The sequence below is a fragment of the Bradyrhizobium sp. AUGA SZCCT0160 genome, assembly GCF_018130105.1.
Lineage (GTDB): Bacteria > Pseudomonadota > Alphaproteobacteria > Rhizobiales > Xanthobacteraceae > Bradyrhizobium.
In genome coordinates this window covers 109,677-164,878 of the sequence record NZ_JAFCMD010000007.1, presented here as the reverse complement: position 1 = coordinate 164,878, position 55,202 = coordinate 109,677, and the positions used below count along the sequence as shown (strand labels likewise).

Here is a 55,202-nt window from a genome sequence, read left to right as displayed (position 1 = left end):
GCTCGCGATCGGTAATCCCTTCGGCGTCGGCCAGACCGTGACGCAAGGTATCATCTCGGCGCTGGCGCGCACGCAAGTTGGCATCACCGACTACCAGTTCTTCATCCAGACCGATGCCGCGATCAACCCCGGCAATTCCGGCGGCGCGCTGGTCGACATGACGGGCAAGCTTGCGGGCATCAACACCGCGATCTTCTCGCGCTCCGGCGGTTCGCAGGGCATCGGCTTTGCGATTCCGGCCAACATGGTGCGCGTGGTCGTGGCCTCCGCCAAGAGCGGCGGCAAGGCGGTGAAGCGCCCGTATCTCGGCGCGAAGTTGCAGGCGGTGACGCCCGAGATTGCGGAGACGCTGGGGCTGAAGTCGCCGACCGGTGCGCTGGTCGCCAACGTCGCGGTGAACAGCCCGGCGGCGCGCGCCGGATTGAAACTGTCCGACCTGATTACCTCGATCGATGGCCAGGTGATCGACGATCCCAACGCGTTCGACTATCGCTTCGCCACCCGTCCATTGGGTGGTTCGGCGCAGATCGACGTGCAGCGCGCCGGCAAGACCGTGAAGCTGACGATGCCATTGGAAACCGCGCCCGATACCAACCGCGACGAGATCGTGTTGACCGCGCGCTCGCCGTTCCAGGGCGCCAAGGTCGCCAACATCTCGCCGGCGGTGGCCGATGAGCTGCGGCTGGACGCCTCGACCGAAGGCGTCGTCGTGATCGATCTTGCCGATGGCGGAACGGCCGCCAGCGTCGGCTTCCAGAAGGGCGACATCATCCTCGCGGTCAATAGCCAGAAGATCGCCAAGACCAGCGATCTCGACAAGGCCTCGAAAAGTCAGTCGCGGATCTGGCGCATCACCGTGGTACGCGGCGGCCAGCAGATCAACGTGACGCTCGGCGGATGAGCCCGAAGCAGCCACGCGAAGCTGCCAACCTCTTTGCCGCGGCAGGGATGGAGCAGGACGCGCCGCGTCCGCTGCCGGATCGGCTGCGCCCGCAGTCGTTGTCAGATGTCGTCGGCCAGGATCACATCCTCGGCCCCGACGGTGCGCTGACGCGGATGCTGGAAACGCGCACGCTCGGTTCGCTGGTGTTCTGGGGACCGCCCGGCACCGGCAAGACCACGGTGGCGCGGCTGCTGGCCGATGCCACCGAACTGCATTTCGAGCAAATCTCCGCGGTGTTTTCCGGCGTCGCCGACCTGAAGAAAGTGTTCGACGCCGCGCGCGCCCGCCGCGAGACCGGCAAGGGCACGTTGCTGTTCGTCGACGAGGTGCATCGCTTCAACCGCGCGCAGCAGGATTCGTTTCTGCCCGTGATGGAAGACGGCACCGTGGTGCTGGTCGGCGCCACCACCGAAAATCCCTCGTTCGAGCTCAACGCGGCGCTGCTGTCGCGAGCCCGCGTGCTGGTGTTTCATTCGCTCGATGCGGTGGCGGTGGAGCAGCTGTACGCCCATGCGGAAAAGATCGAGGGCAAGAAGCTGCCGCTCGACGTCGAGGCCCGCGCCGTGCTGGTGCGGATGGCCGATGGCGACGGTCGCGCCGCGCTGACGCTCGCCGAAGAAGTCTGGCGCGCCGCGCGCAAGGGCGAAGTCTTCAACGCCACGCAATTGCAGGACATCCTGCAGCGCCGCGCGCCGATCTACGACAAATCCGCCGACGGCCACTACAACCTGATCTCGGCGCTGCATAAGGCGGTGCGCGGCTCCGATCCGGATGCGGCGCTGTATTATCTCGCGCGCATGATGGACGCCGGCGAGGACCCGCTGTTTTTGGCGCGGCGGGTGGTGCGCATGGCGGTGGAGGACATTGGCCTGGCCGATCCGCAGGCGCTGGTGATCTGCAACGCCGCCAAGGATGCCTATGATTTCCTCGGCCATCCCGAGGGCGAACTGGCGATCGCGCAGGCCGTGATCTATCTCGCCACCGCGCCGAAATCCAACGCCGCCTACAAGGCCTTTGGCGCGGCGATGCGCACGGCGAAGGAGGGCGGTTCGCTGCTGCCGCCAAAACACATCCTCAACTCGCCGACCAAGCTGATGAAGTCGGAAGGCTACGGTTCCGGCTACGAATACGACCACGATGCGCCTGATGCGTTTTCCGGCCAGGACTATTTCCCGGAAGCGCTGGGACGCCAGACATTTTATGATCCGCCCGACCGCGGCTTCGAGCGCGAGATCCGCAAGCGGCTGGACTATTGGGCGAAGCTGCGGCGCGAACGCGGCGGAGGAAGTGCTGAATGACTGGTCTGAAGTGCCGTGGCGTGTTCGCTCTTGCGTGCGCGCTGTTTGTCGCGGGGTTCGCGCAATCCGCGTCGGCTGACACCGTGCAGGTTGCGCCGGGAATACAGGTGACGAAGCGGACCTATGCTGCGCCCGCCAAGGAACAGCCGTTCTTTGGCTTCGAAGCCAAGACCGACGCGCAGCGGGAGGAGGACGACAAGTTCGTCAAGGCCCTGGTGCAGGCGGCCGGGACCAAGGAGAAGGCGCTGGACGAAGTGGTCAAGCGTGGTTGGCGGGCGCTTGGATCGGGCAAGTACCCCGAAGCCGCACTGCGATTCAACCAGGCCTACCTCGTCGCTCCCGAACAGAGCGTCGTCTATCACGGCCTGGCGGCGATCGCGCAAATTCGTTTCAAGGACCTCGACTACGCCGAAGAGCTGTTCCGGATTGCGCAGAAGCAGCCCAATCCGCTGAAGATGCTGAATGCGGACTACGGCCGCGTGCTGCTGGTCGCCAAGCGTCCGAAGGAGGCGCAGCCAGTGCTGGAGCAGGCGGTCAAGGACACGCCGGACTTCGGCGACGCCTGGATCAATCTCGCCCACGCCCGCCTGCAGAACGGCGACCGCGACGCCGCCTGCGCGGCGGCTGATGTCGCGATGAAGCAGCGTCCGTCGTCCAATGCGAAGGTCGATCTCGCCAAGTTGAGAAATGACGCGCAGTGCAAGTGAGTGTCGTTCGCTGATGTCGCTTCGCCGACCAAGCTGACGAAGTCGGAAGTCGATGGCTCCGGCTACGAATTCTACGCCGCTGCCGGAAAAAGGGGTCTTGCAAAAATGTGCCAAAAATGGCACATTGAGCAATCCACATGATTGACCGAACAAAAAAAGCTGCCTGCTCGGTTCTATATCAGCCAGCAGGGCCGCAATCCTGTTCGGGAATGGATTTTGGAATTGTCTTCCGGGGACCGTCAAACGGTAGGCAAGGACATTCAGAAAGTGGAGTTTGGCTGGCCCATCGGGCATTGTGCTCCGCTTGGGCACGGCTTGTGGGAGGTGTGAAGCGATTTTGACAGCAACCGAGTTGGGCGAGTGATTTTCTGCATGGGTGACGGGCACATGATCCTCTTGCACGGCTTCATCAAGAAGACGCAGAAGACGCCGCAGCAAGACATTGAGCTCGCGCTGAAGCGCAAACGAGAGGTGACGTGATGGTGAAGAAGAAAGCGCGCGTGAGCGAAGAAACGTTCGACGAATTCCTTGCCGAACAGGGCGTACTTGGAGCGTGCGAAGAACGCGCAATCAAGGAGATCATCGCCGAGCAATTGGCGGAGGCGATGAAAGCGCAGGGCATTACCAAGAGTGCGATGGCAGAGCGGATGAAAACCAGCCGGCGTCAGCTTGACCGGCTGTTGGATCCCGGCACACCGTCCGTGACGCTCGAGACGTTGCGCCGCGCTGCGAACGCCGTTGGGCGCACCTTGCGTGTTGAGCTGACGTAATGAACGGACCGTTGCGTCGCTACTTCCCCGTCTTCACAAACTCCATAATCTCATCAGTCAACCGCGTATCCGCGGTGTTGATCGCGTAGACCTCCGACATGTGGCTGTGCTGCGGCAGCATGAAGGTGCGCGCGCACCCCTCGGCGCTTTTGCAGGTGGCCTGTTTCAGCAATTCGTATTGCTCGATGAAGCGCGGTGGATCGAGTTCGGCGGCAGTGGCCATCAATGGAATCTTTGTCTCCAGCAAGCCTCGCAGTGAAGATCGTTCGGCATAGCGCGAGGGATCGGAGCCGAAATAGGTGATCTCGGCGTCGCCGACCGGCGATGCCGTCAGGTCGTAGATGCCGGAGACCATGATCGCGCCGGCGATGCCGCCGCCCTTCACTTTGTGAAGCTCGGGATGCGATACGTAGTTGGCGACATGCACCGCGCCGGCGGATTGCCCCATCAGGAAGACGCGCGCCGGATCGCCGCCACGCTCGCGGATTTTTTCGCTCACCCATAGCACCACGGACGCAAGGTCTTCGGCGCTGGCTGGATACACGAATTGCGGCGCCAGCCGGTAGGTGGCGTTGACGCCGACGAAGCCGTTCTTCACCGCCCACAGCATGATGTTGTCGTAAAAAGGACTGCCGGGGTTGCGCTTGTTGCCGGCAACAAAGCCGCCGCCGTGGATGAAGATCAGCACCGGCCGCGCCGATGAATTGGTGTCCGGCGTAAACACGTCGAGCAGATGCCGCTCCGCCGCGCCGTATTTGACGTCGCGCTCGGTCTTGATGCCCTCGTAGGGCTCCTTTTGCTGCATCGGCGCGTAGAGCGCGGCGGTTTTGGGCGGGTCAATGGTGCGCCCGAGTTCCAGCAGCTTCCACGCCAGATCCTCCGACATCGCCGGCTGCTGCGCGAGAGCCGAACCCGCCCAGATGGCTGCGATCACGGCCAGAAACAGCTTCACGGCCCATGTCGTCGATTTCATCCCCCAACTCCCGTTTGCTTCCAAACCATCATCCGGCCGCTGCCTGCCTGGCCGCCGGCCAGTCGGACAAGCTTCCGCACGCGACCCACCACACCCACTATCAGGTGGATTTGGCGCGAGGCAAATGCAGCGGAAATTGAAGCCGGATCGGCCGGGTTTTGCGCCAACTTTCCCCGAAACGGCCGATTCACCGTGACGATTCGCTGCTTTTGCGCTAGGCAACGGCCTTATCCGGAGCCAAGCCAATCATGAGCCGTCGCGTCAAAAAACCTCTCCGTCCGGCGGGCGACCGTCCCAAGGGCGCGCGTCCCTATCGGGGCTCGAAAGCCGAGCGGCCGGCCCATCGTCCGGGCGGCAAGCCGCCGGCGCGTTTTTCCGCGTCGGCGCCCCGCGCGCCGAAACCGGCGCCTTACGTTCCCGAGCCTGAGAAGATCGTCGCCGAGCCGCCGCCGTTGCCGACCAAGGTCCAGACCGTGGTCGTGACCGCGGACGAGAACAACATGCGCGTCGACCGCTTCCTCGAGGCGCGCTTTCCCGGCCTGTCGTTCTCCCACATCCAGCGCATCGTCCGCAAAGGCGAGCTGCGCGTCAACGGCAAGCGCGCCGACAGCAAGGACCGGATCGAGGAGGGGCAGAGCATCCGGATTCCGCCGCTCAAGCTCGATACGCCGAAGGTCGGCGGCACGCTCTCGGAAGCCGCGACCAAGACGCTGCAGGCGCTCAAGGACATGATCCTGTTCGAGGACGCCGACGTCATGGTGCTGAACAAGCCAGCAGGGCTTGCGGTGCAGGGCGGCTCCGGCATCACGCGCAATGTCGACGACATGCTCGAAGTGATGCGCGACGCCAAGGGGCAAAAACCAAGGCTGGTGCACCGGCTGGACCGCGAAACGTCGGGCTGTCTCCTGATTGCGAAAACGCGCTTTGCCGCCACCGCGCTGACCGGATCGTTCCGCCATCGCTCGGCGCGAAAAATCTACTGGGCGATGGTGGCGGGCGTCCCGAAGCCGAAGCAGGGCCGCATCTCGACCTATCTCGCCAAGGAAGAGAGCGAGGACGACACCATCATGCGGATCGCCAAGCATGGCGATGAAGGCGCCAGCCACGCGGTGACCTATTACGCCGTGGTCGAGACCTCGGCGCAGAAACTCGCCTGGGTGTCACTGAAGCCGGTGACGGGGCGCACCCATCAATTGCGCGCGCATATGGCGCATATCGACCATGCCATCGTCGGCGATCCCAAATACTTCAACAAGGAAAACTGGGACCTGCCGGGCGGCATCCAGAACCGCCTGCATCTTTTGGCGCGCCGGATCGTGATCCCGCATCCGCGCGGTGGCGTGATCGACGCGACCGCGCCGCTGCCGCCGCACATGCTGCAGTCCTGGAATCTGCTCGGCCTCGAGGCCGACCGCTTCGATCCGATCGAGAACGCGCCGGAGGAGTAGCGTCTCCGTCAGCGCTTGAACTGCGCGAGAAACAGCCGCAAGGAATCTTGCGGGCTTTCGATGTCCGAAATCACCCAGCCGTCAGGCCCCTTGACGGCGATGAAGTTCAGCGTGATCGCGCGGCCGTTATTGTTGAAGCTGGCGGTGACATAGGTCTTGCCCGATTCCGTGCGCAGGATTTTGGTCGAGACCGGGCCGATTTTCCAGGTCGGGCTTTGTACCATGAAATCGTACGGCGCCTCGCGCGGGGCGATCCACGCGCTTCGCAGACTGCGATCGAAAAACTGTTCCGCGATCTCGGCGCTGCGCGGCAATCCCTTCGACAGGTCTGACGAGCCCTTGCCGTAATAGGCGTAGACGTTGCGGACCAGGGATTCCGGGGTGCGGAACCCGGCTTGTGCGGGCAGGGCGGCGAGAACAGCCATCGAAATCAGGATCGCAGCAAGGAGTTTCACGGCTCGCGGACCTTTCTTGGTTTCACCGGGCCCATTTTGGCGGCAAATGACATCAGACGAAAGCCTTGCACACGGCTCGAATTGAAGCGTTTTTTGGCGTGAAGCGGTGTCCATTTCGCCCAAAAGCGCTATAAGGCGCGGATGCGTGAATTATTCGATGAAGTTGCCGGCCAGTCTCCGTTCGACCCGGAGGAGGCGGTGCGGCGCGCGACCCGCGTGCCACAACGCAAGCGCTTTTACGCCAGTGCCGGCGTCGGCGAGGCGGATGGCGGCTTTACGGTCACGCTCGACGGCAAGCCGATCCGCACGCCCTCCGGCCGCCATGTCGTCACGCCCAACGCTGTTATTGCGGAGGCGATCGCGGCAGAATGGAATGCGCAGGTCGAAACCATCAACCCCCTGACCATGCCGCTGACGCGCTTTGCCAACAGCGTCGGGGAAGGCGTCATCGATCGCGTCGATGCGGTGGCCGACGACGTCGAAAAATATCTCGGCACCGATTTGCTGTTCTATCGCGCTGGCCATCCCGAAGCGCTGGTCGCAAAAGAAGCCGCGCATTGGGATCCCGTGGTGTTCTGGGCCGCGAGCGAACTCGGCGCCCATTTCATGCTGGCCGAGGGGATCGTGCACGTCACCCAGCCGGAGCCGGCGATCAAGGCGGCGCGCGCGGTATTCCCAACCGATCCCTGGTCGGTCGCGGCGCTGCATGTGGTGACGACGCTGACCGGCTCGGCGCTGCTGGCGCTGGCGCTCTTCCACGGCGTGCGCAACGCCGAAGAGGTCTGGGCCGCCGCCCATGTCGATGAGGACTGGAACATCGAAAAATGGGGCCTCGACGAGGAGGTCGCCGCCCGCAGGGCAGCCCGGCTGGTCGATTTCACCGCCGCGGTGACCATTCTGAAGGCCTTGAAGCCTTGAATCGGATGGTCGGTTAACGAGAGGTTTACGACGCCGGGGTAGCCTGATGCCCTGGCCGAGACCTCTGATATGGCGATCTCTATCAACAATTCCGTGCTTCCGGTGCTGGCCGCCCAAGAGGTCGGCGGCGTGGCGCCCGAGCTCGTGCTGGCGCAAGGCAGCGTGGTCAATGCGCAGGTCCTGAAGGTTCTCGACGCCAAGCTGGTGCGGATCGCGATCGCTGCGCTCTCCATCGATGTCGCCACCGAAATTCCGCTGCAGGCGGGGCAGTCGCTGCAACTCGCCGTGTCGCAGACCAAGGACGGGATCCGGCTTGCACTGGTCGGGCAGGGCGGCGTCGCCAATGATGCCGTCACGCTGTCGCCGCAGGCGATGGTCGACGCGGCGGCCAACCGACCGACAATCGTAGCCCCCTCCAAAAACGTCCTGACGCCGCTGGAACGCGCGGCGGTGTCGGTCGCGACGCAGAGTGCGGCGACCGAGCAGGACAGTCTCGCGCCATTATTCGCCAATCTCGGCGCCGCGGTATCATCCGCCAACCTGCCGCCTAAATTGCAAGCGGCGATTGCGCAGGTGCTGGCGCAACAGACCAGCCTCGACCAGAATCTCGACGGCGCCGACATCAAGACCGCGTTTCAGAAATCCGGGATTTTCCTCGAGGCGTCGCTGGCCTCGGGCGCGGTGCCGTCATCAGGCGCGCCCGATCTCAAGGCCGCGCTGATCGTGCTGCGCCAGACGCTGCAATCGGCGCTCGGCGGGGATGCAGCGGTGGCCACGAAGGCGGCGCCGGCCCAGGCCGGTTTGCCGAATGCCGCCCCCGGCCTCGTACCGTCTGTGGCTCCCGATCTCGACGTCCACGAAATCCTGCTGCCGCAGGCGCGGCTGCCTGTGGCTCAGGAGATTGCCCAAACGCGCGGTGGCCTGCAGGGCGCTCTCGCCCAGGCGCTTAACTCCGGACCGAGCGCGGGCGCGACCATGAACCTGCTGCAGGAAGCGCTGCAGCAACTCGGCATTCCCGCGCGATCGGCAACACTGTCGAAGGCGTTAGCCGGCGACGACGTCACCGTTCACACCAACACGCCGCCACCGCCGTTTCGCGGCGCTTCGCCGACGGCCCAGCCGGTCGCGTTACCCTCGCTCGCGCCGGACGCGCCGCTTGCCACCACCGCGCATCATCTGCTCGACGACACCGATGCGGCGATTGCGCGGCAGACCCTGCTGCAGGTCGCCTCGCTGCCGGACCGCATCGATGTTACAGGCCCGAAGGTCGACGCAACGACGCCGCGCTGGAATTTCGAAATCCCGTTCGTGACGCCGCAGGGCACGGCGATGGCGCAGTTCGAGATTGCCCGCGACGGTGCTGCCGCCGAGGTCGAGGCCGCCAAGCAGGTGTGGCGGGCGCGGTTTTCGCTCGATGTCGAGCCGACCGGTCCGATCCATGCGCTGGTGTCGCTGGTTGGCGAAAAGACCTCCGTGCGGATGTGGGCGGAGCGGCCGGCCACCGCCGCGCAGCTGCGCGCCGGTGCTGCGGAATTGAGCCAGGCGCTCACCAGGGCCGAACTGCAGCCCGGCGAGATCGTGATCCGCGACGGCGCGCCGCCGCAGGCCGCCCCTGCCAAGGCCGGGCATTTCCTGGACCGCGCGCTATGAGCGTCGAGGTCCGCAACCAGCTCGCGGTCGCGCTGCACTACGACAAAAAGGGCGCGCCGCGCGTCGTCGCCAAGGGCAAGGGCACCATCGGCGCCAGGATCATCGAACTCGCCAAGGCCCACGACATCCCGATCGAGGAGAACGAGGTGCTGGCGGGCGCGCTGTCGCATGTCGAGATCGGCGACGAAATCCCGGAAGAGCTCTACAAGGCGGTCGCCGAAGTGCTGATTTTCGTGCTGCGTCTGACGGGGCGAATTCGGTAAATCTTGGCGGCTCGCGCCATCGTTTTACCACGATGCCATCCGCATCCTCCGCCGCTCCCCTCAACCAGCTCGGATAGCTCCCGTGATCAATCGCCGCCATGCGCTCGGACTTGTTGCCGCCGCGAGCCTCGTTCCTTCGCGCAGTTTCGCCAATGTCTCCTATCAGCGCAGCGAATTTCGCGACGATCTTGCAAAACGGTTCTTCAGCCTGGGAACGGTCGGCACCTTCGTCGGCTACAAGGTCGACGATTATCTGATGATCGCCAGCGACAAGGTCCGCTCCGGAGAGGACAAGCTGCCGGCTTCCACCTTCAAGATTCCGAATTCGCTGATTGCGCTGGAGACCGGCGTGGTCGAGGACCCGGACAAGGATATCTTCAAGTGGGACGGGGTGACCCGCAGCATCGCGGCCTGGAACACCGACCACACCCTGCGCTCGGCGATCGCGGTCTCCGCGGTGCCCGTCTATCAGGAGATCGCCCGGCGCATCGGCTCGGAGCGGATGCAGAAATATCTCGACCTGTTCGAGTACGGCAACCGCGACATCGGCGGCGGCATCGATCAGTTCTGGCTGACCGGCAAGCTGCGCATCGACCCCGTCCAGCAGATCGATTTCATCGACCGGCTGCGGCGCGGCGTGCTGCCGGTCGGCAAGCGCAGCCAGGAGCTGGTGCGCGATATCCTCCCCGTAACGAAAGTCGGCGACGCCACGATCCGCGCCAAGAGTGGTTTGCTGGGCGCCGAGCAGGGCAGGCCGTCACTGGGCTGGATGGTTGGGTGGGCCGAGAAGGGCAACATGCAGACCGTGTTCGCGATGAACATGGACTGCAAGGAGCCCGCCCACATCGCCGCGCGCATGACGGTGACGCAGCAATGCCTCACAGACATTGTCGCGATTTGATCAGCTGAGGACAGGCTTTTCTTCCCTTCTCCCCTTGTGGGAGAAGGTGGCATAGGCGGCCTCCGGCCGCCGTTCTTAGAACGCCGATGCTTTGCATCGGCTATGGCGCCGGATGAGGGGTCTCTATCCGCCGTGAGATTCATCGTGAGGAGAGAACCCCTCACCCCAACCCTCTAAGAGCGAGCTTCGCTCGTCTCGACCCACAAGGGGAGAGGGGGCTCACCGCTGTCGATGAGACACCTGACCTACTTCCAATTCACCCCAGCTTGAACAGCGCCAGCAAAAAGTCGCTCACGGCCTTGCGCGCTTCCGCGGCGGTCGTCGGGTTGCCGCCGACATGCGGGTTGAGCTCGATGCAGGCATCCTTGTAGCTGAACGGCGCCTTGGTATCGCCATTCATCAACACGCCGCCTTCGCCCTCGCTGAGCTTGCAGCTGCGGGCGGTCTGCGCATTGGTGGACACCGTCGTCGTGCTGAGGCCGAGCAGGCCGGAATCGAAGCCGTGCGGGGAGTCCGGATATTCGGTCAGCACCACGTCGCGCTTGGCTTCCTGCAACCGCGCCAGATAGGCCTTGCAGCTCGAGACCGGATTATAATCGTCGGGTGTGCCGTGATGGATCCGGATCGGACGCGCCGCGACTTCGGTGTCGGTGGCATAGCTCGTCGAGCAATCCGGATAGAACGGGATGTAGGCGGCGAACTGCGCGCCGGATTTGTTCCAGAGCTTGTTGAATCGATCGAGGCTGGCGTAGAGCGTGGCCTGTCCGCCGCGCGAAAATCCCATCAGCACGATCCGTTCAGGGTCGACGCGCGGATGTTCGGCCAGGATCTCTAGCGAGCGGTAAATATCGACGATGAAATTGAGCCGGCCGAGCAGGCCCTGGTTCGGGCCAACAGCGGTGAGGCCGCGGCCCGAGAAGCCGTCGATCACGAAGGTCGAAATCCCCAGGCTGTTGAGCTGACGCACCCACGGATCCATGCCGGCGCCGACGCCGCTCGAGCCGTGCATCAACACAACGACGGGCAGCTTTCCAGTGCCTTGCGCGATGCGGAATTGACCGGCGACGGTGACCTGCTTGCCGTTGCTGTCGCCATTCAAAAATTGCTGGTCCGAAATCGTCAGCGACGGGATCGCGTAGATCTCGGTGCGCGCGGCGACGTCCCTGGGGATCGATTGCGCGTTGGCCTCAGGGCCGCTCAGGAGAATCCCGCCGCAAAAGATCGCGGCCGTGACGGCAAAGCGCCAGTCTCTCAGCATCGGTATGCCCCCAGTATTTTTCGTCGTGGGAGCAACTAGACCAAGCAGAGCAATGCCTGTCAAACCGGTCAGCCCTACGCCGATTTCTTCCCGATCCGCCCGAGATGGGTGAAGCCAAAGCCGGTGGAATATTTCAGCCCAAACCCCAGCGCGCGGTCGAAGCCGATATGGGCGAGCCAGATCATGGCGATCGACAGCACCAAAGGCTCGGCTGTGACAAAGCCGACCGTCATCAGCGCCATCGGCACCATGTAAGTGTGGGCGGCGTTGTAGAGCATCGCCCCGAAGCGCGGCCCGAAAAAATAGGCGGCGAAGCTGAGGTCGGGCGCCAGGAACAGGGCGGCGAAGACCCACCACGATCCGTCCCAGACCCAGTAGAGCAGCGTCATCCCCAAAAACAGCGCCAGGCCTTCCAGCCGGAGCATGGTTCGCAGGCCCCCGGTAACGGCCCCGGCAGGCTCGGCGGTCGCAGTATCCGTCAATTGCATCCCCTGTGCAGAGGTGCGGATATAGGTGCACTTCCGCACCGGTACCAGAGGGCATGAAGGGGTGTTTCCGGTTCGCAAAAGGCCGTGTTAGAACCCCGGCCAATTTGGACCTGAGACGGGCGGCAGCACATGAAAGACATCCTGGACACCCTCGAAGAACGGCGCGCCGGCGCCAAGCTCGGCGGCGGCGAGAAGCGCATCGAGGCGCAGCACGCCCGCGGCAAGCTGACGGCGCGGGAACGCATCGAACTCCTGCTCGACAAGGGCTCGTTCGAGGAATTCGACATGTTCGTCGAGCACCGCTCGGTCGAATTCGGCATGGAAAAGAACAGGATCCCCGGCGACGGCGTCGTCACCGGCTGGGGCACCGTCAACGGCCGCAAGACTTTTGTATTCGCGAAAGACTTTACCGTGTTCGGCGGCTCGCTGTCGGAGACCCACGCGCTGAAAATTACAAAACTGCAGGACATGGCGATGAAGGCGCGGGCGCCGATCATCGGGCTCTATGACGCCGGCGGCGCGCGCATCCAGGAAGGCGTAGCTGCCCTCGCGGGCTATTCCTACGTGTTCCGCCGCAACGTCATTGCGTCAGGCGTGATCCCGCAGATCTCGGTCATCATGGGCCCCTGCGCCGGCGGCGACGTCTATTCGCCCGCAATGACCGACTTCATCTTCATGGTGAAGAACACGAGCTACATGTTCGTCACCGGGCCCGATGTGGTGAAAACCGTCACCAACGAAGTGGTCACGGCCGAAGAACTCGGCGGCGCCTCCGTGCACGCCACGCGCTCCTCGATCGCCGACGGCGCGTTCGAAAATGATGTCGAGACGCTGCTGCAGATGCGCCGGCTGATCGACTTCCTGCCCTCTAACAACACCGACGGCGTGCCGGAATGGCCGAGCTTCGACAATATCGAACGCCTCGATATGTCGCTGGATACGCTGATCCCCGACAATCCGAACAAGCCCTATGACATGAAGGAACTGATCCTCAAAGTCGTGGACGAGGGCGACTTCTTCGAGATCTCGGAGACATTTGCAAAAAACATCGTCACCGGTTTTGGCCGCATCGCCGGCCGCACCGTCGGCTTTGTCGCCAACCAGCCGATGGTGCTGGCGGGCGTGCTCGACTCGGACGCCTCACGCAAGGCCGCGCGCTTCGTTCGGTTCTGCGACGCCTTCAACATCCCGATCGTGACGTTTGTGGACGTGCCGGGCTTCCTGCCGGGCACCGCGCAGGAATATGGCGGCCTGATCAAGCACGGCGCCAAGCTGCTGTTCGCCTATTCGCAGTGCACGGTGCCGCTGGTGACCATCATCACCCGCAAGGCCTATGGCGGGGCGTTCGACGTGATGGCGTCCAAGGAAATCGGCGCCGACATGAACTACGCCTGGCCGACCGCCCAGATCGCCGTGATGGGCGCCAAAGGCGCGGTGGAAATCATCTTCCGCAGCGACATCGGTGACTCCGATGCGATCGCCGCGCGAACGAAGGAATACGAAGACCGCTTCCTGTCCCCCTTCATCGCCGCCGAACGCGGCTATATCGACGATGTGATCATGCCGCATTCGACGAGAAAGCGGATCGCGCGGGCGCTGGCGATGCTCAGGGATAAGAAGGTCGAGATGCCGGCGAAGAAGCACGACAATTTGCCGTTGTAAGCTTCGTTGGGTGGGTTAGCGAAGCGTAACCCACCATCTTTGGTCTTCGCGCCCGCAATTGATGGGTATCGCTTCCGCCTTCGCTCTTTGAGCTACGGCGGACAGGTCGCTCCACCCATCCTACGCACCGTTATCGGCCCCCGAGAAACCCCAGCAGCAGCTCGTTATATTTCGCCGGTGCCTCCAGAAACACCAGATGCCCGGTGTCCGGTATCACTTCGGCGCGGGCGTTCGGCATTTTGGCGGCGAGCGCCTTGGCGAGGTCGGCGTTGTGGCCCATCTTCGGCCGCAACGCTTCGGGCGCATTGGCTTTGCCCGGTGCGTTGTGATCGTCGGCGCCCATGATGAACAGGGTCGGCCGCGTGATCAGCGGGATTTCATGCGCCACCGGCTCGCGATAGATCATTTGCGCGGAGCTGACGAAGGCGCGCAGCCAGCGCGGATATTCGGCGCTGCCCTTGATGTTGAAACGCGCATCGATGAAGGGCGTGACCTGGTCTGCCGGCAGCTTTAGCGCATAATTGGTCTCGAGCTGCTTGCGATATCCGTCGGCGGTCAGTCTGTCCTCGTTCTCCAGAATCTTTTCGGTCGGCGTCGGCGGCACATAGAGACGGTAATCCTCGAGCCCGATCGGCGCGGTCAGCACGAGATGGTCGACCCTGTCAGGGTAGGCGCGGGCGATCCGCACGCCGAGCATTCCGCCGAGCGAATGGGCGACGATATCGGCTTTGCCGATCTGCAGATGATCCAGCAGCGTCATCGTGTTGCGTGCCAGCGTGTCAAAATGCAGCTCGCCTTGCGGCTTGGAGGATTTGCCGAACCCGATCTGGTCCGGCACCACCACGCGATAGCCGGCGTCCGAAAGCGTCTTGATGACCGGCGCCCAATAGCTCGACGGGAAATTGCGGCCGTGCAGCAGCACCACGGTGCGCCCGTTCGGCTGCACCGGGGCGACATCCATATAGGCCATCCGCACTTGCTCGCCGTCGTTGGTGAGCGGCAGCAGGTTGACCGGATAGGGATAGGCGAATCCTTCCAGCCCGATGCCATAGGGCTCGCGCGCGGCGGCGCTGGCTGGTGCATGAAGTGAAACGAGCAGGGCGCTGGCCAGCGCCGCGGCACAAAGACGATCCATTGGGAACTCCGACGGCGTTGGCCTCGCGTGGCGGCATCGGAATCAAGAAGCGATGTCCACTTTGGGCAACGACATACCGGCGTTATGGTTTCGAGTGGAAGGGGGGCGCCCTTCACGAAACGTCACCATCGCTTGATCGGGATCGCGCACTGTGAACTGGTGCCGCGCCGATCAGGCTCGAAGCCCGACGCCTTGATCCCCGGCGCCCACAGCGCGTAGGGTGAAATTTCCACCAATCTGGTATCGGCCCTTTAATGACCGAAGACGACCCGACCGACGAGATTTCCAAGATCGAAGCGCGCCTTGAGGAGCTTGCCGAGGCCGCCGAGCGATGCCGGAAGTATATTCTGGCTTCCAAGGCGGCGATCGCTGGCGGCGCCGCGTTATTGCTTGTGACGATGCTTGGCTTGTTCGGGGCCGGCATCGTTTCCGCGCTCGGATCGATCGCGATGATCCTTGGCGGTATTGTCTCGCTCGGATCGAATGTCAGCACCTTGCGACAGACGGAGGAAGCCATCGGCGCCGCCGAGCTGGCCCGTTCCGATCTGATCGGCAGGATCGATCTGCGGATGGTCAGCGATGCGCCGATGAAACTGGCTTGACGGGTATCAGCCCCGCCACCGGCGTCGTAGGGTGGGTTAGCCACCGGGTCACGCGAATGCGCGCCCGATGATAAACTCCGCGTAACCCACCATCTTTTTCCGTCCACCGCATCGGTGGGTTACGGCTTGCGCCTAACCCACCCTACGATTCCGGCGAGTGCCGTTACTTCATCCCCATGCAGCTCGCATAGAACGTCGTGGTCGCCGGCCAGTCCGAGAACATGCCGCGGATGCCGACCTGTTTTGCGAGGACATCGAGCACCGTCAGCGTATCGCCGTCGCGGTCGATCGCCGGCTTGATGGAGCGGTGGTAGAAGCCGCCGCCCTTGTTGAGCGGGCCGTCGCGCTCCAGCGACCAGCCGATCAGGTCGAGGCCGGCGGCCTTCGCGGCCTTGGCGTATTCCGACGGGATGATTTCCTTCTTGTCGTTCAGCGTCAGCATGGTCCAGATCGGCGGCGCCAGGATTCGGACGCCTGACGACTTGAGTTCGGCCATCGAAGGCTTCCAGGTCTCGGGCTTGGCGGGATCGAGACCCTGCTTCTCGTAGCGGTCCTCGAGATAGACCGCCTGCGCGCCGAAGTCAGGCTCGCTCTTCACCCAGAACAGCACATCGGCCAGATTGAAACTCTGCGCGAACACGTCGCTCGCCGGAATGCCCGCGGCCTTGTAGGCGGCGATCATCTGCGCGGCGTACTTTTCCTGAGTGTAGTCGCCGTCGAACGGCATCGGCACTTCGGGCGACTTCAGTTCGGGCGTGAACTTGGCGCCGAGGCTCTTGATCAGCGCGATGCTTTCATCATGCGTCATCAGCGTGCCGGAAGCGGCGTAGAGATCCGTGCGCCAGCGCGGGGTGCCGTTCTGGTAATCGGCCACGTTGGTGGCATCAGGATTGAAGCTATCCATCTTCGCGGTCAGCGACTTGAACTCGGCGAGCGTGATGTCGCTGGTGCAGCACTTTGCGGAGGCCTTCTTGCCGGTGGCCGGATCGGCCGGGCTGAAACCTTGCGTGCATTTGGCGGCGAGCGCCGGCACCGACAGGATGTTGGTGGTGGTGTGCAAATCGCATTGCGCGTGCCGGCAGACCAGCTGGCGGTCCTTGGTGAAGGTCACGTCGCATTCGATGATGCCGGCGCCCATCCGGGCCGCGGCGGTATAGGATTCTTTTGTGTGCTCGGGAAATTGCATCGCCGCGCCGCGATGGCCGATCGAAAAATCGGTCTTGTGGAACGGCCCGTTGCATTGGCTGAGCTTTTCCTTGAGCGGGCCGTCCTTCATCTTGTCGACGAGGTAGAACGGGCGCGGGCCGATCTGCGCCTCGCGCGGCAGGGGCACACTTTGCGCCGCGGCGGGAGCGGCGGTCGCAAACAGCGCGAGCGCGGAGAATAGAACCAGAAGGCGGCGAGAGTGCATGAACGAACCTCGGAAGTGGCGGTGTAAAAAACGGATATCACCACGACATTATGACGCCTGCGTGTGGGGTTGCGCCCGCTTGCGGTTTATCTACAGTTCGCGCGGTCGCACGGCGGTGATCTTACGCAAAATAACAATCGGGAGGAACCGAAATGCCGAAGGCCCTGTTCGTCGTCCGCGCCACCGTGACGGATGCCGCAAAGCGTCAGGCGTTCGATGCCTGGTATTCGCGCGAGCATCTGCCGGACGCTGTCAAATCGTTCGGCGCCGAGAAAGCGTGGCGCTACTGGAGCCTCAGCGATCCCGCGCTGCATCACGCGATGTATCAGTTTTCCGACGAGGCCGCGCTCGACCGCGCGACCAAAGCGCCCGACATGACCCGGCTGATCGCCGATTTCAACCGCGACTGGCCCGACGTGACGCGCACGCGCGAGGCGCTGGTGCTGGCCGAGGAATTTGCGAAGTAACTCACTGTCGTCCCGGCCTTGAGCTCAGATGCGCAATTGCGCATCGGGGGACCCATAGCCACCGTCGGTAATTGTTTAACACGCTGGTCGTTATCTTCTTTTTCCATCAACACCGGCCGCGGCGTATGGGTCCCGGCCCCCGTGCGCAATTGCGCACTAGGCCGGGACGACGTTAGTGGCGGACAGCCAAAACCTGAATGCGCAGTTCAGCTGGCATTCATCTCGGCGCACCGAAACTCTCCTGCTCAATCCAACCGATCGCAGAGGAGGAGATGTCATGGAGCGCCGGCACTTTCTGAAACTCGCCTTTGGATTTGCGGCAGGTGGTGTCGCACTTGCGGCCGGCGCACAGGCGGCGCCGCTGACGCCGCAGCCGCTGGTTCCGGACGGCCAACTCCCTGCCAATCCGGATGCGCAACCCGCCGTCACGTCCGGCGATGAGGTCGATCAGCTCCAGCCAGAGGAAGTGCGCGGGGGCCGAGGCCGTGGCCGCGGATGGGGTCGTGGCCGTGGCTGGGGCCGTGGCCGCGGATGGGGCCGTCGGCGCTGGGGCTGGCGCCGTCGGCATTACGGCTGGCGCCGCAGGCATTACGGCTGGCGTCGCCGCCGCTGGCGCCGTCGCTACTGGCGACGCCGTTACTGGTAACGTTCGTGGGGACGGGGCGGGGATGGCATTTGCCGTCCCTGCCTTATGGGGTCGGCGTGGGCTTCATTCCATCCGGCTATTTGATTTTCGGCGAAGTCTCGAAATTCGCCTGCGTGTCCTGCGTGTGAAGGTGCTTCAGCCTTCCGCGTCCTTCGATCAGATAGAAATGGTTTCCGACAATACCGGCCTCGTTGCGGGCGCCGCGGAACACGATCATGCGGCTGTTGGCGCGGCTGACGACGGGATCGAAATCATCTGACACCTCGTGCCAGCCGGAGACCGTGAACAGCTCGATGATCTTGCCGGTGCGCGCATCGAGCAAGGTGGGCGCGACGCAGGTCGAGCCGCAGGGCAGCTTGACCACGATGTAACGGCCCGCCGCATCGATCTTCCCGTCGTCGGCTGCGGCGAGAAAAGTCTCCCGGCGGGCGCGCAAATCCGGCGTCACCAGCCGCGGGATTGCGATTTTGCCGGCGTAGACCCTGACCGGATAATCCGCGAATTTGGGCGGTGCTTCGGCACGCGCCGATAGGGTGAGGCAGGCCAGCGCGATCGCGGTGGCGACAAAGCGGAGGGAGTTCATGGCTGCTTGCCCGGAAAGGTGCATCCCGCTTCGTCTGCGCAACACGCCGTGGCGTTCAATGCCGTCCTGCCCATAAAAAAAGCCCCGCCGGAGCGGGGCCTTCGGCCGTATGAATTGATATTACCGAACGCGGCAGCGCCCGTAGGCCCAGACCATGCCGTAGGGGCAAACCCGGCCGCCGGGCCGCACCACAACAACCGGGGGCCGCACGACGCGCGGGGGGACGTAGACGGCGCGCGGCGCCACCACAACACGGCCGCGATTGAGCACGCATCCGCCATAGGGACCGCGATGATAGCCGGGGCCGCATCCGCCCGCGGCATTCGCCGCGCTGAAGCTCGCAAACGAGGCTGCGACCAAGACTGCAGCGAAAAGGTACTTCATGTTTTCTCCCGATTTTTAGCCGCCAGGCGGCGCGGTTCCGAACCTAGTCACGGGACCTGAATAGAAAATGAATGTTGTTGATTCGTGAAACAGCAGCAAGAAATTGCCGGTTGTGCGGCTGTCACATTTTCGTTGCCACGCCTCATTTGGGGCCAATTCGTAAACAAACGGCTGCACGAATTAAGCTTCGCTCGGGCCGAACAGCGCCGCGAACCGCTTCTCGCCGTTGCGCGTGAAATTGACGACGCGGCTGCCCGGCGCGCTATCGCGTGCGGCCCAGTTGAGTTCGGTGAACCGGCTCATGACCGCCGCACCCAGCGTGCCGGCGAGGTGATGCCGCCGTTCGCTCCAGTCGAGGCAGGCCTTGCAGACCGGCCGGCGTGGATGGGCCAGCGTATCGGCGTCGATCTGCAGCGCCTTTGCCATGAAGCGCTTGCCTTCGCCGGTGAGTTCGATGGTCTCCTTGCTTTGCCGGACCAGCTTCTGCTTCTTCATGCTGTCGAGCATCTGCACGCCGAGATCGCCGGCGAGGTGGTCGTAGCAAATCCGCGCCCGGCGCAGCGCCGGCTCTTTCGGCCCGGTGCGCACACGCGTGTGACCGGCGCGTTCCGCAAGCCCCGCAAGGCCCTCGAGCACGCCGGCGACATCGGGATCGGTGAGGCGGTAGTAACGGTGCCGGCCCTGCTTCTCCTGCTCGATCAGGCCGCCGGCTTCCAGCTTGGCCAGATGCGAACTCGCCGTCTGCGGCGTGATCCCGGCCTCGTGCGCCAGTTCGGTCGCGGTCAACGCGCGGCCGGTCATCAGCCCGGTCAGCATGTTGGCGCGCGCGGGATCGCCGACCAGGGAAGCGACCATTGCGATGTCGGGGCCTGCTTTCATAGTTCGATGATAGCCGAAGCATCGCCGACGATCAAGCGGGTAGTGTCCGGTCCGAGAATAGGCTCCGTCATTGCGAGCGAAGCGAAGCAATCCATCGCGCCACGTGCGGAGGAATGGATTGCTTCGTCGCTTCGCTCCCTTGCGCAAACGCTTCGCGTTTGTCGCAGGCAATGACGACAACAAGGACCGGAGAACAACATGACCATCACCGTCTTCATCCGCTACCAGCTCGATCCGTTCAAGCGGGTGATGTTCGAGGAATATTCGAAAAACTGGCTCAGCATCATTCCGAAATGCGGCGGCGACCTGATCGGCTACTGGATGCCGCATGAGGGCACCAACAACATCGCCTTCGCGCTGATCTCGTTCGACAGCCTCGCGGCCTACGAGAGCTACCGGGCGCGGCTGCGCGCCGACAAGGAGGGTATGGCCAATTTCAGCTTTGCCGAGGAGAACCAGTTCATCCTCGCCGAAGAGCGCACGTTTCTGCGCAAGGTCGTGGCGTGAGCGTCTGGCGGAGCAGGCGGTGCGTACCTATGTTGGCCGCGCCAACAAACAATTCGGGGAGTGACCATGCTGACAACTGCTGACAAACGCGCCGCCTTCAAGAAGTTGCACGAGAGCGGCTGCTTCATCATCCCCAATCCGTTTGACGTCGGCAGCGCGAAGGCGTTGCAGCATCTCGGCTTCAAGGCGCTGGCGTCCACCAGCGCCGGTTTTGCCTGGGCCATTGCCAAAGCCGACAACGGCGTCACCGTCGACGACGTCTGCGATCATCTGGCCGCGATCTCTGCGGCGGTCGACATTCCCGTCAATGCCGATTTCGAGGACGGTTTTGCGCATGAGGCGGACAAGGTCGGCGTCAACGTGGCACGCGCGGTCAAGACCGGCATCGCCGGCCTTTCGATCGAGGATTTCACCGGCGACAATTCCAAGCCGCTGTTCGAACGCGAGCTTGCCATCGATCGCATCCGGGCGGCGCGCCAGGCGATCGACGCCGACAATAGCGGCGTCCTGCTCACCGGCCGCTGCGAGGCGTTCCTGCGCGGGGTAAAGGATATGAAGCTCGTGATCGACCGGCTCACTGCCTATGCCGAGGCCGGCGCCGACGTTCTCTATGCGCCCGGCATCTCGACGCCGGAAGAGATTTCGGCGGTCGTCAAGGCGGTCGCGCCAAAACCGGTCAATCTGCTGGTCGGCGCCGCCGGTCCGTCGCTGAAGATTGCCGGCGATCTCGGCGTGCGCCGTATCAGCGTCGGCGGTGCGCTGGCGCGGATGGCGTGGGCCGGCTTCATGAAGGCGTCGAAGGAGATGGCGGAGCAGGGCACGTTCACGGAGTTCGCCAACGGCTATCCCGGCGGCGAACTCAGCAAGATGTTCAGCTGACACCTTCCAAACAAATACGCACAAAGAAAAACGCAGCGGGCGTAATGCCCGCTGCGCTGTCGTTTCAGATCACTCTTGCTTCAGCCGTTACTGCTTGGCCGGTGCGTCGGCCGGAGCGGGCGGCGCCGCCGGCGAGGGCGCTGCCGGACGCGGCGGCGCGGCACCGGTGGTCGTGCCGGGCTGGTTGTTGGACTTCGGCGTTACGTCACGCATGCCCGGAGGCGCCGCGGGGTTGGCCGGCTGTGTCTGCGCGGTCTGGCTGGACGGCGTAGTGCCGGCCTCGTTGACGCTGGTAGTGTTCAGACCATAGAACAACGCACCCATTACTACGGCGATGGCGATCGCGAACATCGCGATCTTGGCGCCGCTGGCCGGACCCTCTGCGAGCTGCGGGTCGGCCTGTATCTCGTTGTCGAGACTGTTCATACGTGCCTGGCGGCGGATTTCGTCATCACTCAGATTGGCACGATATGGGTCGTTCGGATTGTAGGTCATCAGTCAGTTCCTCCGTTAGAACCCCAAAGTGTTTAGCGGAGATACAATGGCTGGCGCGGCCGGATGTTCCGCGTCAATCTTGCAACCGGTTAATGATGGAACCGTGATTCGCGGGTTCCATCGAACCAGAGGGTGCGAAGAGGCCGCATAAGAGGTTGCCATGTGGGCCCTGCCGCCCAGCGATACCGTGCTGCACCTGTTGTCCTATGTGGCGCTGACCGCGCAGGCGATGACGGCCGCCCTGGCCGCCGGGCGCCGCAGCATGGATTGGGCCGGCGTATGCATGCTGGGTTGCATTACCGCGCTCGGCGGCGGAACCATCCGTGACGTGCTGCTCGGGCACTATCCGCTGGTCTGGGTGAAGAACCCGTCCTACCTGGCGCTGACCGCGATCGCGGCTTTCGTGACCATCCTGATTGCGCGCCATGTGCACCGGCTCAACCTCGCCTTCCTGGTGCTCGATGCGATCGGCCTTGTGGTGTTCACGATGGCCGGCTGCGATGTCGCCCGGCAAGTCGGCGCGCCGCTGCCGATCGTGATCGTCGCCGGCATGATCACGGGCTGCGCCGGCGGCGTGCTGCGCGATATCCTCTGCAACGACGTGCCGCTACTGTTTCGCTCCGAACTCTACGCCAGCGTTTCCGTCGTCACTGGGTTGTTCTACGTCACCGCCTTCGGGTTGCAGTTGAATCACGAACTCTGGACCGGATTGACCTTCGCGCTCGGGCTGACGCTGCGGCTGCTCGCGATCCGCTATAAATGGGAGATGCCGAAATTCGTCTTCGGCGGCGATCAGCACTGACCGACGAACGCAGCGCACCATAACGTACCAGCCAGAATCGCCTGCAGCCAAAGGCCGCCTGGGGCGTTATCCCCAAACGCAGGGCAGCCGGCCACGTCATGCCGTTTCGTGCCGGGGCGGTCCGGCGACACAAAGCGAAACCGGCCGGCGTTCTTCCCGGCACGAAATTGCGATCTTTGATCGCGCGGCTGCCTTGCCCAGATTTGTGGTGCGGGAAGCGGAAAATCCGACATAGACTGGTTCTAAGAAGTTCTGACGCCTACATAAAACACAGCCTTGCTCAGAAATCGTCTTGGCGATCAAAGCGGCTGGCAAAGAGGGCTTAAATGGGAATCAACCAGGGTCCGATCAGTCTCGATCAGAAATACACCCAGGGAAGCGGCCATGTCTTCCTGACCGGCATCCAGGCGCTGGTGCGGCTGCCGATGGCGCAGATCCGCCGCGACCGCGCGCAGGGCCTGAACACCGCGGGCTTCATCTCTGGCTATCGCGGCTCGCCCCTTGGCGGCTATGACCAGCAGCTGTTCGCCGCCCGCAAGCATCTCGAGCAATACAACATCAAATTCCAGCCCGGCGTGAACGAAGACCTTGCGGCCACCGCGGTCTGGGGTTCGCAACAGCTCAATCTGTCGCCCGGCGCCAACTATGATGGCGTGGTCGGTATCTGGTACGGCAAGGGCCCCGGCGTCGACCGCTGCGGCGACGTGTTCCGCCACGGCAACGCGGCAGGCTCGGCCAAGCACGGCGGCGTGCTGGTTCTCGCGGGCGACGACCACGGCGCCAAATCCTCCACCGTCCCGCATCAGTCGGACCATGCCTTCATGTCGGCGCTGATGCCCTATCTCTATCCCTCCAGCATCCACGAAATGATCGAGATGGGTTTGCTGGGGATCGCGATGTCGCGCTACAGCGGATGCTGGGTCGGCATGAAGGTGATCACCGAGACGGTGGAAACCACCGCCGAGATCGACCTCACCGACGAGATGACGCCGTTCGTGATCCCGACCGATTTCGAACTGCCGGAGGGCGGCCTCAACCTGCGCTGGCCCGACGACCGCTTCGCGCAGGACCGCCGCCTGCAGGACTACAAGGGCTTTGCCGCGATCGCCTTTGCCCGCGCCAACAAGGTCAACCGCGTCACCATGGATTCGCCGAACGCGCGCTACGGCATCATGGCGTCCGGCAAGAGCTACGAGGATATCAGGCAAGCGCTGCGCGAACTCGGCATCACGCCCGAAGTCGCCGCCAAGATCGGTCTCAGACTCTACAAGATCGGCATGCCCTGGCCGCTGGAGCCGGAAGGGGTCAGGCAATTCGCTGTCGGCCTTGAAGAAATCTTCATCATCGAAGAGCGCCGCGAGATCGTCGAGAACCAGGTCAAGCAGGAGCTGTTCAACTGGCGCGACGATGTCCGTCCCCGCATCATCGGCAAGATGGACGACCACGACAAGCGCTTCCTGCCGTTTGCGGAAGAGCTCAGCGTCGCCTCGCTGGCGAGCTCGCTGACCGAGCGGCTGCTTCGACTTAATCTCAATCCTGAAATCGCAGCACAGCTGCGCGCCAAGGCCGACTGGTTCAACGGCCGGCAGGCAACGCAGATGCAGGCGGTGGCGCCGATCACCCGCACGCCGTATTTCTGTTCGGGCTGCCCGCACAACACCTCCACCAAAGTGCCGGAAGGCAGCCGCGCCTTTGCCGGCATCGGTTGCCACTTCATGGCGCTGTGGATGGACCGCTCGACCGAGACATTCACCCATATGGGCGGCGAGGGCGTGCCCTGGGTCGGTGTCGCCCCCTTCACCAAGGAAGAGCACGTGTTCGCCAATCTCGGCGACGGCACCTATTTCCATTCCGGCAGCCTCGCGATCCGCCAGGCGGTCGCCTCCGGCGCCAATATCACCTACAAGATCCTCTATAACGACGCGACCGCGATGACCGGCGGCCAGCATGTCGACGGCGAATTGTCGCCGCAGCAGATCACCTTCCAGCTTCACGCCGAAGGTATCCGCGAAATCTATCTGGTCTCGGAAAATCCCGATGCCTATCCGGCGTCCGAAATCGCGCCGGGCGTGAAGACCGCGCATCGCGACGAACTCGACACCGTCCAGAAGACGCTGCGCAAGGTAAAGGGCGCCTCGGCGATCGTGTTCGTGCAGACCTGTGCCGCCGAAAAGCGCCGCCGCCGCAAAAGGGGAATGCTGGAGGATCCGGCGCGCCGCGTCATGATCAATCCGGCGGTCTGCGAAGGCTGCGGCGATTGCTCGGTGCAATCGAACTGCATCTCGGTCGAACCGCTTGAGACGGAGCTGGGGCGCAAGCGCACCATCAACCAGTCGACCTGCAACAAGGACTATTCCTGCCTGAAGGGCTTTTGCCCGTCGTTCGTCACCATCGACGGCGGCAAGATGCGCAAGCGCGCGCCGGGCGGCGTCGGCGATATCGGCGAACTGCCGGAGCCTGCGTCGCGCCCGACGCTGGAGCGGCCCTACAACGTCGCCGTCGGCGGCGTCGGCGGCACCGGCGTGCTGACCATCGGTGCCTTGCTCGGCATGGCCGCGCATATCGAGGGCAAGGCCAGCATGATCCTCGACATGTCCGGCCTCGCCCAGAAGGGCGGCGCGGTGCTGAGCCATGTGCGTCTGTCAGAACACACTGCCGACGTCACCTGTTCGCGCATCGTCACCGGCACCGCCGATCTCGTGCTGGCCGCCGACGAAGTGGTGGCCGTCTCCAAGGAAACCATCACGCTCTGCGAATCCGGCCGCACCACCGGGATCATCAACACCCACCTCATTCCGATCGCCGACTTCATCCTCAACCGCGATTTCAATTTCCAGGCGCGCAAGGTCAACCATGTGCTGGAAACCGCGCTGCGCAAGGATTCGTCGTTCTTCGACTTCACAAAACCCGCCGAAATGCTGCTCGGCGATTCCATCGCCACCAACATGATGATGATGGGCTTTGCCTATCAGAAGGGCCTGCTGCCGCTCTCGGCCAAGGCCATCGAACAGGCGATCGAGGTCAACAGCGTCGCGGTCAAGCTGAACATCCAGGCGTTCCAGCTCGGACGTCTCGCCGCGCACGACCCGGCAAAGCTGATCGCGATGATGAAGGATCAGGACGGAAGCGTCGCACCCAAGACGCTGGATGCGATGACGCTGGACGAGATCATCGCCCACCGCAGCAACCTCCTGACCGAGTATCAGGACGCCAAACTGGCCGCCCGCTATCAGGCGCTGGTCAAGAAAGTCCGCGATGCCGCTGTCGATGGCGGCTACGACGAGGCCTTGCCGCGCGCCGTCGCGATCAACTATGCCAAACTGCTGGCCTACAAGGACGAGTACGAAGTCGCACGGCTCTACACCGACGGCCGCTTCGAAAAACAGCTTCGTGACCAGTTCGAGGGCGATTTCAAGTTCAGCTTCAACCTCGCCCCGCCGATCCTCGGTGGCGGCGTCGATGCGCTGGGCCGGCCGAAGAAGCGCGCGTTCGGCGCCTGGATGATGCCGGTTTTCCGGACGCTGGCGAAGATGAAGGGCCTGCGCGGCACCGCGTTCGACATCTTCGGCTACAGCGCCGACCGCAAGATGGAGCGCGACCTGATCTCCGGCTACGAGAAGGACGTCGCAACCGTGCTCGGCCTGCTGTCGCCGCTCACGCTCGACATCGCGGTCGAAATCCTCTCGCTGCCCGACCGCATCCGCGGCTACGGCCCGGTCAAGGAAAAGGCGGTGCACGACGCCAAGGCACGCTACACGCAACTGGCGGCCGATCTCGTCAACCCGCCGCCCGCGCCACGGCAGATCGCGGCGGAGTAGGGCGAGCTCTCACACCTACGTCGTCCCGGCCTTGAGCTCAGATGCGCAATGGCGCATCGGGGGACCCATAGCCACCGAACGCAGCTTTGCGAAAGCCGGATCACCAGCTTCGTAAAACGCAAAAGACCTCCGAGCCGAAGCTGGAGGCCTTCACTGTCACGAGGGGTACATCCGCCCTCCGCGACACTACTGGCGCGCATCGCTTGCGCTATGATTGATAGTCATAATCCACGACCGTCAACGTTTTATGACGTTGAAATCGCGATGATGGTGCGCGGGGCGGTGCCGAGCGATATCGAACCACCCCGCAACACTGAAAAATTGGCGACCTCTATAAGCGTCCTCTACAGGTCTGGCGATACCTGCGGCAATTTCCCTCGCCTCGTTCGCCCAACTGGTCCTTGTTGAGGCAGGCTTGTCTCAGTTCGCCGCACACGTCTCTCCGAGCTGATCCTTGGCAAGTCTCCCGGTATCTGCGGCAATTTCCTTCCCCACGCTCCCCTAGCGCGTCCTTGTTTTCGCAGGCACGCCGCAATTGCTCGCATTGCCCACCCCCTCGACCCTCGTACACTCGAACGCCCCCCGGCCCAACCTCAACGGATTGGGAAAAGGCCGGGATCGGAGTTACAAAAAGAGCAGTTGCCGCTGCGGCGCCGAGCGCATACTTGCGCATTCCTCTAAACATCCTGGTCCTCCAGCTGCTAGGTGCCCGTGAACTATCACGCGGGAAGCCGGATTTCGTTCCGAGGAAATGCACGAAAGTCGCTTATGGAACCCCGACGGGAAAATCAGCTCGTGTAGGGCGGGTTCTCTTTAACCCGCCATCTTGCATGGAGCGCGGCGGGTTAAAGAGAACCCGCCCTACCCAGCTGCGTCGCCTCGCTTGCAACTGGAATCTGGCTGCGGTGGGTGCGACAAAGCAACCCGACGGGCAAATCAGTTCTGATTTACGGAAATCGCGTCAAGCAGAAAAATTCCGGAAATCAAAAATATTTCTCTTTCCTTCGACCCAAATCACCGGCACATTCTCGCCATCCCGTCCCATTCAGAGGGGCGTCGGCCGTCGTCATGACGAGGGGCGGGGATGCGGTGGACGCTGATGTTGCGATTGACGTTCGCGGCTGAAGCGTACGGCAAAAGCGTGTGGTCCTGGCGCCCGTAACGGCGTCAAGTCTTTCGGGAGCTAACGCTTCCGAGGGGTGACGGTGGCAATAGAGGCCGTCTCACCGGGGAGAGCGCGTCATAAGCCGTAAAGCCACTGCGCAGGGAATGTCGGATGTTCTCCGCTGCCCTGTATGCTCGTGTGCAGCTTTCTTAGCACAATCGCACGCGAGACCGCGGGTGCAGCGCGCATCCGGCATTCCCTGCGCCCTCTGTTTTGAAGGGCGAAGCGATTTGTAAAACTTCGGGCGCAGCGCGCCGCGAGAATGCGAAACTGTATCCCCGTCATTGCGAGCGCAGCGAAGCAATCCATCGCGCCGCGTAACGATAGAATGGATTGCTTCGCTACGCTCGCAATGACGGGGTAGGCCGCGGCGTACTGGGTCCCCCGCTTACGCGGAGGACGACAGCGTCGGTGACCTGATACGATTTCCGGAGATAATCATCCTGACTTGAGTCCCGTCGCACCCGTCTCGCCTGACGGAATATTTCCTCGCTTGCCAAGGCTCTCCCGACAGGCCAGAAAAACCATGGAAATAAGAAACGCCAGCGGAGAATGATTTGACCATCAAGGGCAAAGCCTACATTGCCGGGATCTATGAGCATCCGACCCGGCACGCACCCGATAAATCCACCGCGCAGTTGCACGCCGAGGTCGCCAAGGGCGCGATCGAGGACGCCGGGCTGACCAAGGCCGATATCGACGGCTATTTCTGCGCCGGCGATGCCCCGGGCGGCCTCTGGCCGATGGTCGACTATCTCGGCCTCAAAGTGCGCCACATGGATTCCACCGACACCGGTGGCTGTTCCTATCTGATCCATCTCGGCCACGCCGCCGAAGCGATCGCCGCTGGCAAATGCTCGATCGCGCTGATCACGCTCGCCGGCAAGCCGCGCACCGGCCCGATGCCGCCGCGCGCCGCCGGCGCCGAGGCCGATTTCGAGGCGGCCTATGGCGCGACTACCCACAATGCCTACGGCATGTGTGCCATGCGCCATATGCACGACTACGGCACCACCAGCGAACAGCTCGCCTGGATCAAGGTCGCGGCCTCGCATCACGCCCAGTACAACCCGCATGCGATGCTGAAGGAAGTCGTCACCGTCGAGGACGTCTTGAACTCGCCGATGATATCAGATCCGCTGCACCGGATGGATTGCTGCGTTGTCACCGACGGCGGCGGCGCGCTGATCGTCACCACGCCGGAGATCGCGAAAAGCCTGAAGAAGCCGCTGGTGCGCCTGATCGGCCATGGCGAGGCAATGAAGGGCCCGCGCGGCGGCAAGGATCTCGATCTGACCTATTCCGCCGGCGTCTGGTCCGGCCCGCGCGCCTTCGAAGAGGCGGGCGTGACGCCCAAGGACATCAAGTACGCCTCGATCTATGACAGCTTCACCATCACGGTGCTGATGCAGCTGGAAGATCTCGGCTTCTGCAAGAAGGGCGAGGGCGGCAAGTTCGTCGCCGACGGCAATCTGATTTCCGGCGTCGGCAAATTGCCGTTCAACACCGATGGCGGCGGCCTCTGCAGCAACCATCCCGTGAACCGCGGCGGCATGACGAAAATCATCGAAGCGGTGCGCCAGCTGCGCGGCGAAGCGCACCCCAAGGTGCAGGTGCCAAACTGCGATCTCGCGGTCGCCCACGGCACCGGCGGACTTCTCGGCGTGCGCCATGCCGCCTCAACCTGCATTCTGGAGCGTGCGTGATGGCTGAAGCAAAGAAACTCCCCGTGCCGCAAGGCAACCCTGAGACCGCGCCGTTCTGGGAGGCCGCCAAGCAGGGCAAGTTCATGATCAAGCGCTGCACCGCCTGCGGCGAGCCGCATTATTTCCCGCGCTCGATCTGCCCGTTCTGCTTCTCCGACAAGACCGAGTGGGAGGAGAGTTCCGGTGAAGCCACGATCTACACCTTCAGCCTGATGCGCAAATCCCCGACCGGGCCTTACGCGATCGCCTATGTCACGCTGAAGGAAGGCCCGTCGCTGCAGACCAACATCGTCGATTGCGACATGGACAAGCTCAAGATCGGCCAGAAGGTGAAGGTGGTGTGGAAGCCGACCGACGGCGCGCCATTGCCGTTCTTCACGCCGGCGTAAGTTTCCCTTCTCCCCTCATGTTCGCCGAAGCCTTGGCGAAGGCGGATGTGGGAGAAGGTGGCGCGAAGCGCCGGATGAGGGGTTCTATCGGCTGGCATATGTGCTTGCTGAACCAACCCCTCACCCAAGTGAGTTTGTAACGAGCGCCGGTGTAGCCCTCTCCCACAAGGGGAGAGGGCGCAGCAACGGGCGCCGGTAAAGAAAAGAAATTCGGGAAGGACGCGCGAAGATGCCGATTAATTACGAACAGCTGATGGCCCTGAAAAATCTCGGCCAGAAATACGCCTATACCGACCGCGAGGTGATGCTCTACGCCTACGGCATCGGGATGGGCGCCGATCCGATGGACGAGAAGGAACTGGCCTTCGTCAACGAGGGCACGCTGACGCCGCGTCCGCTGAAGGTGGTGCCGACGTTCGCTTCGGTGGCGGCCTGGGGGGCAGGGCCCGGCGAGATGAATCTCAATCGCGTGATGGTGGTCGACGGCGAGCGCGACATCACCTTCCACAAGCCGCTGCCCGGCGCGGCGCATATCACGGCCGACTCGACCGTGCTCGACGTGTTCGACAAGGGCAAGGACAAGGGCGCGGTGATCCGCCACCAGACCGTGCTCAGGGACGAGAAGGGTGAGAAGCTTGCGACACTGGTCGCCTCGCGTTTCGCGCGCGGCGATGGCGGCTTCGGCGGACCGTCTGAAGGCCAGCCCGAGCCACACAAGGTGCCGAGCCGCGCGCCCGACAAGATCGTCGACATTTCCACGCGCCCGGATCAGGCGCTGGTCTATCGCCTGTGCGGCGATCGCAACCCGCTGCACTCCGATCCGGAATTCGCCAGGAAGGCCGGTTTCCCGAAACCGATCCTGCACGGCATGTGCACCTACGGCATCACCTGCCGCGGCGTGCTGCAGACCTATGCCGATTATGACTCCTCCGCCTTCAAGCAGCACGCGGCGCGATTCTCCTCGCCGGTCTATCCCGGCGAGACCGTGACGATGGAATTGTGGAAGGACGGCAACGTCGTTTCGTTCGAAGCCAAGGTGAAGTCGCGCAATGTCACGGTGATCAAGAGCGGCAAGACGGTGCTGGGTTAAGAGGTCTCGTGCCCCGGACGCAGCGCGGCACGGAGTGCTGCGCTGCAGAGCCGGGGCCCACTGCGCCAGGTCCCGGCTCTGCGAAGCAGCGTTACACGCTGCATCGCGTCCGGGACACGAAACCGGAAAAAAGGAGAAACCACCATGGGATTACTCGACGGCAAGGTTGCGCTCATCACCGGTGCGGGCGGTGGGCTGGGTGAGGCCTACGCCAAATTGTTCGCGCGCGAGGGTGCGGCGGTCGTGGTCAACGATCTCGGCGGCCCGCGTGACGGCTCCGGTGGCGACCAGACCATGGCGCAGAAGGTGGTCGAGGCGATCAAGGCCGAGGGCGGCCGGGCGGTTGCCAACGGCGCCGACATCTCGACCATGGCCGGCGGCCAGTCGGTGTTCGACGACGCCATCAAGAATTTCGGCCGCGCCGACATCCTCGTGAACAACGCCGGCATCCTGCTCGACGAGACTTTTTCCAAGGCGAAGGAAGCCAATTGGGACAAGGTGCTGAAGGTGCACCTCAAGGGCACCTTCTGCTGCACCCAGCCGGTGTTCAAATGGATGCGCGAGAATGGCGGCGGCGTGATCGTCAACACTTCCTCGACCTCGGGCCTGATCGGCAATTTCGGCCAGACCAATTACGGCGCCGCCAAGGGCGGTATCTGGGGACTGTCGAATGTGCTGGCGATCGAGGGTCGCAAATACAACATCCGGATCTGGACGCTGGCGCCGGGTGCGCTGACCCGCATGACCGCGGACCTGCCGCGCTATATCGAGAACCCCAAAGCGGCGCTGGGGCCCGATGGCATCGCGCCGGCCGTGCTATACATGGTCAGCGATTTGTCGGGCGACCAGACCGGCAAGACGCTCGGCGTTTCCGGTCCCCGCGGCGTCCGCGAGATGCGGATGATGGAAATGGAAGGCTGGAAGCCGCCCGGCGAGGCCTGGAAGGCGCAGGATATCGTCGAGCACGCCAAGGAGATCTTCTTCTCCGAGGAACAGATCAAGATGGGCGCGCGAAGGTTCTGACGTCGCGTCCCGTCCCCGAAGGAGGCTTCATGCTCGCACTGCGGCCCGCTCGTCCAGAGGAAGCGCCGGCACTTACCGAATTGTGCCTGCGCTCCAAGGCCGTGTGGGGCTATGACGCGGCCTTCATGCAGGCGTGCCGAAGGGAGCTGACGATGACGCCTGCAGCGATCATGTCATCCCGCGTGCAGGTCGCTGAAGTCGATGGCCGTCTCGCCGGCGTTGCAGAGGTGAAATCCGAAGGCGATGTCGCGCAGCTCGAAAGGCTGTTTGTCGAACCGGGCATGCTTCGCGCCGGCACCGGCCGACAGCTGCTCGATTGGGCCAAGGCCACGGCACGCGCCGCGGGGGCCACGACCATGCTGATCGACGCCGACCCGGATGCGGCCCCGTTCTACCGCCGCATGGGGGCGGTCGACGATGGCGTTGTTCCATCCGGCTCGATCCCCGGAAGGTTCATTCCCAGGCTCAATCTCTCGCTTTGAGGCGCCAGTCAGTCGGTGGTATCACTAGTTCAGGGATTTCGTCCTCTCACCCTCATTTACGGAAACTGACCATGAAGCTTACCGCCCAGGCCGCAGGCACCTTTGCGATTGCGCCGACCCCGTTCCACGATGACGGCCGCATCGACGAGAAATCGATCGACCGCCTGACCGACTTCTATGCCGAAGTCGGCTGCGACGGCGTCACCGTGCTCGGCATTTTGGGCGAGGCGCCGAAGCTCGATGCGCATGAAGCCGAGCAGGTGGCGATCCGGTTTGTAAAACGCGCCAAGAACATGCAGATCATCGTCGGCGTCTCGGCGCCCGGATTTGCCACCATGCGTTCGCTGGCGAAGGCGTCCATGGACGCGGGCGCTGCCGGCGTCATGATCGCGCCGCCGCCTCACTTACGCACCGACGACCAGATCACCGGCTATTTCAAGCAGGCGCAGGAAGCGATCGGCGACGACATTCCCTGGGTGCTGCAGGATTATCCGCTGACGCTCAACGTCGTGTTCACGCCCGCGGTGATTCGCAAGATCGTGATGGATTCGCCTTCCTGCGTGATGCTCAAGCACGAGGACTGGCCGGGGCTGGAGAAGATCTCCACGCTGCGGAGCTTCCAGAAGGACGGCTCGCTGAAGCCGATGTCCATTCTGGTCGGCAATGGCGGCCTGTTCCTCGATTTCGAGATGGAGCGCGGCGCCGATGGCGCGATGACCGGCTACGCTTTCCCGGAATTGCTGATCGATGTCGTAAAACTGCAAAAGGCCGGCAAGCGCGACGCCGCGCACGATCTGTTCGATGCGCATCTGCCGCTGATCCGCTACGAGCAGCAGCCCGGTGCGGGCCTTGCGGTGCGCAAGTACGTGCTGCAGAAGCGCGGCGTGATCGCCTCCAGTGCGCAGCGCAAGCCGGGCGCGACCATCACGGCGACGGCAAAGGCCGAAGTCGAATATCTGCTGTCGCGGGTGGCGCGGGTCGATCGCCGCGCCAACCTGCAACCGCAATCCAGCGCGGCGGGTTGATCCGATGACCGAACCCGCCAAAGCACCGCGCCCTGCGTCCACCATCCTGTTGCTGCGCGACGCCACGGAGCGAAGGGGCGACGGCATGAGCCGCGCCGAAATCGAGGTCTTCATGATGGTTCGCCATTATGAGATCGACTTCAATTCCGGCGCGCTGGTGTTTCCCGGCGGCAGCGTCGACAAGGGCGACCAGGAGATCATCGCGGCGCCCGAACTGTATTCAGGCGGCGAGGGGCTCGATGAGGCCACGCTCAGCTTCCGCATCGCGGCGATCCGCGAGACCTTTGAAGAGAGCGGCATCCTGCTGGCGCGCCCCAAGGGCTCGAAGACGCTCGTCGACGCCAAAAGGGCCAGCGAGATCGAGACCGCACATCGTGCCGACCTGTGCGACAGCAAGATCAGCTTCCTCCAGGTGCTGACCGACAACGGCATGGTGCTGGCGCTCGATGAACTCGTGCCCTATGCGCACTGGATTACGCCGGAAGGCATGCCGAAACGTTTTGACACCTGGTTCTTCCTCGCCGCCGCGCCGCCCGAACAGGTCGGCGCCCATGACGGCAAGGAATCCACCGATTCAATCTGGGTGTCGCCGCGCGAGGCGCTGGAAGGCGGCGAGAGCGGCCGCTTCAAGCTGCCGTTCCCGACCACGCGCAACCTGATCAAGCTCGGCAAGCAGGACAGCGTGCAGGCCGCGCTCGAGGATTCCAGAGGCAAATCCGTCGTCACGGTGACGCCGATCATGACCAGGAACAACGGCGGCCGTCAGCTCCGGATTCCGCTCGAGGCCGGCTATGACGGCGACGTGTTCGAGGTCGGCTCGGTCGGTTAGGCGTCATAGACAGACGCCTCACGCGAGATACGTGTCGATCACCGCCTGATCCTGATCCCAAACCCAGCATTCCCCGAGCAACCCGTCCCGCACGGCATAGACCAGCAGCCGCTCGAACTCCGCCGCCTTGCCATCGCGCTCGAAGCGCTCGCGCACCAGCAGCGCGCCACGCTCGGGGCCGGCCATGATGTCGACGATGCCGAGCAGTTTCCGGCTGGTGCGGCGGGTGACCTCGGCCAGGATCGAAAGCGCCGCCATCTTGCCCCGGTGGTCGCCAGCGAGCGGGTTGCGGCCGAAATAGTGCAGCGTGAAGTCGTCGTGGTAGCAGGCGGCGAGCGCGGCGCGGTCGCCGGCAAGCCAGGCGCTTGCGTAGCGCGTCACGGCCTGCCGGGTGCGCTGAATCGCGGCTTGGCTGTCGGTATCATCAGGCTTATCTGTCATCGTACCGGGTCCTGTTGTCATCCCGGCACCCTAGCTCCGCCTGAACGATCCGGGCTTTCAGAAACTGGCTATGCGCGCAATCGGCGGGGCGAAATTGTTGGGGTGGGGCGCCCGCGTGCTCTATCTCGGCCCGGCCTTCGGATTGACGCCGCACCGCAATGCGACCGCCGTGCTTGCCATGGGCCTCGATGCGGCGCTGGAAGTGGCCGACGATCCGACGGACCCCGCGACCGACTATCGTTCCACGCGTAGCGTGTTGATATTGCCCAACAGCCTGCATCATCTGCGGATCGCGCGCGGGCGCATGGCGTTCCTCTATGTCGATCCGCTGGGGCGCGACCTCAAGGCCTTGCTGGCGCGAATGACGGATACGCGCCCGCGTGCGGCGTTCGATCTGCGGGAAGAGGCCGCGGTGATCGAGATCATGACCGGCCTTGCCGAAGATCGCATCCCGACGCGCGACGGACGTTCGTCGCTCGGCGAATTGCTCGGTGTCGGCACGCGCACCAAAGCCAATGCGCGGATATCGGTGGCGCTGCGGCTGATGCGGGATGAGCCGCATAAAGCCCACCGGCTCACTGAACTGGCGGAGCAGGCGGGGCTGTCGGCGTCGCGGTTCCTGCATCTGTTCAAGGCGGAGACCGGTGTGCCCTTGCGGCGTTACCGGATCTGGAACCGGATGGGCGCGGCGGTGCGTGCCTGCGGTGAGGGCTCGTCCCTGACTGAAGCCGCCCACGCCGCCGGCTTTGCCAGTTCGGCGCATTTCAGCAGCGCCTTTCGCGACATGTTCGGCATGATGCCGTCCGACCTGCTGAAAACCTTGCAGCCTGTGGAGGGCTAGGCAAGGCGCGGTGGGGCGTGATGCCCGAGGGAAGACCTGGCCATTTTGCCGCACGGCAAAGCCCCGCAGCGCCCAAAATCCCGGATTGGGGCAGCCGGGACCGGCAGTGTGACGCCAGCGTGACCAAGGGGGGTGGACCGGTGCACCGCCAGGCCGGTCTGGCCGGCTTCGCGAGCTATTTCAGCATGTTCCCCACGACCCGAATAACGTCGTATATTGCCGCCGATAGGAGCCTGGCCTCGATAACATGACCTCTGAATTGCCGCCGAATTCGCCAACGACGCGATCGTTTTCGTTGTCGATCGGCCAGCTGACATTCGGCAGTTTCATGCTGGTGCTGGCGGTGATCATCATCACCTCCACCGCCAGCGTCATCGCCATCCGCCACATCGATGCGACCTTCGCCGAGCTGCAGCGGCTGGAAAGCGTCGGCGACCTCGCCCAGGATATCGACCGGCGCATGAACGAGTTGCGGCTGGCGGCAAGGGATTTCGTCACCGACCCCGGCACCCAATCGGTCCAGGTCGGCGAGGCGGCGACCTCGCTCAGCGAGGTCCTGAAGAAAACCCGGCTGGAGCTTGCTCCCGAACAGCAGGATATGATCGATGGCGTCACCGAGCGCCTGTCGACCTACCGCAGCGGCATCGAGCGTATTTCCGCCCTGATCAACCGCCGCGCGGAGCTGATCGTCGGGCTACCGCCGCTGCGCGAGAAATTCGATGCCGCGATCGCCGACACCCCCGATCCACTGATGGCGTCGGCGCTGTTTCAAACCCAAAGCCAGATTGCCTCGGCTTTGCTGGCGCGAAATCCCTCCGCGGCTGAACTGGCGGCGCAAAGCATGCGCTCGATGACCATGGCGGAGCCAAAGCTTCGCGCGGCCGTCGATGATTATGCCCTGGCGATTATCAACATTTCGACCCGCGAGCGGCAGATTTCCGACATCGACAAGGAAGTGCTGGGCGCGGAGGGCCGCCTGATCCAGCGCGTCACCGAATTGTTGCGTGAGGTCAGCGCGCGTCGCGGCCATGTACTGTCCCGCGATTTCGCCCGGACGCTGACGGAGGCTAAATGGCAGAGCATCGTGCTCGGCACCGCCGGCGTCCTGATCGGGCTGTTCGCCTCGCTGCTGGTGGTCAGGCGCACCGTGCGTCCGCTCGCGACGATCGCAACCTCGATCCGCAAGGTGGCCGGCGGCGAAAAAAACACCTCGATCCCGCAGACCGATGTCGACAACGAAATCGGCGATATCGCGCGAGCCGCCGAAGTGTTTCGCCAGACGCTGGTCGATGCCGACGCGGCGCGCGAGGCGGCGGTACGCGCCCTGGCCGAACAGCGCCTCGCCGAGGAAAGCTATCGAAAATTGTTCGAGGCGTCGGTGGACGGAATCTACGTCACCACGCCCGGAGGCGCGCTGCTCAATGCCAACCCGGCGCTGGCGCGGATGATGGGTTACGCCACGCCGCAGGATCTGATCAACGGCCTCGGCGACGTCTCCGAATCCGTCTATGTCGATCCGCAGGCGCGCGTGGAATATGAGCGGCTGATGGAACGCGACGGCATGGTACGCGAGTACGAATACCAGGTTCGCGCGCGCGACGGGACGGTGCTCTGGCTCTCTGACAGCGCCAGCGCCGTGCGCAACGAGGATGGCGAACTGATCCGTTACGAGGGAACGGTCCGCGACATCACCGACCAGAAACGGGCCGAGGATGCGATCGCCGAAGGTCGCCGTTTGCTGCAGCAGGTGATCGATACCGTGCCCGCGGTGATCAACGTCAAGGACAGGCAGCTCCGCTATCTCCTGATGAACCGCTACATGGCCGGTATTTTTGGCATCGAGCCCGGGGAAGCCATCGGTCGCACCACGGCCGACCTGATGTCGCGCTATGGCGCGGCGAAAACCGATGAGCCGGACAAGCGGGTGCTGGCCGGCGGCAGCGAACTCGGCTTCTATGAGGAAGAGTACAAGGATTCCACCGGCAATATGCGGCAATGGCTGGTCAACAAGCTGCCGCTACTGGACGCCTCGGGCGAGATCGAGAACATCGTCACGGTCGCGCTCGACATCGGCGAGCGCAAGCGCGTCGAACTCGAGATGCGCAAGGCCAAGGACGCCGCGGAAGGCGCGCTGCGAAATTTGCGGGAAACGCAGAATTCGCTGATTGAAGCCGAAAAGCTCGCAGCCCTCGGGCGGCTGGTGGCGGGCGTCGCGCACGAGGTCAACAATCCCGTCGGCATCAGTCTCACGGTCGCCTCCGCGCTGGAGCGCAAGGCGGCGAATTTCACCGCCGAAGTGGCGCGTGGCGAACTGCGGCGGTCCAGTTTGACCGATTTTCTCGAAACCAGTCGCGACGCGTCATCGCAGCTCGTCGCCAATCTCAATCGCGCCGCCGAACTGATCCAGTCGTTCAAGCAGGTCGCCGCCGACCGCAACTATTCCGACCAGCGCAGCTTCGACCTTGGCGATCTCACCGAGCAGGTGGTGATGAGCTTGCGGCCGGGCCTTCGCAAACACAATCTGACGCTCAACGTCGATTGCCAGCCCAACCTGACGATGAACAGCTATCCCGGGCCTTACGGACAGGTGCTGACCAATCTGTTTCTCAATTCGGTCGCGCACGCGTTCCCTGACGGCAAGCCGGGCACGGTCGATATCCAGGTGCGCGAGTCCGGCAAGGACAATGTCGAGGTCCTGTTTTCCGACAATGGATGCGGCATGACCCTCGACGTTCGTCGCCGCGCGTTCGATCCGTTCTTCACGACGCGGCGTGACCAGGGCGGCACCGGGCTTGGCCTGCACATCGTCTACAGCATCGTGACCAACCGGTTAGGCGGGCGGCTCGACCTTGATTCGGAGCCGGGCGGCGGCACGCGGATCCAGATGATCCTGCCGCGCATCGCGCCGCTTGAAATGGCGGCAGAGTAGACCGGCGCGCTAGTTCGTATCGGCCAGCTTGCGCAGCGTGGCGCCGAAAATCTGGCTGGCTTTGCCGACCAGCGCCGTCCCGTTCATGGTTCCCCGCGTATCGGTGAACGTGCCGGATACGCCGATGCCGACGGGGGCCGGCCCGCCGAACAGCGGATTGGCATCGGGGCTCGATGTGTGACGCTGCACCAGCACCTCGCCCTTGAAGGTATCGCCCTTCACCGTGTAGCTGCCGGTGTAAAACAGATAGGCATCGCCGCCGAGGATTTGGCCATCCCGGAACAGAATCACACCGCTGCCCTTGCCGGACCGCCCGTCCAGCAGGCTGACGTGGATCGAATACAGACCGTTTTTCATGACGTCCCAATCGGCCTCCGCGCCCACGGAACCCGGTCAGCTTTTATGCCAAAGCGGCACCCGCAGCGTCAACGTGCTAGGCCGTTTGTATGCGCGCGCAGCGCGGTGGATCACGCGTATTTCTGGTCGCGCTCCAGGAGCTCGATGGAAATGCCCTGCGGTCCGCGGATGAAGCAGATGCGTACGCCGGGCCGGATCGTTGTCGGTGGCTTGGTGAACTCGACGCCTTTGGCCTTGATTTCGGCGGCGACGGCATCGATGTCCTTTACCGTCAGTCCGAAATGATCGAGGCCCTGATAGGGCGTCACCGGCGGCGTGTTGACGCCGTCACCGGCCGCAACAGGGGCGATGAACACATTGGCGCCACCGAGCTTGACGTCGATTCGGCCTGGGCCGCGGACGATCTCGCCGCCCAGAATATCGGCAAGCCAGGCCGCGGTCGCTTCCGGATCGGGACTGCGCAGGTGGACATGGTCCCAAGTTACTGTCGGCATATTCGTCTCCCCAAGCCTCGTGCCCGTCGCGGTGATTGTTGCCGCGCCGCCAATCTAGCGGCCGGTGGTCCGCAATTCCATCCCCTGCGGTGCGCCTCGGCGGCCGTAAAATTGTCGAGCTCGCGTGCAACCATTCTGACCGTGCGTGATTATTGAGCTAGCGGCGGAACCGTACAGCGGCAGTCGTGTGAGAGGCCGTACGGCGTAACGCCCGTAGGGCCTTTTTCATGCGCGGGTGCGGTGATATCGCCGCCGGGTGAGGGCATGGCCATGATGATCGCTGGACGGTCGTTCGGAGCCCCGCAAGCGCGACTGCTCGCGTTGCCGGCCATCGCCATCGCGGGATGCACGATATGGATGATGCTTCCCGGACCAAGTGACGCCGAGGGCGACGCCGCAGCAGAACCTTCCTCGGTCATCTACGCGCAGAATGTATCGCTGCTTGAAGATGCGGCGGCTAAGACCACTTTGGCGAATCCGGACCAAGCCTCGACGCCCGCCGCGGTGACCGCACCGTTGTCGCTCGCGCCGGAAGCGAGGTCGCCGATCGAGGGTTTGCGGATTTCCTCGCAATCGTGGCGAAGGGGTGGGCTGGGCTCGAAGGCGCTCGTGACCTTCACGCTGCGCAACGCCAATGAGTATCCGGTGAAGGATATCGAGATTGCCTGCGCCTTTACCCGCCGCGACGGCAGCCATTTGACCGACCGCCGGCGAGTGATCCCCGACACCGTGAACACCAGGAGCCGGAAGGTCTATTCGGGCGTGCTGGTCGGCTTCGTCAACGTTAACGCAAACAAGGCGAAATGTTCGCTGGTAACGGCAAGCCGAACTTAGCCCTGCGACCCGGCGCTGCGAACCCGAAAATGTGATCGCCGCCGTTGAACCTGGGGGATGCCCCAGGAACTAATCATCATATCTCCAGTTAGCCGAATGTACCGCGCGAACGGCGCGGGGGGAGCGACGTCAATGCCCGTAGCGCGCTATTTCCTGTTTGTCGGCGCGGCTTTGCTCGCGCTGTTGTTCGCGCTCGATGCCTTTGCCCCGCAACAGGTCGCCGTGGCCAGCAATTCGACAGGCTCGATCGACAAGACCGTCGTGCGGATCCGTTCCGACCAGAAACCGCCGGAACGCGTGGTTTACGACATGAGCCTTCCCACCATTGTTCCGCCGGCTGTGACCACCCAGGTGGCGGCGGCTCCGGCGCCGATTGCCGACCTCAACGCCCAGGCTCGGGTGCGTGACACTTTTGCCCAGTTCGTACCGGCTGAAGCCAAGAAGGTTGAGCCGCAGGCTCCGCGCAAGCGCAAGATCGCCAAGGTTCGCCCGGTTCAGCAGCCGACGATGCGCTTTGCCCAGCAGCAGCACTTTGGCTTTGGCTTCTTCGGGAGTAACACCTGGTAAGCATCTATCCGCTTGTGAGATCGGCCGCCCTGAGGACGACCGGTTTGACGGTTACCGGGGCAACTGCGGAAGCTTGTCGACAAATTTGTTGAAGCAGGTCAGCCGCTCGTCTTCTTCCTTCACGAACCGGCATTCACTGACAGTCTTGGCGGCCGCCGGCTTCGGTTTCGGCTGCGGCGCATAGACGCCGTCATAGCAGGTCAGGCGTTCCTTGGTTCCGTCGTCGATGTCCTGACACGCCTGCAGTTTCTGGGCGGGAGACAGGGGCTTGGCGGGCGCCGCCTTGGCCGACTTCTTCTCGCCAGAAGGCTTTTTCGACCCGACCTGCACCAGCGGTTTGCCGCCAACGGTCGGAGGAGGGGCCGGGTTGGTTGGGGCGGGCGTAGCCGTTCCCTGAGCAAACGCTGCGGCCGGATACATGATCGCCAGCGCCAGGATCATCTTTCTCATATCAATCGCTCTCGAATGCGTGGTTTGCCGGTTCGGTCATGCGCGGAAATGGCGCACTCGGAGAGATTCGAACTCCCGACCCTCGGAATCGAAATCCGATGCTCTATCCAGCTGAGCTACGAGTGCCTGTAGCCCGCCCGATTATCAGACTTGTCCGGGCAGGGCCAGCAGCGGAACGTCAGTAACAGGGGTGCCGGCCGCCCTGGCCGATGTAGGCGGCTGAGCCCTGGCGGCAGTAGTTGGTCGAAGGGCCGTCATAATAGGCAAAAGTGCCGGGCTGCGAGCCGGGCCCGTAATTGTGCATGTAGCTGATCGGGTAGGGCAGCCAGTGATGGTGATGGCGGCGATGCCGGTTATGGCGGGCGTCCGCCAGGCTGGGCGCCAGGGCCGCGGCAGCAAACAGGGCGGCGGCGATCAAGAACTTGGCTTTGGGCATTTGATTCTCCGGGGATCCCACTGGAAACTAGACGTTTTTGGCCGATCCGGGCACCATTTTACGCGAAACGACCGGAAAAGCTGCGGAAAACTGGCGGAAGCTTGCCTATTTTTGGCCCCTAAGGGATGCTTAACGAAATCCCAACACAGTCCGGCCAAGGTTCTGCGGTGTGGTCGGGACTTCAAGGGCCACCCTCCGCTTTGACAAGGCTATCCGGTTCCCGATCGACCCATGCGCATCACGTCCCTTGCCCTGCTGTTCCTCTCGGTTCTGGTCGCGACCCCGGCGCGGGCCGATCTGCACATCACGCGCGACCATGGCGGCTACGTCGAGGAATACAAGGTTAAGTACAAGCGCATCCGCGACCGCAAGGAACGCGTCATCATCGACGGCATCTGCAACTCGGCCTGCACACTGGTGTTCGGCATCGTGCCGATGAACAAGATTTGCGTGACGCCCAAGGCGAGCCTCGGCTTCCATCAGGCCTATTACGACAAGGCCTTCACCTTCGGCATCAAGGTCACGAGCTCTGACGGAACGTCGGACCTGATGTCCTATTATCCGGATACCGTGAAAGACTGGATTCGCCGCAATGGCGGGCTCACCACCGAGATGAAGAAGATCAAGAACGGTGGCGAGCTCTGGAAGATCGTCGATCCCTGTCCGGAAGCGTTTTGAGCCGGGCGCAACCGCGCCGGCCGCGCGCCGTCAGTTCTTCTTAGAACGTCACGAAGCCTCGGATCGATTTCCCGCGCCTTTTCGCGGATGTCGAGTGGCTCATGTAGTGGTCAATGGGTTTGTGCCGAGCGAGAAACGCAAGGTACCGTCGGGCATCAGGCCCTGGCCTTGAGTGCGTTCAGGATCTTGCGATGTTGTCACGACATGGCGCGCGATCGACCCGCGCGATCAGTCCTTGCCGCATGGCATGTGATCGGGCACTACGCGTTCGCAAATGAACCGTGACCATGAAGATATTGCCGCGCGGGCGGCGCCGGCGATTTTCGTCGTGCTGTGGAGCACCGGCTTCATCGCCACCAAATACGTCGTCAATAACGCCGATCCCTTGACCTATCTTGCGATCCGGATGGCGCTGGTGGTGGTCTTGATGGCTGGCATCGTCGCGATCGCGCGGCCCCGCTGGCCGGATCGGATCGGCATCTTCCATAGCGCCGTCGCCGGCATTCTGGTGCACGGGTTCTATCTCGGCGGCACCGCGATAGCGATTGCGCATTCGATTCCCGCAGGGCTGTCCGCGCTGATCCCCGGCCTGCAGCCGATCCTGACCTCGACCATCGCCAACCGCTGGCTCGGCGAGCGCGTCACGGCCATTCAATGGGCCGGACTTTTGCTCGGGCTGGCGGGCGTGGTGCTGATCCTGCACAACCGGCCGATGAGCGGCGAGGCGGGGTGGGGCTGGCTCGCTTCCGGCGTGTCGTTGATCAGCATCACGCTCGGCACGCTGTACCAGCGGCGCTATTGCAACGCGATCGACTGGCGCGCGGGCAATCTCGTGCAATACGTCGCGGTGACGATCTTCTTTGGAATCGGGGCATGGCTGTTCGAGAACAACGTGGTGCATTGGACCACGGAGTTCACGCTCGCGCTGAGCTGGCTGGTCGTTGTGCTGTCGATCGGATCGATCGGGTTGTTGTACTGGCTGATCCGTCGCTCAGCCGCGACGTCGGTGGCGAGCCTGTTCTATCTGGTGCCAGCGGTGACGGCGCTGATGGCCTATGTGCTGTTCGGCGAACGTCTCGATGCAATCGCCATCGTAGGGATGATCGCGTGCGCCGCCGCCGTGTTGCTGGTCAACCGGCGCGCCGCGTGAGGATGTTCAGGCATTGCGAATGCTCGCATAGGCCGCGAGCGCGCGTTCGCGACCAGCCTTGTGATCGATGATCGGCCGCGGATAGGTTTTGCCGAGTTCGATGCCGGCGCTTGCCAGTTCAAGCGGTGTCGCGGTCCAGGGTTGATGGATCACTTTGTCGGGCAGTTGCTTCACCTCCGGCACCCAGCGCCTGACATAGACGCCGTCGGGATCGAACTTCTCGCCTTGCAGGATCGGATTGAATACCCGGAAGTAGGGTGCGGCGTCGGCGCCGCAACCGGCGACCCACTGCCAGTTAGCCGGGTTGCTGCCGGCATCGGCATCGACGAGCGTATCCCAGAACCATTGCTCGCCCTCGCGCCAGTCGATCAGGAGATGCTTGACGAGGAACGAGGCCACCACCATCCGCACCCGGTTGTGCATCACGCCGGTGTGCCAGAGTTCGCGCATGCCGGCGTCGACGATGGGGTAGCCGGTCAGGCCGCGCTGCCAGGCGCGCAATGCCTTGGTGTCGTGCTTCCAGGGAAATGCATCGAACGATGCCTGCAGATTGCGCGTTGCGAGATCCGGCACGTCGTAGAGCAGATGACGGCAGAATTCGCGCCAGCCGAGTTCGCTGAGGAATTTATCGATATCGGATGACAGGCGAGGGTGCTCAGCGGCGGCGAATTTTGCGGCGTGCCAGACCTGACGCGGGCTGATCTCGCCGAAGCGCAGATGCGGCGACAGAAGCGAAGTGCCCTCGCGGTCAGGGCGGTCGCGGTCACCGGAATAGCCGGCGATACCACCGGCGAGGAACGCCTTGAGCCGCGCCTGCGCCGCAGCTTCGCCGGGCCGCCAGTTTTCGCGCAGACCGCCGGCCCAGTCGGGACGGGTGGGCTCGAGATGCCAGTCTTCCAGCGCATCGCTGGCGATACCGGATATGCCGTTCAGCTTCGTCGGCGCCGGCACTGGTTTTGGCGGATCGCCGAGGGATTGCACCCGCCGCCAGAACGGCGTGAACACCCGCAGGCCACGGTTCTCCTTGTTCCGGATCTGGCTCGGCGCCACCAGCAGGTCGCCGGGAGATCTGTGAGTCCTAACACCACCGAGTGCCGCCGCGACCTGATCCGCCGCCCGCTGCTGCGGTGCCTGTGCAATCTCGTTCCAATAGACGGCGCCGGCATCGACCTCGCGCGCAAGGCCGGCAATGACCGTGGAGGCCGACCCTCGGCGCAATACGAAGGACGCGCCCCGATCCCGGAGGCTCTCCTGCAAGGCGCGCAACGACTGCGCCAGCCACCAGCGGGCAGCACCTCCGAGCGGACGAACGCCCGGCGTCCTCTCGTCGAGCACGAAAATGCACACAACCGGCGCTTGTGTGCTGGCGGCCGCGTGCAGGGCGGGATGGTCCGAAAGGCGCAGGTCCTCACGGTACCAGACGATGGCCGGGCGAGGACTCGTCATGCGCGCATCAGTTTCATCAAATTCCTGAGGCTTTGCCTAGGGTTGCATTCATTAATGCGATCGTAAGCAAGAACCGTCAAATTGAGCCCGATTTGGGGAAAATTGCACATGTCCTTGCTGTCACTTGGAAAACTCCTGCCGTCGCTGAAACTTCGTCTCGGCACCAAGGCGGTCATTTCCGCCGTCCTCCTGATCGCGGTGAATACCGCGCTGGTGGTAGGCGCGGCCTATTGGTCGCTCAACTCTGAGTTCGGCGACCGGGCGCTTCGTGACATCGAGGTCAATCTGCGCACCCTGGCGCTGTCCTTTGCCGAGACCTACCCCGACGCCAAGATCACGCTGAAAGACGGCATGGTCGCCAAGGCCGAAGCGGCGAAGATGCCCGAATTCAAGGACCACGCGATCGTCGATCGCTCGGTCGGCTATGTCGGCGGCAACGCGACGCTGTTCGTCTATGACGAGGCCAGCAACCAGTTCGTCCGCCGCTCCACCAACGTGAAGAAGGAAAATGGCGACCGCGCCGTCGGCACCCAGCTTGCGCCCGACCATCCGGGACAGCCGATCCTGCGTCGCGGCGAGGCCTATAAGGGGCCGGCCACGCTGTTCGGCAAGACGTTCATGACGGCCTATTACCCGATCGCGAATTCGACCGGAAAGGTGATCGGCGTTCTCTATGTCGGCATTCCGATGGCGCAGTTCGAGACCATGCTGTCGCATGCGATCCAGAACATGGCGATCGCGGCGGGCATTGCAGCGCTGCTGGTGATGATGCTGACGATGCTGATCGTGCGCCGCGTGACCAAGCCGCTGACTTCGGTCACGGCGACGCTGACGGCCATTGCCAACGGCAACAGCGATGTCGAGGTCGGTCATCACGAGCGCATGGACGAGATCGGCGAGATCGCGCGCACGGTCGCGGTGTTCAAGAACAACTCGCTCGAGCGCCGCCGGCTTCGCGACGAACAGACCGCGGCCGCTTCTGCCGCCGCCGAACAGCGCAAGACCGAATTGCGCGGGTTCGTCGACGAGTTCCAGACCAGCGTCGGCGGCATCCTCGACAAGGTGCTGAATTCCTCGGGTGAATTCGAGCGCGTGGCCAAGCAACTTACCGAGACCGCGCGGACCACCGCCGGGCTTTCGGGCCAGTCGGCGGGCGCGTCGGAGACCGCCTCCGAGCATGTCCGCACCGCGGCCGTTGCTTCCGATGAACTCTCCAACTCGATTGCCGAGATCACCCGCCGCGTCCAGGAATCCAACGGGATCGCGGCCGACGCCGTCAAGCAGGCCGCGGCCACCGACCAGCGCATCAACGAGCTGTCGGAGGCGGGCGCGCGGATCGGCGACGTGGTGAAACTTATCACCTCGATCGCCGAGCAGACCAATCTTCTGGCGCTCAACGCGACCATCGAGGCCGCCCGCGCCGGCGATGCCGGCCGCGGATTTGCCGTGGTGGCCCAAGAGGTCAAGAGCCTCGCCGGCCAGACCGCCAAGGCCACCGAGGAGATCTCGAGTCAGATCGGCAGCATGCAGCTTGCGACCGAAGAGTCGGTCAGCGCGATCAAGGCGATTGGCCAGACCATCGAGCGCATCAGCGATATCGCGACCTCGATTTCGGCCGCGGTCGAGCAACAGCGCGGTGCGACGGCGAACATCGCCCAGAGCGTGCGGGCCGCCGCGAGCGGGACCGCCGACGTCGCCGTCAACATCCGCAACGCTGCGCAGGGCGCCGGCGAGACCGGCGAGACGTCCAACCGCATGTTTGCCTCGGCGCAGGCGCTGTCGGGCGAGAGCCTGCATCTGAAGGCCGAGGTCGAGAAGTTCCTGGACCGCGTTCGCGCGGCCTGATCGCAATCTGGCTATTGCCTATCTTTCCGTGACGCCGGTTCTGATGGCATCAGAACCGGCGTCATATTTTTGTCTGACGCGCGAATGCGCGATGAACCGTTACTGTTTCGGCTGCGGCACGATCCGGATGTACGGCTTCGGCGACTTCCAGCCCTGTGGATAGATCGTCTTGGCCTCGTCGTCGGTGACCGAGCCGGCGATGATGACATCTTCGCCCTGTTTCCAGTCGGCCGGCGTCGCGACGCGATGTTTGGCCGTCATCTGCAGGGAATCGATCACGCGCAAGATTTCCTGGAAATTGCGGCCTGTGGTCATCGGATAAACCAGCACCAGCTTGATCTTCTTGTCCGGTCCGATGATGAAGACGTTGCGCACGGTCTGGTTATCTGCAGCGGTCCGCGTTGCGACATCCCCCGAGGTCGAGGCGGGGAGCATGTCGTAGAGTTTTGACACGTTGAAATCGGTGTCGCCGATCATCGGATAGTTCGGCGCCGCGCCTTGCGTCTCCTTGATGTCCTCCGACCATTTCGAATGCTTGTCGACGGGATCGACGCTGAGCCCCATCAGCTTGACGCCGCGCTTGTCGAATTCGCCCTTCAACTTTGCGAGAGCGCCGAGTTCGGTGGTGCAAACCGGCGTGAAATCCTTCGGATGCGAGAACAACAGCGCCCAATTTGAGCCGATCCAGTCGTGGAATTTGATTTTGCCCTCGGTGGTCTGGGCTTCGAAGTCCGGGGCGACTGCGCCAATCTGGAGTGCCATGGTACACCTCATCTTATTCAAGTTGCAGGAGAATTTCTGTTGATCTGTATAGGCCCTAGCAGGGTGGAAGGGAACCTCCGGCCAAAAAAGGCGAGATCCTTCTCCGCGAATAGGGAACTCCTAGCACCTTCTTTCGATCTGCGCCCCTGCGACGAAAAATCCACGGCGGCGGTAATCGCCCGGATTGCCCCGATATCGCCTTTTATGGTCCGCAAGACCCCGGTCCCGGTTGCCGGGGCGTTCATCGGTCATTCAACTGAACCGTGACATCAGTCACAGCGACTAACTGGAGTCACAGCGACTAATTGGCAACCATCTAAAAATCTCGCAATGCAAGTTTCGAATCGTTAACCACTCGTTTACGCCGGCATCGCAATGCTGGATCAGAAAAAGAAATTGAGAAGTGCAAGCTATGTCTGCCCCTAATACTACCAAATCTATTGAAGCGTTCGCCGTTCTCCAGCCTTCCTGCCGCAAGACCGCCGCCCACGCGCTGACCATCGTGCGCGACGGCGTCATCACCGGCGAGGGCCCGACCACCAAGGGCCGCATCCATTTTTCCCGTGCTCTCGATGCCGATGACGCCGCTTGGTGCGCCCGCATCCTTACCGCATCCGCCGTCGAGCATCAGCCGGTCAGCCGCGCCGAAGCCGAGGCGCTGTTCGAAATCAGCGACGCCGCCGCCGAGCGCAGCGACGGTGGCCGTTTCGACGATCTCTTGGCCAAGGCGGTCGCCCATCATGCGGCGTCCGAATCCGGACTGCCCGTGCCGCCGCGCACGGTTGCCCTGTCGCCGGACACCGACATCGAAAGCTGGGCCCCGGCCAAGGCCGTCAACATCGACACCAAGGTGCTGGAGTGGATTGCCGCCCAGATGCGCGGCAAGCGCCGCTCCAACCACGCGCTGGCCGCGATGGTCGCGACCCTGGTCGGCGCCGCCGCACTGCCGCTTGCGCAGCTGCCAGGCATGCTGGACATGGGGATGCTGTAACGTCATTCTCGCATCATTGAATTCACAAGCGGCGGGGATTTTCCCTGCCGCTTTTGTTTGATGGGGCAGGGTGGTTGGACCGCGATGGTACCGGGCCCCACACAACGCTGTCGTCCTCCGCGAATGCGGGGGACCCAGTACGCCGCGGCCTATCTGCGTCATTGCGAGTGCAGCGAAGCAATCCACGTCTCGGCATAACAGATGCATGGATTGCTTCGCTGCGCTCGCAATGACGGAAGATACGGTTTCGCATTCTCGCGACACGTTGTGACCGAGCTTTGCCAGTAATTTCCTCGCCCTCCGTTCAGAGGGCGCAGGGAATGCCGGATGCGCGCTGCACCCCCGCTCTCGTGTGCAATGTGTGCATAAGAATGCGCACACGAGCATACATGGGCCTTTAATTCCCGATCCGGCACCCCATATGGAATCCCATGGCACAATGGAAAGCATCTGTCGCGCGGCAACCACCGATGACCAAGGCGGAACTGCGGGAGATGCTGACGAACGCGGTCCGCAACACGCAGCCCGGTGCTGACCAAAAGCCGAAACGCTCCCCGAAGGTCGAGAACGATCAGTCCTGACGGGTCGCCCGACGATATATCCGCGTCAGTTGCGGTCGATCCGAACAGCCTGGCCTCACAAGTTTCACAGGGAATAGCGTATGCGGCTGGTTGCCAAACCCACCGAGCAAGAGATCATCGAGGGACCGCAAGCGGTATCCTTTCAGATCGCGAACGGCAACGCGCGGCAGCGCTGCCTTCTGCAAACCGATCTTCCGACGCAGGCGCTGGCCCACAAATATCTGCTCACCAATTGGCCCGTGATCGAGCGGATGGCGCGCGAGGCTCTGGCGACCGGCATCCTTGACGATGGTCAAATCAAACTGGCCATGGTCTAAGCGGCACGTTCAACAATCAATGTCGGTTTTGGTCTACAGGGAATAGTCATGCTCAAGGATCGCGAGAATATCCTGAATGCGCTTCGCGAGAAGCCGCTCAAGGTCTACGAGATCATGAAACGCGCCAATCTTCCGAATGAGGAAGCCTGCCAGTCGCTGCTTCTGAAAATGCGCGACGAAGGTCTAGTGAAGTTCGACATCCACAAGGGTCGCTGGCTTGCCGGATGATGGCGCGGCGCGGACGACAAGTCGCGCGCCGAAGCTGGATCGCGGCTAATCCGGGCCGCGTGTGTCTCGAATGTCCCGCAAGAGCCAGGCGAGCACTAGAACCGAAGGCGTCCACGCGAGTAGTGCTCCGATCAACATCGCTTGCGCGCTTGTCATGATGGCTCCTCCACTTACTCTATCGACAAGTTCCACCTCGACGGTTTCGGCTCGTCTACGTCCGACAGACGGTCTCCTGTCCGGAGCTGTCGCATCGCTGGATTATTTCTGGTTTGCGACAGACGGCTCGGGGCATTTGTAGAGCCATCTCCAGTAGGCCTTGTTACGATCCCGCTGACGCTTGCACTGCTCGCGGCACCTGGACGAGCAGAATTGCCCGAAGCGCCAGCTGAAACGGACCAACCCGAAGGGGCGGTCGCAGTTCGGATTGTCGCAACGGTTTGTCATGATGCGGCCTCCGCATTCGTTCGCAGGATCAGGCGAATGAATTTTTCCTGGCCCTGGCCGAGACAAGAACGTCCGCAGTAACGTTCACGCGCCGGATTTCGCAGGCATACTATCTTGGGTTCTTCACTGTCGCATTCGGAACAGCGTGGGCCTGTACGCATGGCGACCTCCTCCTGAGGAATTGCCATTCACTGATCGTGGTGTACTGGTTGTCGTGCCGTCGGATGACCGGAGGGCAACGATGCGTCACTCTCATTCCGTCCCGCCCCATATTCAACTTGTCTAGATGGTTGATCGGCTTATCCCTAGGTATGACCGGCTCGAAACCGCCAATTTCGGTGGAATGGAATGGTTGTTCTGTCCCTGTCGCCAGACCGATCGGAATAGCGGTGCGATGCCGTGCTAACCCAATCGGATCGGGTCATCTGCTCTTTTCCTCGCCGTGCTCGCCCAGCGCGGCGTCGAGGCAGTTGATCAACGCCTCTCCCGTGAAGGGTTTGGTGAGAAAGCAGCTCGCGCCGGCCTTCAGCGCTTGCATGCGCGCGCTCTCGGTCGCGAAAGCCGTGATGAAAATGAATGGCAGCCGGTATCCGTCGGCAACCAGGTGAGCTTGCAGCTCGAGACCGCTCATGACCGGCATTTGAATATCTGCGATCACGCACGAGGTGTCATCCAGATGAGGCGACCGCAGGAACGCTCCGGCCGATTCAAAGGTGTGAACGACGTATCCAAGCGTCCGCACGAGATTGTAGGTCGCGGTGCGAACGGAGCCGTCATCGTCAATGATTGAAATCACGGGTGGGTTGGCCAAAGCGGTGCTTCCTGACGTGCTGGCAGAATGCCTCTTGCTGCAAGCCGCTTGGGAGCAGAGTGCGTCGCAAATCAGGGGCGGAAAATCATACTTAGGTTTGCAGAACGGGATTTGGAGCGCTCAACTAGAGCAGAATGACGTTTCTTCGAACCGTCATCCTGCTCCATCTCTTTGTTTGAGCATGATCTTTCGGAAAACCGGTACCCACTTTTCCGGATCATGCTTTATCCGCCAGGCTATTGGGGCGGCGCCGGGCGCTGTATTTCGAGTGCCTGGGCCATCTTCACCAGATCGGCCAGCGATTTCGCGGCCATTTTTCTCATGATGTTTCCGCGGTGTATCTTCACGGTAATCTCGGCAATGCCGATTTCGGCCGCGATCTGCTTGTTCATGAGCCCGGACGTGACCAGCGCCATCACCTCCCGCTCCCGGGCAGTCAAGGTCGCGAACAGCGCGTGCAGGTCAGAGCGGATCTTTGCTTCATTCCGGCTACTTCGATCGCGTTCGATGGCCGCCGTCACGGCATCCAGCATGTCCTGATCGCGGAATGGCTTGGTCAAGAAGTCGACAGCCCCGGCCTTCATGGCCCTGACCGTCATCGGGATATCGCCGTGGCCCGTCATGAAGACGATGGGAATGTGAATGCCTGCCTTGGCAAGGTCGGCCTGAAAGTCGAGGCCGCTCAGTCGAGGCAGCCTGATGTCAAGGATCAGGCAGCTCGCAACGTCCGGCAGCTTGCTCTGCAGAAATTCAGCGCCCGAACCGAACACTTCGACCCGCAAGCCCACCGAGCGGAAAAGATTCCGGAGCGCTTCACGCACCGACACGTCATCGTCGACAACATAGACGATCGGCTCGTCCGGGCCGCCAATGGTGCGAGGCGAGTTTGAGCGGCCGGTCACGGCGTATGGTCCTCTTGATGCATCGGCAGGCTGAACTGAAACGTCGCGCCGGGCCCGACATTGACGGAGGCCGACAATCGCCCGCCATGGGACTCGACGATTGATCGGCAGATCGACAGGCCCATGCCCATGCCGTCGGGTTTGGTGGTGAAGAACGGGGCGAACAGCCGGTCGGCATTCTGAACGGCCAATCCGACACCGGAGTCTGTTACCGTGACCAGAATCTCGTGGGCGTCATCCTGGTGCGTCCGGATCGCCAGCTTGCGCGGCCGGTCAATGACCGGTTGCATCGCTTCAATGGCGTTGATGACGAGATTGAGGATGACCTGCTGCAGCTGAATCCGATCGCCGAGGACCTGGCCGAGAGCGGGCGCGAGGTCCTTCCGCAGCACGATCCGCTGGCTGAACAGTTCGCGATGCAGCAAGGTGACCACCTCATTGACGAGCGCATTGATGTCGAGGGGCGCTTTCTGATCGGCGGTCTTGCTTACCAGCCCGCGGACGCGCTGGATCACTTCGCCCGCCCGGTTGCCGTCATCGATAATCGAGGCCAGAGCGCTGCGCGCTTCCTGCAGTTCGGGAGTGTCGCGGTCGAGCCAACGCAGCGCGGCCGAGGCGTTGGCGACGACGGCGGCCAGCGGCTGGTTCACTTCATGGGCAATCGACGCGGCCAGCTCCCCGAGCGCCGTCACGCGCGTGACATGCGCCAGTTCAGCCTGCGCCTCGTGCAATTTCTCCTCCGCTCGCCTTCGTGCCGTGATGTCCGTCACCGCGCCGACAAATTCGATGCCATCAGATGCATCGGTTACGGCATGCGCCGTTGCATGGACATATTTGACGGAGCCGCCGGGCATCAGCAATCGATATTCGTGATCGAAATGCGTGCCGTCGCGGGATGCCCGGTCGATGTTTTGTTGCGCGCCCGCTCGATCGTCGGGATGAATGCGTTGAACGACCGTGTCGAGTACGACAGAAGGTGCCTTTTCAAAACCGAATATCCTGAAGGTTTCGTCCGACCAGATAATTTCGCCGGTGGCGACGCGCCAGCCGAAGCTGCCGGTGTGGCTCAATCGCTGTGCTTCCGCCAGATAGTTCCCACTCTGCCGCAAGGCGTTTTCAGCCTCCTTGCGCTCGGTGATGTCCTCGCATGCGATCAGGACGATCAGCCGGTCATCCTGCCGTCGTACGGCCTTCGCGTTTTCACGAACCCACAGCGCCGAACCGTCCTTGCGAACCTTTCGGATCTCCCAGCTATGCGTTTGCCCGATATGCGCCAGACAGATTTCAACGCTTTTTCGCACCGTGTCCCAGTCTGCTTCAAAGAACACGCCGAGCACCGGTTGTCCCCGTAGTTCGCTGACGAGATAGCCGAGCTGGGCGGCGCCAAAAGTGTTGACCGACAGGACGATGCCGTCCGCATCGACCATGAAGTACATGACGGGGTTGTGCTCGAACACCTCCTTCCACTGCGCCTCGCTCTCACGCAGGGCTTCTATTGCGCGTTGTTCGGCGCTTGCCCGGCTCTCAAGCGCGTCTTCCATTTGCCTGCGGGTGCTTCCTACCAGGTGCATCACGATCAATGAGGCGAGAAACAGGGCGAGCAGCAGCGCGACGGCAATCAGATAGTCGGCAACCTCCGGGGCGGGACCGAGCACGAGCCAGATGCAAGCCGCCGTCAACGATGCCAGCGCCATGCCGCCGAGCAGCGACTGCTCGGCTGAGCGCCGGGATTTTAGTATCTGGTTACGCATGGCATTCGGCCATCCGGCCCCGCGCCGCGTCGTCAGGTGATCATCACCATCAACGGCAACACGTGGCCCCACGAATGGGCCGTATCCTAGCAGCTTTTCCCGGCCCGGAGGTATGGTGCATCGCGATACGCAGGTGGCTCAAAGCGCTTGCGGTCGCGGCCGTTCGTCGCGCCTGCAAGCCTCGGTTGACAGTCGCGGAACGCGCAACGTCGACAACTGGATATCGCTGCGGGTGGAGGAGGGCGCTCGTCCCTCGCAAGGCTTGGGCGGCTGATCCTAAACCTAAGTATGCTCCTCTCACCCAAATGTAACGTGCATATCAACCTCCGTTCAATGGTTCGGCGAATCTCCGCGACTAGGCTTGCGCGATAGCCGAGCGGCAGCAGGTATCTCGCGCCATCGCTCTTGCTGATTGAACGTTGAACCTCGGCGCCGCTGTCCGGGGTAGCCGCATTGTAAACATCGCTTGCGTAACGACCGCCGTCTCGTACCGCCACAAATTCGGGGATTGAGATGCCAAAGCCAAGCCTGCAATTGATCCACTGCTCGAACGATATTCGCCCGGGTGCCAAACGCCGTCAGGACAGCACCAACTCCAACTTCCAACCCTACGTCATTCCTGGAGGCGCGCGATCCGTGCCGATCGATCGGTCATGGGAGGCCGCGCTGGATCTGGTCGATTTTGGCGTTCTGGTTTGCTATCAAAACTATCTTGCCTTCCTTGAGGCGAGTGCGGCCGTTCTCGGCGGCTGCAGGTGGACTGATCATGAAGAGACCCGCTAGATTGACAAGGCTCGCCCGAACCATGCGTGGTGCATCGACGATCCCTTGCTCCGGGGCGTCAACGCCACCCGCGTCGGCCAGCTGCGGTGTCCTTCAACTTGTCCGCAGAGCCGAAGCCGGTCACTCTGCTGAGCTGCGCATCTCGAATTGGGGGGCTGGTGCCTGATGTTATCGTCCGACAGGATCGCGCTGTTTATCGATGGCGCCAATCTCTACTCGACCTGCAGAGCGCTTGGTTTCGACGTCGATTACAAGCGTCTGCTCAAGGAATTCCAGAGCCGCGGTACGCTGCTGCGGGCGTTCTATTTCACGACCATTATCGAGGATCAGGAATACACATCGGTCCGCCCGCTGATCGATTGGCTCGACTATAACGGCTACACCGTCGTCACCAAGCTCACCAAGGAGTTCATCGACCCCAGCGGCCGCCGCAAGGTGAAGGGCAGCATGAATATCGAGCTCGCCGTCCACGCGATGGAGCTTGCCGATCATGTCGACCGGATGTTCCTGTTCTCGGGCGACGGCGACTTCCGCTCGCTGCTCGAAGCGGTGCAGCGCCGCGGCGTCCACGTGACCGTGATCTCTACCATTGTCAGCCAGCCGCCGATGGTGGCGGACGACCTGCGGCGTCAGGCCGACGCCTTCATCGATCTTGCCGAATTGAAGCCAGTGCTCGGGCGTGATCCGTCGGAGCGGCCGGCGGCACGTGAGATACGCCAGCAATCGTCGCAATTCCCGTCGCACGCGGCGATCAATGGGAATGACCTCAGGTCATGATGTCTCCGGGATGTCGTCCCGCTCATCCGTGCTGTGTTTGTTCTGATGAACGAATCCCCGCGCGCAAAAGGGATTCGCGCACCGTCAAGAATTGACGGGATCGCGTCCCGATGCATCATTGTGCGATGTTCGGTTTCTTCAAAGGTTGCCGCCTGGCCCGCATGAGCAGCGGGCGCTTCTGCGTGGTGCGCGATCTCGGCCTCGTCAAGGGCGGTAAGGGCATGCGGCACCATGAGGTGGTGATCGCCTTCAGCGTCCGCGAGTTGCTGAAGTGGCTGCGCCAGCCGTCGGCGAAGCAGGCGGAGCCGGACGCGAGTTCGCGCGCGAGCAGCGCCT

Annotated in this window: 58 protein-coding genes and 1 tRNA gene (2 of these 59 cut by a window edge); 38 read left to right on the top strand and 21 right to left on the bottom strand. The window is 63.0% G+C overall.

The annotated features are described in order from the left end of the window. The 5 genes from JQ558_RS14265 to JQ558_RS14245 all read left to right on the top strand — a co-directional run. Positions 1-901, top strand: the 3' portion of a protein-coding gene (locus JQ558_RS14265) for a DegQ family serine endoprotease (protein WP_212211756.1). 491 nt of this gene lie to the left of the window's left edge; only the last 901 of its 1,392 coding nucleotides appear in the window; the start codon falls outside the window, past its left edge; it ends in the stop codon at positions 899-901. Beyond that, positions 898-2,241: a replication-associated recombination protein A gene (locus tag JQ558_RS14260; protein ID WP_212211755.1), complete on the top strand. Its 1,344-nt coding sequence runs from the start codon at positions 898-900 to the stop codon at positions 2,239-2,241. Before JQ558_RS14265 ends, JQ558_RS14260 begins: the two co-directional genes overlap by 4 nt. Next, positions 2,238-2,948, top strand: a complete 711-nt coding sequence (locus JQ558_RS14255) for a tetratricopeptide repeat protein (protein ID WP_212211753.1) — start codon at positions 2,238-2,240, stop codon at positions 2,946-2,948. Before JQ558_RS14260 ends, JQ558_RS14255 begins: the two co-directional genes overlap by 4 nt. Before the next feature lie 372 nt (positions 2,949-3,320). Then, positions 3,321-3,428: a type II toxin-antitoxin system RelE/ParE family toxin gene (locus JQ558_RS38120; RefSeq protein ID WP_409363430.1), complete on the top strand. Its 108-nt coding sequence runs from the start codon at positions 3,321-3,323 to the stop codon at positions 3,426-3,428. Next, on the top strand, positions 3,428-3,718 hold the full coding sequence (locus JQ558_RS14245; RefSeq protein ID WP_212211752.1) for a helix-turn-helix domain-containing protein: 291 nt from the start codon (positions 3,428-3,430) through the stop codon (positions 3,716-3,718). Before JQ558_RS38120 ends, JQ558_RS14245 begins: the two co-directional genes overlap by 1 nt. 19 nt (positions 3,719-3,737) lie before the next feature. Here JQ558_RS14245 and JQ558_RS14240 read toward each other — a convergent pair whose 3' ends face one another. Further along, a complete protein-coding gene (locus tag JQ558_RS14240; protein ID WP_212293998.1) occupies positions 3,738-4,691 on the bottom strand; it encodes an alpha/beta hydrolase in 954 nt (317 codons plus the stop codon). Positions 4,692-4,939: 248 nt separating this feature from the next. Here JQ558_RS14240 and JQ558_RS14235 point away from each other — a divergent pair, with 248 nt between their 5' ends. Further along, positions 4,940-6,139, top strand: coding sequence for an RluA family pseudouridine synthase (locus JQ558_RS14235; protein WP_212211750.1), 1,200 nt, complete (start codon positions 4,940-4,942; stop codon positions 6,137-6,139). A gap of 8 nt (positions 6,140-6,147) precedes the next feature. Here the strand turns inward: JQ558_RS14235 and JQ558_RS14230 are convergent, their stop codons facing one another. Next, complete coding sequence (locus JQ558_RS14230) at positions 6,148-6,594, bottom strand: hypothetical protein (RefSeq protein ID WP_312014801.1); 447 nt, start codon at positions 6,592-6,594, stop codon at positions 6,148-6,150. A 141-nt stretch (positions 6,595-6,735) separates the two neighbouring features. On the opposite strand from JQ558_RS14230, the gene JQ558_RS14225 reads away from it, so the two are divergent. From JQ558_RS14225 to JQ558_RS14210, 4 genes are all read left to right on the top strand, one after another. After that, entirely contained in the window at positions 6,736-7,512 is a 777-nt protein-coding gene (locus JQ558_RS14225; RefSeq protein WP_212293997.1) for an ATP12 family chaperone protein, read from the top strand. Positions 7,513-7,581: 69 nt separating this feature from the next. Continuing rightward, a complete protein-coding gene (locus JQ558_RS14220) occupies positions 7,582-9,162 on the top strand; it encodes a flagellar hook-length control protein FliK (protein WP_212293996.1) in 1,581 nt (526 codons plus the stop codon). Then, on the top strand, positions 9,159-9,425 hold the full coding sequence (locus JQ558_RS14215) for an EscU/YscU/HrcU family type III secretion system export apparatus switch protein (RefSeq protein ID WP_212293995.1): 267 nt from the start codon (positions 9,159-9,161) through the stop codon (positions 9,423-9,425). The genes JQ558_RS14220 and JQ558_RS14215 overlap by 4 nt, the downstream gene beginning before the upstream one ends. 82 nt (positions 9,426-9,507) lie before the next feature. After that, positions 9,508-10,326 (top strand): class D beta-lactamase, encoded by an 819-nt coding sequence (locus tag JQ558_RS14210; protein WP_212293994.1) that lies wholly within the window; start codon positions 9,508-9,510, stop codon positions 10,324-10,326. A 256-nt stretch (positions 10,327-10,582) separates the two neighbouring features. On the opposite strand, the gene JQ558_RS14205 is transcribed toward JQ558_RS14210, so the two are convergent. Continuing rightward, positions 10,583-11,584, bottom strand: coding sequence for a dienelactone hydrolase family protein (locus tag JQ558_RS14205; RefSeq protein WP_212293993.1), 1,002 nt, complete (start codon positions 11,582-11,584; stop codon positions 10,583-10,585). Between the two features lie 74 nt (positions 11,585-11,658). Further along, positions 11,659-12,009 (bottom strand): DUF4260 domain-containing protein, encoded by a 351-nt coding sequence (locus tag JQ558_RS14200; protein WP_409410517.1) that lies wholly within the window; start codon positions 12,007-12,009, stop codon positions 11,659-11,661. Positions 12,010-12,201: 192 nt separating this feature from the next. Between JQ558_RS14200 and JQ558_RS14195 the strand changes: the two genes are divergently transcribed. Beyond that, positions 12,202-13,734, top strand: a complete 1,533-nt coding sequence (locus JQ558_RS14195) for an acyl-CoA carboxylase subunit beta (RefSeq protein ID WP_212293991.1) — start codon at positions 12,202-12,204, stop codon at positions 13,732-13,734. Positions 13,735-13,864: 130 nt separating this feature from the next. Here JQ558_RS14195 and JQ558_RS14190 read toward each other — a convergent pair whose 3' ends face one another. After that, entirely contained in the window at positions 13,865-14,869 is a 1,005-nt protein-coding gene (locus JQ558_RS14190) for an alpha/beta fold hydrolase (protein ID WP_212293990.1), read from the bottom strand. 254 nt (positions 14,870-15,123) lie between these two features. Between JQ558_RS14190 and JQ558_RS14185 the strand changes: the two genes are divergently transcribed. Then, positions 15,124-15,471, top strand: coding sequence for a hypothetical protein (locus JQ558_RS14185; RefSeq protein ID WP_212293989.1), 348 nt, complete (start codon positions 15,124-15,126; stop codon positions 15,469-15,471). A 163-nt stretch (positions 15,472-15,634) separates the two neighbouring features. Here the strand turns inward: JQ558_RS14185 and JQ558_RS14180 are convergent, their stop codons facing one another. Continuing rightward, positions 15,635-16,882 (bottom strand): glycerophosphodiester phosphodiesterase family protein, encoded by a 1,248-nt coding sequence (locus JQ558_RS14180; RefSeq protein ID WP_212293988.1) that lies wholly within the window; start codon positions 16,880-16,882, stop codon positions 15,635-15,637. 152 nt (positions 16,883-17,034) lie between these two features. Here JQ558_RS14180 and JQ558_RS14175 point away from each other — a divergent pair, with 152 nt between their 5' ends. Together JQ558_RS14175 and JQ558_RS14170 are read left to right on the top strand one after the other, a co-directional pair. Next, a complete protein-coding gene (locus JQ558_RS14175; RefSeq protein ID WP_212293987.1) occupies positions 17,035-17,349 on the top strand; it encodes a hypothetical protein in 315 nt (104 codons plus the stop codon). Between the two features lie 277 nt (positions 17,350-17,626). Further along, a complete protein-coding gene (locus JQ558_RS14170) occupies positions 17,627-17,995 on the top strand; it encodes a twin-arginine translocation signal domain-containing protein (RefSeq protein ID WP_212211730.1) in 369 nt (122 codons plus the stop codon). 76 nt (positions 17,996-18,071) lie between these two features. On the opposite strand, the gene JQ558_RS14165 is transcribed toward JQ558_RS14170, so the two are convergent. The 3 genes from JQ558_RS14165 to JQ558_RS14155 all read right to left on the bottom strand — a co-directional run bounded on the left by JQ558_RS14165 (position 18,072) and on the right by JQ558_RS14155 (position 19,841). Then, complete coding sequence (locus JQ558_RS14165) at positions 18,072-18,578, bottom strand: hypothetical protein (protein WP_212293986.1); 507 nt, start codon at positions 18,576-18,578, stop codon at positions 18,072-18,074. A gap of 120 nt (positions 18,579-18,698) precedes the next feature. Beyond that, positions 18,699-18,962 carry a GCG_CRPN prefix-to-repeats domain-containing protein gene (locus JQ558_RS14160; protein WP_212211726.1) on the bottom strand — a complete coding sequence of 88 codons (264 nt, stop codon included), beginning with the start codon at positions 18,960-18,962 and terminating at the stop codon, positions 18,699-18,701. A 180-nt stretch (positions 18,963-19,142) separates the two neighbouring features. Next, positions 19,143-19,841, bottom strand: coding sequence for a helix-turn-helix transcriptional regulator (locus tag JQ558_RS14155; RefSeq protein WP_212211724.1), 699 nt, complete (start codon positions 19,839-19,841; stop codon positions 19,143-19,145). Between the two features lie 198 nt (positions 19,842-20,039). On the opposite strand from JQ558_RS14155, the gene JQ558_RS14150 reads away from it, so the two are divergent. Together JQ558_RS14150 and JQ558_RS14145 are read left to right on the top strand one after the other, a co-directional pair. Further along, positions 20,040-20,348: an NIPSNAP family protein gene (locus JQ558_RS14150; RefSeq protein WP_212293985.1), complete on the top strand. Its 309-nt coding sequence runs from the start codon at positions 20,040-20,042 to the stop codon at positions 20,346-20,348. Positions 20,349-20,414: 66 nt separating this feature from the next. Beyond that, positions 20,415-21,227 carry an oxaloacetate decarboxylase gene (locus JQ558_RS14145; protein ID WP_212293984.1) on the top strand — a complete coding sequence of 271 codons (813 nt, stop codon included), beginning with the start codon at positions 20,415-20,417 and terminating at the stop codon, positions 21,225-21,227. Positions 21,228-21,314: 87 nt separating this feature from the next. Here the strand turns inward: JQ558_RS14145 and JQ558_RS14140 are convergent, their stop codons facing one another. After that, positions 21,315-21,722: a hypothetical protein gene (locus JQ558_RS14140; RefSeq protein WP_212211718.1), complete on the bottom strand. Its 408-nt coding sequence runs from the start codon at positions 21,720-21,722 to the stop codon at positions 21,315-21,317. A gap of 160 nt (positions 21,723-21,882) precedes the next feature. Here JQ558_RS14140 and JQ558_RS14135 point away from each other — a divergent pair, with 160 nt between their 5' ends. From JQ558_RS14135 to JQ558_RS14095, 9 genes are all read left to right on the top strand, one after another. Continuing rightward, entirely contained in the window at positions 21,883-22,524 is a 642-nt protein-coding gene (locus JQ558_RS14135; protein WP_212293983.1) for a trimeric intracellular cation channel family protein, read from the top strand. 326 nt (positions 22,525-22,850) lie between these two features. After that, entirely contained in the window at positions 22,851-26,342 is a 3,492-nt protein-coding gene (locus JQ558_RS14130) for an indolepyruvate ferredoxin oxidoreductase family protein (protein ID WP_212293982.1), read from the top strand. A 1,722-nt stretch (positions 26,343-28,064) separates the two neighbouring features. Then, positions 28,065-29,213, top strand: coding sequence for a thiolase domain-containing protein (locus tag JQ558_RS14125; RefSeq protein WP_192733811.1), 1,149 nt, complete (start codon positions 28,065-28,067; stop codon positions 29,211-29,213). Further along, positions 29,213-29,602, top strand: a complete 390-nt coding sequence (locus JQ558_RS14120) for a Zn-ribbon domain-containing OB-fold protein (protein ID WP_212208927.1) — start codon at positions 29,213-29,215, stop codon at positions 29,600-29,602. Before JQ558_RS14125 ends, JQ558_RS14120 begins: the two co-directional genes overlap by 1 nt. A 229-nt stretch (positions 29,603-29,831) precedes the next feature. Then, positions 29,832-30,692 (top strand): MaoC/PaaZ C-terminal domain-containing protein, encoded by an 861-nt coding sequence (locus JQ558_RS14115; RefSeq protein ID WP_212208928.1) that lies wholly within the window; start codon positions 29,832-29,834, stop codon positions 30,690-30,692. Positions 30,693-30,836: 144 nt separating this feature from the next. Next, the gene (locus JQ558_RS14110) at positions 30,837-31,715 is read left to right on the top strand and encodes an SDR family oxidoreductase (RefSeq protein ID WP_212293981.1); all 879 of its coding nucleotides are present in this window, start codon (positions 30,837-30,839) and stop codon (positions 31,713-31,715) included. 29 nt (positions 31,716-31,744) lie between these two features. After that, positions 31,745-32,197, top strand: coding sequence for a GNAT family N-acetyltransferase (locus JQ558_RS14105; RefSeq protein WP_212208930.1), 453 nt, complete (start codon positions 31,745-31,747; stop codon positions 32,195-32,197). Positions 32,198-32,268: 71 nt separating this feature from the next. Next, positions 32,269-33,222 (top strand): dihydrodipicolinate synthase family protein, encoded by a 954-nt coding sequence (locus JQ558_RS14100; protein WP_212208931.1) that lies wholly within the window; start codon positions 32,269-32,271, stop codon positions 33,220-33,222. Positions 33,223-33,226: 4 nt separating this feature from the next. Further along, complete coding sequence (locus JQ558_RS14095) at positions 33,227-34,051, top strand: NUDIX hydrolase (RefSeq protein ID WP_212293980.1); 825 nt, start codon at positions 33,227-33,229, stop codon at positions 34,049-34,051. An 18-nt stretch (positions 34,052-34,069) separates the two neighbouring features. On the opposite strand, the gene JQ558_RS14090 is transcribed toward JQ558_RS14095, so the two are convergent. Next, on the bottom strand, positions 34,070-34,492 hold the full coding sequence (locus JQ558_RS14090; RefSeq protein WP_212293979.1) for a nuclear transport factor 2 family protein: 423 nt from the start codon (positions 34,490-34,492) through the stop codon (positions 34,070-34,072). A gap of 70 nt (positions 34,493-34,562) precedes the next feature. On the opposite strand from JQ558_RS14090, the gene JQ558_RS14085 reads away from it, so the two are divergent. Both JQ558_RS14085 and JQ558_RS14080 read left to right on the top strand, forming a co-directional pair. Next, positions 34,563-35,333 carry an AraC family transcriptional regulator gene (locus JQ558_RS14085; RefSeq protein ID WP_212293978.1) on the top strand — a complete coding sequence of 257 codons (771 nt, stop codon included), beginning with the start codon at positions 34,563-34,565 and terminating at the stop codon, positions 35,331-35,333. A 247-nt stretch (positions 35,334-35,580) separates the two neighbouring features. Next, positions 35,581-38,262, top strand: a complete 2,682-nt coding sequence (locus tag JQ558_RS14080; protein WP_212293977.1) for a PAS domain S-box protein — start codon at positions 35,581-35,583, stop codon at positions 38,260-38,262. 9 nt (positions 38,263-38,271) lie between these two features. On the opposite strand, the gene JQ558_RS14075 is transcribed toward JQ558_RS14080, so the two are convergent. Together JQ558_RS14075 and JQ558_RS14070 are read right to left on the bottom strand one after the other, a co-directional pair. Then, positions 38,272-38,619 (bottom strand): GrlR family regulatory protein, encoded by a 348-nt coding sequence (locus JQ558_RS14075; RefSeq protein WP_192733799.1) that lies wholly within the window; start codon positions 38,617-38,619, stop codon positions 38,272-38,274. Between the two features lie 110 nt (positions 38,620-38,729). Continuing rightward, positions 38,730-39,113, bottom strand: coding sequence for a VOC family protein (locus JQ558_RS14070; RefSeq protein ID WP_192733798.1), 384 nt, complete (start codon positions 39,111-39,113; stop codon positions 38,730-38,732). Between the two features lie 264 nt (positions 39,114-39,377). Here JQ558_RS14070 and JQ558_RS14065 point away from each other — a divergent pair, with 264 nt between their 5' ends. Together JQ558_RS14065 and JQ558_RS14060 are read left to right on the top strand one after the other, a co-directional pair. After that, positions 39,378-39,947: a hypothetical protein gene (locus JQ558_RS14065; protein ID WP_212208936.1), complete on the top strand. Its 570-nt coding sequence runs from the start codon at positions 39,378-39,380 to the stop codon at positions 39,945-39,947. A gap of 96 nt (positions 39,948-40,043) precedes the next feature. Then, entirely contained in the window at positions 40,044-40,514 is a 471-nt protein-coding gene (locus JQ558_RS14060) for a hypothetical protein (RefSeq protein ID WP_249119393.1), read from the top strand. A 51-nt stretch (positions 40,515-40,565) separates the two neighbouring features. On the opposite strand, the gene JQ558_RS14055 is transcribed toward JQ558_RS14060, so the two are convergent. The 3 genes from JQ558_RS14055 to JQ558_RS14045 form a co-directional block, all read right to left on the bottom strand. Further along, complete coding sequence (locus JQ558_RS14055) at positions 40,566-40,955, bottom strand: hypothetical protein (protein ID WP_409363399.1); 390 nt, start codon at positions 40,953-40,955, stop codon at positions 40,566-40,568. Between the two features lie 58 nt (positions 40,956-41,013). Further along, positions 41,014-41,090 (bottom strand) — tRNA-Arg (locus JQ558_RS14050). Between the two features lie 52 nt (positions 41,091-41,142). Further along, the gene (locus JQ558_RS14045) at positions 41,143-41,400 is read right to left on the bottom strand and encodes a hypothetical protein (RefSeq protein WP_212293976.1); all 258 of its coding nucleotides are present in this window, start codon (positions 41,398-41,400) and stop codon (positions 41,143-41,145) included. A gap of 231 nt (positions 41,401-41,631) precedes the next feature. Here JQ558_RS14045 and JQ558_RS14040 point away from each other — a divergent pair, with 231 nt between their 5' ends. Both JQ558_RS14040 and JQ558_RS14035 read left to right on the top strand, forming a co-directional pair. Then, positions 41,632-42,078, top strand: coding sequence for a hypothetical protein (locus JQ558_RS14040; RefSeq protein WP_212293975.1), 447 nt, complete (start codon positions 41,632-41,634; stop codon positions 42,076-42,078). A 274-nt stretch (positions 42,079-42,352) separates the two neighbouring features. Continuing rightward, positions 42,353-43,228 (top strand): DMT family transporter, encoded by an 876-nt coding sequence (locus JQ558_RS14035; RefSeq protein ID WP_212272214.1) that lies wholly within the window; start codon positions 42,353-42,355, stop codon positions 43,226-43,228. A 6-nt stretch (positions 43,229-43,234) separates the two neighbouring features. On the opposite strand, the gene JQ558_RS14030 is transcribed toward JQ558_RS14035, so the two are convergent. Continuing rightward, a complete protein-coding gene (locus tag JQ558_RS14030; protein WP_212293974.1) occupies positions 43,235-44,674 on the bottom strand; it encodes a deoxyribodipyrimidine photo-lyase in 1,440 nt (479 codons plus the stop codon). 108 nt (positions 44,675-44,782) lie between these two features. Between JQ558_RS14030 and JQ558_RS14025 the strand changes: the two genes are divergently transcribed. Further along, a complete protein-coding gene (locus JQ558_RS14025; protein ID WP_212293973.1) occupies positions 44,783-46,519 on the top strand; it encodes a methyl-accepting chemotaxis protein in 1,737 nt (578 codons plus the stop codon). Between the two features lie 99 nt (positions 46,520-46,618). Here JQ558_RS14025 and JQ558_RS14020 read toward each other — a convergent pair whose 3' ends face one another. Next, positions 46,619-47,281: a peroxiredoxin gene (locus tag JQ558_RS14020; protein WP_212034861.1), complete on the bottom strand. Its 663-nt coding sequence runs from the start codon at positions 47,279-47,281 to the stop codon at positions 46,619-46,621. A gap of 412 nt (positions 47,282-47,693) precedes the next feature. Between JQ558_RS14020 and JQ558_RS14015 the strand changes: the two genes are divergently transcribed. The 3 genes from JQ558_RS14015 (at position 47,694) to JQ558_RS14005 (ending at position 49,398) form a co-directional block, all read left to right on the top strand. Further along, the gene (locus JQ558_RS14015) at positions 47,694-48,272 is read left to right on the top strand and encodes a hypothetical protein (protein WP_212293972.1); all 579 of its coding nucleotides are present in this window, start codon (positions 47,694-47,696) and stop codon (positions 48,270-48,272) included. 661 nt (positions 48,273-48,933) lie between these two features. Further along, positions 48,934-49,170, top strand: a complete 237-nt coding sequence (locus JQ558_RS14010) for a hypothetical protein (protein ID WP_211998140.1) — start codon at positions 48,934-48,936, stop codon at positions 49,168-49,170. Between the two features lie 48 nt (positions 49,171-49,218). Then, entirely contained in the window at positions 49,219-49,398 is a 180-nt protein-coding gene (locus JQ558_RS14005; protein ID WP_192733787.1) for a hypothetical protein, read from the top strand. 865 nt (positions 49,399-50,263) lie between these two features. On the opposite strand, the gene JQ558_RS14000 is transcribed toward JQ558_RS14005, so the two are convergent. From JQ558_RS14000 to JQ558_RS13990, 3 genes are all read right to left on the bottom strand, one after another. Continuing rightward, the gene (locus JQ558_RS14000) at positions 50,264-50,653 is read right to left on the bottom strand and encodes a response regulator transcription factor (RefSeq protein ID WP_249119392.1); all 390 of its coding nucleotides are present in this window, start codon (positions 50,651-50,653) and stop codon (positions 50,264-50,266) included. Positions 50,654-50,889: 236 nt separating this feature from the next. Beyond that, the gene (locus JQ558_RS13995; protein WP_212208942.1) at positions 50,890-51,555 is read right to left on the bottom strand and encodes a response regulator transcription factor; all 666 of its coding nucleotides are present in this window, start codon (positions 51,553-51,555) and stop codon (positions 50,890-50,892) included. Then, positions 51,552-53,306: a PAS domain S-box protein gene (locus JQ558_RS13990; RefSeq protein WP_212293971.1), complete on the bottom strand. Its 1,755-nt coding sequence runs from the start codon at positions 53,304-53,306 to the stop codon at positions 51,552-51,554. The genes JQ558_RS13995 and JQ558_RS13990 overlap by 4 nt, the downstream gene beginning before the upstream one ends. 513 nt (positions 53,307-53,819) lie before the next feature. On the opposite strand from JQ558_RS13990, the gene JQ558_RS13985 reads away from it, so the two are divergent. The 3 genes from JQ558_RS13985 to JQ558_RS13975 all read left to right on the top strand — a co-directional run. Further along, entirely contained in the window at positions 53,820-54,089 is a 270-nt protein-coding gene (locus JQ558_RS13985; RefSeq protein WP_212293970.1) for a hypothetical protein, read from the top strand. 165 nt (positions 54,090-54,254) lie between these two features. Beyond that, positions 54,255-54,866 carry an NYN domain-containing protein gene (locus tag JQ558_RS13980; protein WP_212208945.1) on the top strand — a complete coding sequence of 204 codons (612 nt, stop codon included), beginning with the start codon at positions 54,255-54,257 and terminating at the stop codon, positions 54,864-54,866. Between the two features lie 125 nt (positions 54,867-54,991). Beyond that, on the top strand, positions 54,992-55,202 hold the 5' portion of the coding sequence (locus JQ558_RS13975) for a hypothetical protein (RefSeq protein ID WP_249142459.1). It continues 47 nt past the right edge of the window; the window shows 211 of its 258 coding nt (coding positions 1-211); the start codon lies at positions 54,992-54,994; its stop codon lies off the right edge, out of view.

Coding starts and splice junctions, on each gene's coding strand:
- JQ558_RS14260 (WP_212211755.1), top strand. CDS start 898: ATGAGCCCGAAGCAGCCACGCGAAGCTGCCAACCTCTTTGCCGCGGCA.
- JQ558_RS14255 (WP_212211753.1), top strand. CDS start 2,238: ATGACTGGTCTGAAGTGCCGTGGCGTGTTCGCTCTTGCGTGCGCGCTG.
- JQ558_RS38120 (WP_409363430.1), top strand. CDS start 3,321: ATGGGTGACGGGCACATGATCCTCTTGCACGGCTTCATCAAGAAGACG.
- JQ558_RS14245 (WP_212211752.1), top strand. CDS start 3,428: ATGGTGAAGAAGAAAGCGCGCGTGAGCGAAGAAACGTTCGACGAATTC.
- JQ558_RS14240 (WP_212293998.1), bottom strand. CDS start 4,691: ATGAAATCGACGACATGGGCCGTGAAGCTGTTTCTGGCCGTGATCGCA.
- JQ558_RS14235 (WP_212211750.1), top strand. CDS start 4,940: ATGAGCCGTCGCGTCAAAAAACCTCTCCGTCCGGCGGGCGACCGTCCC.
- JQ558_RS14225 (WP_212293997.1), top strand. CDS start 6,736: ATGCGTGAATTATTCGATGAAGTTGCCGGCCAGTCTCCGTTCGACCCG.
- JQ558_RS14220 (WP_212293996.1), top strand. CDS start 7,582: ATGGCGATCTCTATCAACAATTCCGTGCTTCCGGTGCTGGCCGCCCAA.
- JQ558_RS14215 (WP_212293995.1), top strand. CDS start 9,159: ATGAGCGTCGAGGTCCGCAACCAGCTCGCGGTCGCGCTGCACTACGAC.
- JQ558_RS14205 (WP_212293993.1), bottom strand. CDS start 11,584: ATGCTGAGAGACTGGCGCTTTGCCGTCACGGCCGCGATCTTTTGCGGC.
- JQ558_RS14200 (WP_409410517.1), bottom strand. CDS start 12,009: ATGCTCCGGCTGGAAGGCCTGGCGCTGTTTTTGGGGATGACGCTGCTC.
- JQ558_RS14195 (WP_212293991.1), top strand. CDS start 12,202: ATGAAAGACATCCTGGACACCCTCGAAGAACGGCGCGCCGGCGCCAAG.
- JQ558_RS14190 (WP_212293990.1), bottom strand. CDS start 14,869: ATGGATCGTCTTTGTGCCGCGGCGCTGGCCAGCGCCCTGCTCGTTTCA.
- JQ558_RS14185 (WP_212293989.1), top strand. CDS start 15,124: ATGACCGAAGACGACCCGACCGACGAGATTTCCAAGATCGAAGCGCGC.
- JQ558_RS14180 (WP_212293988.1), bottom strand. CDS start 16,882: ATGCACTCTCGCCGCCTTCTGGTTCTATTCTCCGCGCTCGCGCTGTTT.
- JQ558_RS14175 (WP_212293987.1), top strand. CDS start 17,035: ATGCCGAAGGCCCTGTTCGTCGTCCGCGCCACCGTGACGGATGCCGCA.
- JQ558_RS14170 (WP_212211730.1), top strand. CDS start 17,627: ATGGAGCGCCGGCACTTTCTGAAACTCGCCTTTGGATTTGCGGCAGGT.
- JQ558_RS14165 (WP_212293986.1), bottom strand. CDS start 18,578: ATGAACTCCCTCCGCTTTGTCGCCACCGCGATCGCGCTGGCCTGCCTC.
- JQ558_RS14160 (WP_212211726.1), bottom strand. CDS start 18,962: ATGAAGTACCTTTTCGCTGCAGTCTTGGTCGCAGCCTCGTTTGCGAGC.
- JQ558_RS14155 (WP_212211724.1), bottom strand. CDS start 19,841: ATGAAAGCAGGCCCCGACATCGCAATGGTCGCTTCCCTGGTCGGCGAT.
- JQ558_RS14150 (WP_212293985.1), top strand. CDS start 20,040: ATGACCATCACCGTCTTCATCCGCTACCAGCTCGATCCGTTCAAGCGG.
- JQ558_RS14145 (WP_212293984.1), top strand. CDS start 20,415: ATGCTGACAACTGCTGACAAACGCGCCGCCTTCAAGAAGTTGCACGAG.
- JQ558_RS14140 (WP_212211718.1), bottom strand. CDS start 21,722: ATGACCTACAATCCGAACGACCCATATCGTGCCAATCTGAGTGATGAC.
- JQ558_RS14135 (WP_212293983.1), top strand. CDS start 21,883: ATGTGGGCCCTGCCGCCCAGCGATACCGTGCTGCACCTGTTGTCCTAT.
- JQ558_RS14130 (WP_212293982.1), top strand. CDS start 22,851: ATGGGAATCAACCAGGGTCCGATCAGTCTCGATCAGAAATACACCCAG.
- JQ558_RS14120 (WP_212208927.1), top strand. CDS start 29,213: ATGGCTGAAGCAAAGAAACTCCCCGTGCCGCAAGGCAACCCTGAGACC.
- JQ558_RS14115 (WP_212208928.1), top strand. CDS start 29,832: ATGCCGATTAATTACGAACAGCTGATGGCCCTGAAAAATCTCGGCCAG.
- JQ558_RS14110 (WP_212293981.1), top strand. CDS start 30,837: ATGGGATTACTCGACGGCAAGGTTGCGCTCATCACCGGTGCGGGCGGT.
- JQ558_RS14105 (WP_212208930.1), top strand. CDS start 31,745: ATGCTCGCACTGCGGCCCGCTCGTCCAGAGGAAGCGCCGGCACTTACC.
- JQ558_RS14100 (WP_212208931.1), top strand. CDS start 32,269: ATGAAGCTTACCGCCCAGGCCGCAGGCACCTTTGCGATTGCGCCGACC.
- JQ558_RS14095 (WP_212293980.1), top strand. CDS start 33,227: ATGACCGAACCCGCCAAAGCACCGCGCCCTGCGTCCACCATCCTGTTG.
- JQ558_RS14090 (WP_212293979.1), bottom strand. CDS start 34,492: ATGACAGATAAGCCTGATGATACCGACAGCCAAGCCGCGATTCAGCGC.
- JQ558_RS14085 (WP_212293978.1), top strand. CDS start 34,563: ATGCGCGCAATCGGCGGGGCGAAATTGTTGGGGTGGGGCGCCCGCGTG.
- JQ558_RS14080 (WP_212293977.1), top strand. CDS start 35,581: ATGACCTCTGAATTGCCGCCGAATTCGCCAACGACGCGATCGTTTTCG.
- JQ558_RS14075 (WP_192733799.1), bottom strand. CDS start 38,619: ATGAAAAACGGTCTGTATTCGATCCACGTCAGCCTGCTGGACGGGCGG.
- JQ558_RS14070 (WP_192733798.1), bottom strand. CDS start 39,113: ATGCCGACAGTAACTTGGGACCATGTCCACCTGCGCAGTCCCGATCCG.
- JQ558_RS14065 (WP_212208936.1), top strand. CDS start 39,378: ATGGCCATGATGATCGCTGGACGGTCGTTCGGAGCCCCGCAAGCGCGA.
- JQ558_RS14060 (WP_249119393.1), top strand. CDS start 40,044: ATGTACCGCGCGAACGGCGCGGGGGGAGCGACGTCAATGCCCGTAGCG.
- JQ558_RS14055 (WP_409363399.1), bottom strand. CDS start 40,955: ATGATCCTGGCGCTGGCGATCATGTATCCGGCCGCAGCGTTTGCTCAG.
- JQ558_RS14045 (WP_212293976.1), bottom strand. CDS start 41,400: ATGCCCAAAGCCAAGTTCTTGATCGCCGCCGCCCTGTTTGCTGCCGCG.
- JQ558_RS14040 (WP_212293975.1), top strand. CDS start 41,632: ATGCGCATCACGTCCCTTGCCCTGCTGTTCCTCTCGGTTCTGGTCGCG.
- JQ558_RS14035 (WP_212272214.1), top strand. CDS start 42,353: ATGAACCGTGACCATGAAGATATTGCCGCGCGGGCGGCGCCGGCGATT.
- JQ558_RS14030 (WP_212293974.1), bottom strand. CDS start 44,674: ATGACGAGTCCTCGCCCGGCCATCGTCTGGTACCGTGAGGACCTGCGC.
- JQ558_RS14025 (WP_212293973.1), top strand. CDS start 44,783: ATGTCCTTGCTGTCACTTGGAAAACTCCTGCCGTCGCTGAAACTTCGT.
- JQ558_RS14020 (WP_212034861.1), bottom strand. CDS start 47,281: ATGGCACTCCAGATTGGCGCAGTCGCCCCGGACTTCGAAGCCCAGACC.
- JQ558_RS14015 (WP_212293972.1), top strand. CDS start 47,694: ATGTCTGCCCCTAATACTACCAAATCTATTGAAGCGTTCGCCGTTCTC.
- JQ558_RS14010 (WP_211998140.1), top strand. CDS start 48,934: ATGCGGCTGGTTGCCAAACCCACCGAGCAAGAGATCATCGAGGGACCG.
- JQ558_RS14005 (WP_192733787.1), top strand. CDS start 49,219: ATGCTCAAGGATCGCGAGAATATCCTGAATGCGCTTCGCGAGAAGCCG.
- JQ558_RS13990 (WP_212293971.1), bottom strand. CDS start 53,306: ATGCGTAACCAGATACTAAAATCCCGGCGCTCAGCCGAGCAGTCGCTG.
- JQ558_RS13985 (WP_212293970.1), top strand. CDS start 53,820: ATGCCAAAGCCAAGCCTGCAATTGATCCACTGCTCGAACGATATTCGC.
- JQ558_RS13980 (WP_212208945.1), top strand. CDS start 54,255: ATGTTATCGTCCGACAGGATCGCGCTGTTTATCGATGGCGCCAATCTC.